The organism is Roseovarius sp. MBR-78 (assembly GCF_040547535.1).
GTDB lineage: Bacteria > Pseudomonadota > Alphaproteobacteria > Rhodobacterales > Rhodobacteraceae > Roseovarius.
Map to the genome: position 1 here is coordinate 1 of NZ_JBEPPX010000002.1, position 55,430 is coordinate 55,430.

Here is a 55,430-nt window from a genome sequence, read left to right on the forward strand (position 1 = left end):
CCGCCCGAACCGGTGATCGGGATAAAGGCCGAGATCGAACGCGAGTTGATCGGCATGGAGCCAACCTGCGGCGCCGCAACCATCGACTTGTAGCCAGCCGAGTTCTCGTTGCCGAGGATGATCTGGCCGAGCGTATCACTTTTGATCGTGACGTAGTTTTCGTCGATGTTGGCCGGGGTGCCGCTGGCGCTGTTCAGCGCTTCGAACTGAACCGAGAAACCAAAGGTCATGCCGTTATCGAGCGTGACGGAGGGCGAGAAGATGATTTCCGAGTTGGTGAAGGTGTTCACACCTTCGAAATCGGAGCCCGCCGGGGTTGCTTTGGTCACATCGGCGTCAAGGTCGACGATGCCGACATGGGTCCGTGCGAAACCGCCCCATTTCATGTTCCATTCCTGGGCCGATGCCGGTGCGGCCATGGCGATGCCAAGGGCGATCGCACTTGTTCCAAGAAGTTGTTTTTTCATGTGTTCTGTCCTCGGTGAGTGTGTGAAGACCGGCGCGCAGGATCGGTGCACCGGCTCACGCGAGGGTGAGAAATAGTGTCCTCTTGAGCAAAGCAACTCCCCGTGAGGCGGCTTATAAACGCTCGGCCGTGGCATCAAAAGCACAGTCGAGCGGGATCACCCGACGATCCGCGCCATCGCCACATCAAAGGCGGCGTCATCCACCGTCAGCGCCACGCGCACCCAGCCGCGCAGCGTCTCGCCAAAGGCCGCGCCGGGCATGACCGCGACGCCGCAACGCCTCAGAAGATCATGGGCATAGGTCTCGCCATCCATGCCGGTCGCGGACACATCGACCATCGCGAACATGCCCGCCTGCGGGCGATGCACGCGCAACCCGCCGCCCGCCTCGAGCACCTGCGCCAGCCGCGCCGCCCGCGCGGCAAAGCGCGCGCGCATCCCCGCCGCCACCTCTGATCCGCGCCGGATCGCCGCCTCGGTCGCGTCCGCGATGAACGGCTGGTTGCCAAAGAGCATCACCTCCGCCAGCGGCAACAGCGCCTCGATGAAGGGCTGCGGCCCGATGCACCAGCCGCTGCGAAAGCCCGGTGCGGCAAAGCTCTTGGAGATCGACGACACCGCGATCACCCGTTCCGCCAGCGCCGGATCGGCCAGCGGTGAGGCAAAGGCCGCCCCCTCGAAGACCAATTCCTCGTAAACCTCGTCCACCACGATCCACAGGTCATGCGCCCGCGCCACCGCACCGATCTCGGCGATATCGGCCGCGCTCAGCAGCGCGCCGGTGGGGTTGTGCGGGGTGTTGAGCAGGATGGCGCGGCTGTGCGGCGTGATCCGCGCCGCCAGATCGCGCGCATCCATGCGAAATCCGCGCTCGGGGCGCAGCGGCACCGGCACCATCGCCGCGCCGGTCGCGCGGATCACCCCCTCATAGGTCGCATACATCGGATCGCCTACCAGGACCTCGTCGCCTGCCTCCACCAGCGCCGCCATCACGGCATAGAGCGCGGTCTGCGTGCCGGGCAGGCAGATCACCTGCGCAGGCGTGAACGGCCGCCCCCGCCGCGCACTATACTGTTCGGCCAGCGCCACGCGCAGCCCTGCCTCGCCGCGGCCGTTGGAATAGGTCGTGCGCCCCGCGCGCAGCGCCGCCGCCGCATCGGCGATCAGCGTCTCAGGCGCGGGCGTATCGGGCTCGCCGATGGTCAGGCGGATGATGTCATCGCCCGCGCGCAGCCGCTCGGTGGCGCGCTCGTGCACCTGCCATTTGGCACCGCCAAGACCCGCAAGCCGCGCCGTCACCGCAGGAAAATGCATCATTGCCTCCATCGCCGCCCCACGCGCCGATCCATGCCGCGCGCAGCGCGCCGCCGCAAGGCCAAAGCCCCGGAAACCGCAGACCGCTCCCCTGCCTGCCCCGCGTCGCCGGATCGTGAATATGCCAAAACCGCCAGGCGTGCTATGCTAATGTGGCAGAATGCCGCATCCACGGCATCGCAGCAGACCGGGAGGACACCCATGACCCGAACCATCGGAAACCCGCTGAGCTGGGCCGCAGAGGCCACCTTTGGCGCAGGACGCGGCGCCGCCGGGGCGACGGACGCCCTGCGCGGCCATACCGACACGCCACCCGCGGTGCGCCGCCTCGGCAATGACGATCTGCGCATGGCCTTACGCCGTGGCATCGAGGATTTCGGCGCGCTGCGCAGCGACGTGATCTTCCTGATCCTGATCTACCCGATCATAGGCATGGTGCTCGCGCTCACCGCCTTTCACATGGCGCGCCTGCCGATGCTGTTCCCCCTCGCCGCCGGGTTCACGCTGCTTGGGCCGGTGGTGGCCACAGGGCTTTACGAGATGAGCCGCCAGCGCGAGGCCACCGGCCATGCGGGCTGGGGCGCAGCGTTTTCCGTCATCCGCGCGCCGGTGATCGTGCCGGTGATCGTGCTGGGCGGGGTGCTGATGGGGCTGTTTCTGGCGTGGATGTTCGCCGCCAGCGTGATCTACAACGCCACCCTCGGCCCCGAGCCGCCCACCTCGGTGACAGGCTTCATCGGCGATGTGCTGACCACCGGTCCGGGCTGGGCGATGGCCGTGCTGGGCATGGCCGTGGGCGCGATCTTTGCCGCGATCGCGCTGGCGTTCAGCCTGACCGCCTTTCCGATGCTGATCGACCGCCGCGCCAGCCTGCCGGTGGCGATGCTCACCTCGCTCAGGGTGGTGCGCGAAAACCCGCGCGTGGCGGCGACATGGGGCCTGATCGTGGCGGTGGCGATGGTCCTGGGCACGCTGCCGCTATTTCTGGGGCTGGTGATCGTGTTGCCGGTGCTGGGCCACGCCACCTGGCACCTCTACCGCGCGGCGGTGCCCGCAGAGGATGCCTGAGGGGGGGGGCGGTTCTGGCTTGGAGCCGCCGTTCGCCCCCTGTCCCCCGCGCGGAATCAAGCCCGAAGGGCGCCGCGCGATCGTCATGCCAAAGGCATGCCTCCGGCATGACGCCGTCCCGCGGCCTAGCGATTTTGAGAGCGCGCGTAACCTATCGGTGTCACACAGGCTTGGCTTGCATAAAGTGGCAGTTTCTGCCGGTGCATCGCTAGTCCCCGGCCCAGCGACCGCGCGGCTCATTCCAAACCATCAACGTCTCCTTCAGGCCAAACCCCGCCGCCCCTCACCCCGCCTCGGCGAGCCGCGCGACATAGCGTGCCAGCGTGTCGATCTCGAGGTTGATCCGGTCGCCCACCGCAACCTCGCCCCATGCCGTCGCCTGCATGGTGTGGGGGATGAGGTTGATCCCGAACGAAGCCCCCGCCACCTCGTTCACGGTCAGTGAGGTGCCGTTGAGCGCGACCGACCCCTTGGGCGCGATGAACCGCGCAAGCCCCTCGGGCGCGCGCAGCGTGAAGCGGGTGCTGTCGCCTTCGGGGGCCATCGCCACCACCTCGGCCAGCCCGTCGACATGGCCCGACACGATGTGCCCGCCCAATTCGTCACCCACCCTCAGCGACCGCTCCAGGTTGACGCGCCGCCCCCTGGCCCAGGTGCCCAGATTGGTCTTGGACAGCGTCTCGGCCGAGATATCCACGTCGAACCAGTCGGGCCCAAGCGCCACCACCGTCAGGCATACCCCGTCGCAGGCGATCGACGCCCCCATCGCGATGGTGCCGGTGTCATAGCCGGTGCCGATGCGCGCGCGCATGTCGCCGCGCTGCTCGACCGCGCGGATGTGGCCGATATCGGTGATGATCCCCGTGAACATGCGCCGCCCCCTGTCGCTCGCCTAGCTTATCCAGCCTGATCCAACGGCCTAGCGCCGCCGCCGCCCCAAGACAAGACAAGGCGCGGCAAATGGCTTAATTTCGCCGGAATTTTCCGCTAGGCGGGTCCGACAACGATGGTGAACAGGGACACGCAAACATGCCGGGGCTGACCGGAGAGGGCCGCTCTTTCCTGCTGTTGCAGGGGCCGCACGGGCCGTTTTTCTACCGGCTGGGGCAGATGCTGCGCCGGTCAGGGGCCGAGGTGCGGCGCGTGGGCTTCAACGCGGGCGATCGCGTCTTTTGGCCCGATGCCGCGCGCTATATCGCCTATCCAGGCGCGCCCGAGGCCTGGCCCGAGACCTTTGGCCGCCTCATCGAGGCGCATGGCGTGACCGATCTGGTGCTTTACGGCGATACCCGCCCGATCCATGCCGAGGCGGTGGCCATCGCGCGCGCGCGCGGCCTTACGGTGCATGTGTTCGAGGAGGGCTACATGCGCCCCTACTGGATCACCTACGAGCGCGACGGGGCCAACGGGCATTCGCGACTGATAGACCTCGGCATCGACGAGATGCGCGCCGCGCTCGCCGCCTCTGACATGGATGCCGCCATGCCACCGGCAAGCTGGGGCGACATGCGCCAGCACATCTTCTACGGCGCGCTTTATCACGGCTGCGTGCTGTTGCTGAACCGTGGCTATCGCCGCTTTCGCCCGCATCGCGCCCTCGGCGTCGGGCAGGAATTCGCGCTCTACCTCAAACGCCTGCTGTTCATGCCGGCGACGGCGCTGGAGCGGCGACTGGCGACCTGGCGTATCCGAACGGGGGGCTTTCCCTATCATGTCGCGCTGTTGCAGCTTGAGCATGACGCCTCGTTCCAGGCACATTCGCCGTTCACCTCGATGACCGAATTCCTCGAAGTGCTCATCCGTGGCTTTGCCGAGGGCGCGCCGCCTCATCATCACCTCGTGGTCAAGGCGCACCCGCTCGAGGACGGGCGCGCGCCGCTGCGTGCCACCCTGCGCCGCCTCATCGCGGCACATGGCTTGCGCGGTCGCGTGCATATGTTGCGCGGCGGCAAGCTTGCGCCGCTTCTCGACGAGGCGCGCAGCGCCGTCACCGTCAATTCCACCGCAGGGCAACAGGTATTGTGGCGCGGCATCCCGCTGCGCACCTTCGGCGCGGCGGTCTATGCCAAGCCCGAATTCGTCTCGACCGCGCCGCTGCGCGACTTTTTCGCCCATGCGCAGCGCCCGGATCGCCGCGCCTATGCCGATTACCGCCGCTACCTGCTGGAAACCAGCCAGCTTCCCGGCGGGTTCTATTCGGCGCGCGGGCGGCGGCAGGTGCTGCGCCATGTCGTCGACATGATGCTGTCACCCCACGATCCCTATGACGCGCTGAGCCGGGGCACCGCGGCCCCACGGCAACAGTTGCGCATCGTTCCCTGAGGCAGGCCACAGGAAAGGCTGGATTTTTCCGCCCTGTTGCGGTAGCGTGACCGCAAAAAGACCCGAGGCAGAACAAGAACAGGTCGAGGAGACCGAGCAGTGATACCCCGACACTCCCGATGGGTGCGCCCCGTCGCGCTGTTGCTGGTGGCCAGCCTTGTGGCTGGGTGCGGCCTGCCGCGCATGGGCCCCAACAAGCGCCAACTCTATGCCGGATCGGTGCAGCGGCAGGGCGATGCCTTTGTCGTCACCGTCAATGACCGCGTCACGCGCGCCACGGCAGTGCAGCCAGCGCTCGGCTTTACCGATGATTTCCTCAACGCGGGCCTGCTTGGCTCTGACACGATCAGCCCCGGCGACACGCTGGGCCTGACCATCTGGGAAAACGTCGATGACGGGCTTCTGACCGGGGCGACCGCGAACCAGACCATCCTCGAAGAGGTGCAGGTTGATGGCTCTGGCTTTATCTTCGTGCCCTATGCGGGCCGGATCAAGGCGGCGGGAAACACGCCCGAGGGCGTGCGCCGGGTCATCACCGAACGGCTCGACCAACAAACCCCCGATCCGCAGGTCGAGGTGCGCCGGGTCGCGGGCAACGGCTCGACCGTGTCGGTCAGCGGCGCGGTCACCGGCCAGGGCGTCTACCCGATCGAGGCCCCAACGCGGCGGCTCTCGGCGATGATCACGGCGGCGGGCGGTATCGCGATCGAGCCGGAAGTGGCGCAGATCACCGTCATTCGTGGCGACAAGCGCGCCAAGGTCTGGTTCCAGGACCTGTTCAAATACCCACAATTCGACATCCCGCTGCGCGGCGGCGACCGTATCCTTGTCGAATCCGATACCCGCTCCTACACCGCGCTCGGCGCGACCGGCACGCAGGCGCGCGTGACCTTCATGACCCAGACGCTCAGCGCGCTCGAAGGCATCGCGCAGGTGGGCGGGCTGAGCGTCGCCTCCTCCGATCCTACGGGCGTCTTCGTGCTGCGCAACGAGCCTGCCGATATCGCCAATCAGGTTCTGGGCCGCAACGATCTGGTGGGCGCGCAACGCCTTGTCTACGTGCTCGACCTCACCAAGCCCAATGGCATGTTCATGGCGCGCGATTTCGCGATCCGTGACGATGACACGATCTACGTGACCGAGGCCCCGTTCGCGCAATGGTCCAAGGTGATCTCGGCGCTGACCGGCACGCTCGGTGTGCTTGGGTCGGTCTCGACGGCATCGAGCACGCTTTCAGGCGACGTATGACGCCAGACCACGGTGACAGGCCCGCCGGGGACGCAAGCCCCCGGCGGGTTTTCCATGTCAATGGCGGCTTTCTGTGGCAGGGCCGCCTGCGGCGCATCCTGCACCTTGCGGGCTATCCGCTGCGCCTTGGCTGGCCCGGTGCCGGGGACAGTATCGCCGTCTGGGGCCGCTCGCCCTATGCCGCGCGCGGCGAGGCGGTTGCCAAACGCACCGGCGCGCGGCTCCTGCGGATCGAGGATGCATTCCTGCGCTCGGTGCTGCCGGGGCGCAGCGGCGCGCCGCCGCTTGGCCTGCTGATCGACCGGCAGGGCGTGCATTTCGACGCCTCCCAACCGTCCGATCTCGAAGACCTGCTCGCGCGCCACCCGCTCGACGACACACCGCTTCTGGACCGTGCACGCGACGCCATTGCGCGGCTGCGCGCGGGGCACCTGAGCAAGTATTCCGGCACCGATCCCGCCCTGCCCTGCCCTGATCCGGGCTATGTGCTGGTGATCGACCAGACGCGCGGCGATGCCTCGATCCGGCATGGCGGCGCGGATGCCGCCACGTTCCGCGACATGCTGGCCTCGGCTCAGGCAGAGCACCCCCACGCGCGGATCCTGATAAAGACCCATCCCGAGACCGCGCAGGGCCACCGCGCGGGCCATTTTAGCGCTAGGGACGCGGGCGGGCGCGTCACGCTCACCGCCGCCCCGCTCAGCCCGTGGCACCTGCTGGAGGGGGCAATCGCGGTCTATACCGTCAGCTCGCAAATGGGGTTCGAGGCGGTGCTTGCAGGCCATCGTCCGCAGGTCTTCGGGCGGCCCTTCTATGCCGGCTGGGGCCTGACGGAGGATCGCCACGCCGAGACCTTTGCCCGGCGCGGGCGCGTGCTCACCCGCGCGCAACTTTTTGCCGCCGCGATGATCCTTTATCCCACCTGGTATGATCCCTGCCGCGACCGGCTCTGCGATCTTGAGGACGCGCTGGCGCAGTTCGAGGCCGAAACCCGCGCCTGGCGCGAGGATCACCGGGGCTGGAGCGCGCATGGGATGCGGCTGTGGAAACGCGCGCCGGTGCAGGGCTTTTTCGGCACATATCGGCGGGTGATCTTCAATCGCGCACGCGAGGACCGCCCCGCGATGATCTGGGCCTCGGCGGCGGCAGCACCCGAGGGGGCCGCCCGCGTCGAGGATGGCTTTCTGCGCTCGCGGGGCCTCGGGGCCGATCTGGTGGCCCCGCTGTCGCTGGTGCTCGACGATCTTGGCATCTATTACGATCCCAGCCGCGAAAGCAGGCTGGAGCGGCTGATCGCCGCGCGCGCCACACTGCGCCCCGAGCAGGAGCGGCGCGCCCGCGCGCTCATCGCCACGCTGATCCGCGACGGGCTGAGCAAATACAATCTCGGCCAACCTGCCCCCGACCTGCCCGAGGGCCATCGCATTCTCGTGCCCGGACAGGTCGAGGATGACGCCTCTATCCGCCTCGGCGCGGGCGAGATCGCCAGTAATCTCGCGCTGCTGCACCGCGCACGCGCCGAAAATCCCGGTGCCGTGATCCTCTACAAGCCCCACCCCGATGTCGAGGCCGGGCTGCGCCCCGGCGCTGTCGACCCCGAGGCGCTTCAGGGCCTCGCCGATCTGGTGCTGCGCGGCACCGATCCCGCCACGCTGCTGCGTGAAGTCAACGAGGTCTGGACGATGACATCGCTCATGGGCTTCGAGGCGTTGTTGCGCGGGCTGCGCGTGACCACCACCGGCGCGCCGTTCTATGCAGGCTGGGGCCTTACCCGCGATCTGGGCGACATCCCCGCCCGCCGCAGCGCGCGCCCGACGCTTGCCGGTCTGGTCCATGCCACGCTGATCGACTATCCGCGCTACCGCGATCCGGTCTCGGGCCTGCCCTGCCCGGTCGAGGTGGCGGCCAGCAGGCTGGCCACGGGCAAGGGCCTGCGCGCGGGCGCGGCCAACCGGCTTCTGGCCAAGGCGCAAGGCGCGCTTGCAGGCCACGCCTGGCTCTGGCGGTAGGGCGCGGGCTGCGCCTCTATCCCGCCGCGCCGGTCACGCGGTTGACATGGCCCATCTTGCGGCCCGGTTTGACCTCGGCCTTGCCGTAGAGGTGCAGGCCCGCGCGCGGATCGCGCAAAAGCTCGGGCAGGCGGTCCATATCGGGGCCGATGAGGTTTTCCATGATGACGTTCGCGTGCCGCCCGCCATCGCCAAGCGGCAGGCCGGTGACGGCGCGGATATGCTGCTCGAACTGGTCGATGGCACAGCCCGCCTGCGTCCAGTGGCCGGAATTGTGGACGCGCGGGGCGATCTCGTTGACGATGAGGCCGCCGGGCGTCACGAAAAGCTCCACCCCCATCACGCCCACATAGTTGAGCGCGTTGAGGATCTTGCCCGCCAGCAGCACCGCGTCGGCGCGCTGCGCCGCCGAGAGCCGCGCGGGCACGGTGGTGGTGCGCAGGATGCCGCCCTCGTGGACGTTCTCGCCCGGATCAAAGCACGCCACCTCGCCCGACAGCCCGCGTGCGGCGATCACCGAGACCTCGTGCGAGAAATCCACGAACCCCTCGTAAAGCGCCGGTTGGCCGGCCATCGCGTCAAACGCGGCCTCGGCATCCTCATACGTATGGATACGCGCCTGCCCCTTGCCGTCATAGCCGAAACGGCGGGTCTTGAGGATACCCGGCATGCCGATCCCGGCCAGCGCCTCGACCAGGTCTTCGGGATCATCGACGGCGGCGAAGGGGGCGGTGGCAAGGCCCAGATCGCTGAGGAACGCCTTTTCCACCAGCCGGTCCTGACTGGCCTTGAGCGCGCGGCGGTTCGGGCGCACGGGGGTCAGGGCCTCCAGCAGGTCGAGCGCCTCGGCGGGAATGTTCTCGAATTCGTAGGTGATGACATCAACGCTTTCGGCAAAGCGGGTGAGCGCGGCGGCGTCGTCATACCCGGCCTTGACATGGTAATTGGCGACATGGCTTGCCGGGCAATCGGCCCCCGGCTCGAAGATGCAGGTCTTGAAGCCAAGCCGTGCTGCCGCGACCGAGAGCATGCGGCCAAGCTGCCCGCCGCCGAGAATGCCGATGGTAGCACCGGGAGACAGGGGCTCAGTCATCGCGCGGCTCCTCGGGGATCGAGGCCGAGAGCGCCGCGCGCCAGTCATCGAGCCGCTGCGCAAGCGCCGGATCGCCATTGGCGAGGATCGCGGCGGCCATCAGCCCGGCATTGGCCGCACCCGCCGCCCCGATGGCCATCGTGGCCACCGGAAAGCCTTTTGGCATCTGCACGATGGAATAAAGGCTGTCGACGCCCGAAAGCGCGCGGGTCTGCACCGGCACGCCGATCACCGGCACGCGGGTTTTCGACGCCATCATGCCGGGCAGATGCGCCGCCCCGCCCGCGCCCGCGATGATCACCTGAAGGCCCCGCGCGACCGCTGTGCGCCCATAATCCCAGAGCCGGTCCGGCGTGCGGTGGGCCGAGACGATGCGCGTCTCATGTCCCACGCCCAATTCGTCGAGCACCACTGCTGCCTCGCGCATGGTGGGCCAGTCCGACTGGCTTCCCATGATGATGCCCACTTTCACGCCTGTCATATCCGCGCCCCCTGATTTGGAGCGCGCACTATACCCATGACGGGGGGTTACGCAATGATATCGGGATAAAGCCGGTCCTCGATGCGGGCGATCATGTCGCGCAGCCAGAGTTTTTTCTTCTTGAGGCGTTGCAGAGTAAGCTGATCGGCGGTGGAGCGTTCCTGAAGCGCGCGGATCGCCGCGTCGAGATCGGCATGTTCGCGGCGGAATTCTTCCAACTCGACGCGCAAAACCTCCTCGGTTTTCATCGAAAGGTCGCTATAGGCATTCATGGCAAGCGGGTCCTCTCCGGCTGACAGGCCGCTAGAATAGCCGATCCGACGCGTTTGGCAAAGGTCTTGCACGCGGCGCGGGCGGCCCCCATATTTCGGTCTCGGGGTCGCCGTCGAGGGGCCCCGATGATGGACGGTCGCTTAGCCAAGGACGTGTCGATGACAAAGCTTACACTGGGGACGCATCCCTATCTTCTGGGGTTCGAGCAGCTCGAGCGGCTGCTGGAGCGCAGCGCCAAATCCGGCAACGAAGGTTACCCGCCCTTCAATATCGAGCAGACCTCGCAGAATTCCTATCGCATCACGCTGGCGGTGGCGGGTTTCGCCGACGATGATCTGTCGGTCACCGTGGAGGACCGGCAACTGGTCATTCGCGGGCGGCAATCCGAGGATGCGGGCGGGCGCGTGTTCCTGCATCGCGGCATCGCGGCGCGGCAGTTCCAGCGCTCTTTCGTGCTGGCCGACGGGGTCGAGGTGGGCGAGGCGGTCATGGAAAACGGTCTGTTGCATGTCGATCTGCGCCGCATCGAGCCGGAGCCGGTGGTGCAGCGGGTCGCAATCAGGAGAGGGTAGGCAGATGGATACCAAGTATGACATCGACAGCAGCATCGAGACGGGCGCGGGGCGGCCCATCGTCTATGTGCGCACGGTAAAGGCCGAGGAACTGCCGCAGGAGATGCGCGCGCAGCTTGGCGGGCGCGAGACGCTCTATGCCGTGCACAGCACCGAGGGCGAGCGGCTGGCGCTGGTCGCCGATCGGCGGATGGCGTTTTTCCTCGCGCGGCAGAACGACATGGAGCCGGTCGCCGTTCACTGATTGCCCTTGGCGGCGGTTTGCGCCTATCACGCGGGCGGTGATCCCGGCAAAAGGACGGCGCGCGCGTGACATCCCCCAAGGTTGCGATCCTGCCATATGGGCGGGCGCTGGGCTTGCGGCCCGCGCGCGTGGCGCTGGCGTCGCTCGAGTGGCCGCTTGGTGTGCCCGAGGGCATCGAGGGGGCTGTGCTGGGCGATCTGGGCCGCGACGATCACCTGATCGTGCCCCCGCGCGACACGCTCTACCTGCGCCCCGGTTTCGGCACGCGGGCGCGGGTCTCGCTCCTCTTTCGCGAGCCGCGCGCCATTCACGGCCATCACATGCGGCTGCTGGAATGGGGCGCGTATCGGCGGTTTTTCCGGGTTCTGAGCGGCGATCCGGCGCTGTGTGCGGCGATCCCGAACGCGGTGGAGTTTCCGATGGGCGGCACCTGGGTGCCGCATTGGCGCGAGGTGCGTTGCGACAAGCGCGCGATGTGTTCGCTCATCGCCTCGGCCAAGCGGTCGCAGCCGGGGCACCGGCTGCGGCACAGCGTGGTGGAGTGGGCGCGCGCCTCGGGTGCCGATATCGAGGTGATGGGGATGGGCTATCGCCCCTTTGCCGACAAGGCCGAGGGCCTTGCTCCCTACCGCTATTCGGTGGTGATCGAGAATGTGCGCGAGCCGTGCTATTTCAGCGAGAAGCTCGTGGATGCGCTGCTCTGCGGGACGGTGCCGATCTATTGGGGCGCGCCGGATATCGAGCGGTTTTTCGATGCGCGGGCGATGGTGATCTGCGAGGGGCTGGAGGATGTAAAGCGTGCCGTGGCGGCCATGTCGGAGGCCGATTTCGCCGCGCGCGCGGGGCCGCTGGCGGCGATGCGCGCGGTGGCGGCGGGCTATGGCGCGCTGGAGGGGCGCGCGGCGCGGGCGGTGCTGGAAAGCGGCGGCCAGATCCCGTAGCGGGCGGTAACCTCTGCCAGGCAGGCAAGGTTGGCCTCGTGGCGCGTGCGCCCGCCGATGCGGGCATGTTGCAGGGCGTGGGCGTCGTCGGTGGCAAGCCGCATCCCGGCCCGCGCATCGCGGGCAAGGCGGATGCCGATTCCCTGCCGCGCAAGCTGAGCCGAGAGCCAGATATCATCCACCGGCCAGGCGGCGGCGGGCGGGGTGCAGTCGGTCCCGGCGAGCCAGTCGGGACGGATGCAGACGCCGGCATGGCCCTCGGCGATATCGGTAAAGCGTGGATCGGCGGGGCGGTGGCTCTGGCGCTTGAGACGGTCGAGGGCAAAGCCTGCGGCGGCGGCGGCGTAGCCGTCACCTGCGGCGGCAAGCAGCCGGGCGGCCCAGCCCTGGGGCAGGATCCAGTCGTCATCGCAATAGATCAGCCGACAGGTTTGGCCCGCCAGCGCGCGGGCGGCGGGCAGCACCTTGGTGGCGGGGCCGTCATCGCCCGGCACGCGCAAAAGCGTGACCCCCTCGGGCAGCGCGGGCGGTGGCGCGGGGGCAAAGCGCGCGGGCGTATCGGGCAGGGCGAGGATCACGCGCGCAGGCGCCGGGCGCTGGGCGAGCAGGCTTGCCAGCACCGGCCCAAGCGTGGCGTAGCGCGGCGGGATCGAGGTGAGCGAGATGGCATACATGGGCCGCAGTCGTGATGCCACATGGGCGGGCCGTCAAGGCCGGTCGGGGGAGGCGTTCCGGGAGGGAGGCGGCGTGGTTTGGCCTGGCGCGGGCCATCGTGGTTAACGTGCCTGGTGCTGCACGGGGAGCGTTAGGGGCCAGACTCAATCGAGTCCACCAGAGGATGATTGCCGCAAGGGTGGCGAAGATGCGCCCCCAGAGGCCGCGATGGCTCTACCGGTTGAACCGGTTGTAGATCGTCGTCGGGGGCCATCGGCAGGCGGACAATCTTGCCAGCGACACCCGATGCGCAGAACATGGATGGTGACGCTGATGACGCTGCGGTCGTCCACCCTGCGCGCTTCCGGCTGGTTCGTCGGCAACAGCGGCTCAATCGCTGCCCAAGCCCGGTCCGAAAGCCAAAATCCAGAAGACATTCTTCATTCCTCCTGCCACAATGGAGGAAGTGAATTAGATCATGCATCATAGATCAATAGCCTGATTGAGTTTCAACCCTCGTCCCCGGCCTAGCGACCGCGCGGCTCATTTCTGAAACCGCGACCGTCTCCTCAATGCCAATCCCAAAGGCCCCCCTCAACCGACCATCCTCGCCCCCCTAGAACAAGCTGCCCTGCTCGTCGGGCGGCCCCTTGGGCCGGGGCGTCTTGCGGGGGGCGGGGGCACCGACCGCGAGCGTGCCATCGGCAAATTCGATCTCCAGCGCCGAGGCCGCCGCCGCCGCCGCCCGCGTCGTCACCAGACCGCCATCGCCGCGCACCACCGCATAGCCGCGCGCCAGCGTCGCGCGATAGCCCAGCGTCTCGCGCAGCCGCTCCAGCGCGTCGAGCCGGTCGTGCAAGCCGCGCATCTGCCGCGCGCCCGCGTCCCCAAGCCGCGCACCCAGCCGGGTCAGATCGCGCCGCCGCTGCCCGATATCACGCGCCAGCGCGCCGGTATTGAGCCGCGCCACGGTCGCCGCCAGCCGCCGCCGCTCTGCCTCTGTCGCGCGGTGCAGGAGCGACGGGCGCAGCGCCCCTGACGCATCCGAGAGCGCCACGCGGCGCATCTGCACCGAGCGGATGAGCGCGGCGGGCAGCCGCTCTCCCCAGGTGTCGAGCCGCTGGCGCGCCCCCTCGATCAGCGTCTCGGGACGCGGCAGCGCGCGCGCCAGATCGCGCAACCGCTGCTCGCGCAGCCCCACCGCCTGGCCCTGCGCATGGGCGAGCCGCGCGCCCTGCCCCTCGAGCCAGGCCACGAGGTCGCGGCGCACCGGCACCGCCAGTTCCGCCGCCGCCGTGGGCGTCGGCGCGCGCTTGTCGGAGGCGTAATCGATCAGCGTGGTGTCGGTCTCGTGGCCCACGGCTGAGATGAGCGGGATCGCGCTCTCGGCCGCCGCGCGCACCACGATTTCCTCGTTGAAGCCCCATAGATCCTCGACCGAGCCGCCGCCGCGCGCCACGATCAGCAGATCAGGCCGTGGCAGCGCCCCGCCGGGCGTCAGCGCGTTGAAGCCCCGGATCGCGCGCGCGACCTCCGGCGCGCAGCGCTCGCCCTGCACGGCAACGGGCCAGATCAGCACCTTGCGCGGAAACCGCTCGCGCAGCCGGTGCAGGATGTCGCGGATCACCGCCCCCGAGGGCGAGGTGACCACGCCGATCACATCCGGCAGATAGGGGATCGCCCGCTTGCGCGCGGGATCGAACAGCCCCTCGGCGGCCAGCGCCGCCTTGCGCCGCTCCAGCATCGCCATGAGCGCGCCCGCCCCCGCCGGCACGAGATCCTCGATCACCATCTGATAGCGCGATTGACCGCCGAAGGTGGTGATCCGCCCGGTGGCGACCACCTCCATCCCCTCTTCGGGCTGCACCCTGAGCCGCGTCGCCACGCCTTTCCAGATCACGCCCGCCAGAACCGAGCGGTCATCCTTGAGATCGAGATAGATATGCCCCGAGCGCGGCCGCGAGATGCGCCCCAGCTCGCCGCGCACCCGGACATGGGAGAACTCGCCCTCGATCACCCGCTTGACCGCGCCCGAGATTTCCGAGACCGAGAATTCCGGCGCGTTCCCGCCCGGCCCGTCATCGTCGATGAGATCGGATATGGCCATCGCCCTGTTCCGTGACTTGTGTCCGCCTGCCCGCCACCCTAGAACGCAGGCCACGCGAGGCCAAGGAGGTGCGGGCCATGAATATCCTCATTCTGGGCGGCGGCGGGCGCGAGCACAGCCTTGCCTGGGCGGTGCTGCAAAACCCCAAATGCGACCGGCTGATCGTGGCACCCGGCAATGCCGGGATCGCGCAGATCGCCGATTGCGCCACGCTCGACATTCTCGACGGCGGCGCGGTGGCGGGGTTTTGCGAGGCCGAGGCGATTGATTTCGTCATCATCGGCCCCGAGGCGCCGCTTGCCACGGGCGTGGCCGACCGGCTGCGTGAGGCGGGCATCGCGGTCTTCGGGCCAAGCCAGGCGGCGGCGCGGCTGGAGGCCTCCAAGAGCTTTACCAAGGCGATCTGCGACGCGGCGGGCGCGCCGACCGCCAGCTATGGCCATTTCACCGAGGCGCAGGCCGCGCGCGATCATGTGCGCGCCAAGGGTGCCCCCATCGTGGTCAAGGCCGACGGGCTGGCCGCCGGCAAGGGCGTGATCGTGGCCGAAACCGAGCAGCAGGCGCTGGATGCCCTTGACGACATGTTCGGCGGGGCCTTTGGAGCGGCGGGCGCGGAGGTGGTGATCGAGGAATTCCTGACCGGCGAGGAGGCGTCGTTCTTCGTGCTCTGCGATGGCGAGGTGGCGCTGCCCATCGGCACCGCGCAGGACCACAAGCGCGCGGGCGAGGGCGATACCGGCCCCAACACGGGCGGCATGGGGGCCTATTCGCCCGCGCCGGTGATGACCGAGGCGGTCACGGCCCGCGCATTGGACGAGATCGTGCGCCCGGTTCTGGCAGAGATGGTGCGGCGCGGCACGCCGTTTTCGGGCGTGCTCTTTGTCGGGCTGATGATCGAGGCGGGCGCGCCCCGGCTGGTGGAATTCAATGTGCGCTTCGGCGATCCCGAATGCCAGACGCTGATGATGCGGCTTGGCGGTCAGGCACTCGACCTGATGCAGGCCACCGCCGAGGGGCGGCTGGCGGGCTGCGCGGTGAACTGGGCCGAGGATCACGCCATGACGGTGGTGCTCGCGGCGCGGGGCTATCCGGGCGACTATGCCAAGGGCAGCGTGATCTCGGGGCTGGAGACGTGCCCCGAGGACAGCTTTCACCAGGTGTTCCACGCGGGAACGGCGCGGCGCGACGGGGGCTTTGTCGCCAATGGCGGCCGCGTGCTCGCGGCGACGGCGCGCGGCGCAACCCTGCAAGAGGCTGCCGCGCGCGCCTATGGGCTGGTGGACCGGATCGACTGGCCCGAGGGGTTTTGCCGCCGCGATATCGGCTGGCGGGCGCTGGGCTGACGGGCGCTCATAAAGTGCCCGATGCTGCACGGGGGGGCTGGCCTTGAGCGGACGTTCAAGGCTTGTTCCCGGCGCGGAATCGAGGCGCGGAACGCGCCGCCGCGCATCGCCGGGCCGCCCCCCGGCACGGCGATTTGGCTGCCACCTGCGCGATCCTCTGAGGTTTTTCGGATTTGGCGAGATAAAGCGCACCCAGACTCACGTTGGATCGCCGCACCGCGGCCCGTCGATGCGCGGTTTCTACGAACGGCAGTAACAGGCCCTTCACGACGCCTACCGCACCGCATTGCACGGCATGGCGGGCCGGATCATCCTTGCGCAACATCTGTCTGACGCCGCCTAGAACAGCTCGGCAAGCGCCACGGCGCGCCCCGGTGCGCCGGTGAATTCCACCGCCTCGATCGAGACCAGCGTGATCCTGTCCGCAGGACCGCGCAGGATCACCCGCGCATCGTCTTGCGTGATCTCGTAATCCGCCTGCTTGCCCGGCAAAATCGCGCGATCCCCGCCCGCCCCGCCATGCAGGCGGTCGTTGCCGCCATGCCCCGCGAGCACGTCATCGCCCGCGCCGCCGATGAGGATATCGGCCTCCGATGTCCCCGAGAGCCGCGCCGCGCCGTCGCCTGCGCGCCGCAACACCCCGTGCAGGAACGCGCCGGGCGCGCGCGCATCGTCCCAATGCGGCGGCGTCGCGTTCGCGCGCATCAGCACGTCCCAGCGCGGCGTGGCGTCGTCGAGATGGCGCAGCGCGCCCCAGCTTCCCCATTTCGAGGCGATGGCCACATCGACAAAGGCGTTGAAGAGCGTGCCGCCGGCCCCCTGCCAGCCGTCGAGCAGCTCCTGATAGAGCGTGCCCATCTGCGGCGAGTAGTTGAAGGCGGTGAAAAACGCGGTGAGCGTGTCATTCTCGGTGACGGTGCCCTGGCCCACGACATGGGTGCCGCCCTCATACATCACCAGATCGAGCCCGTGGCGCGCCGCCACCTCGGCGTGATAGGGTAGGCTGTCGGCCAGCAACTCCCTGAGCGATCCGCGCCGGAGCGCCTCGGCCGCGAGATCGAAGGCGAGATCGAAACCGTGGCGGGCAAGGTAGGCCTCGGGTTCGGCCCCGGTCTCGGCGGCGCGGGCGCGGGCGACGGCGCGGCTGGCGGCGATCCAGCCCTCGACGGTGGATTCCATCTCCTCGCTGCCCAATTCGTGGCCGAAATAGCCGGTGACGGCGTAGGCGTCGAACGCCTCCACGGGGGCGGTGTCGATCTGCCCGCCCGCCACGGCGAGCGGCGCGGTGAGCATCGGCTGTTCCAGCCCCGGCCAGCCGGTATGCGCGCCCGCGACCACCGAGAGCCTGCCCGGCGCATCGGCAAATTCCTCGCGCCAGATCGCCGCCATCTGCGCGGCGCGCATCCCGTAGAACTGTATCCATGCGTCGTCGCCCGCCTCCGCCCCCCAGAGCGCCTCGGCGGCCTCGCGCGCCCAGACCGCCTGTGGAAAGATGAAATTCCACACCTCGTTGGAATATTCCACATGCACCCGCAGCCGGGGATCGAGATGATCGTGCATGTAGCGGGCAAATTCGCGCATATAGGCATCATCGGCGGCGTGGGGCATGTTGACCCAGGGATCGGCCCCGATCCGGTTGGCCAGCGCCACCATCACCTCGACCGGCGCGCCGCGCCAGACATAGGTGGCATGGCCGGGCGTGGGCCGCCCCTCCCATGTCACCTGATCCGAGCCGTTGGTGAACTGCCAGTCCATGAAGCGCACAAGGCGCAGATCGGCGATCCTGTCGATCCAGAGCGGATTGAAGATCGCGCCCGCCTCGTGGAGCGCGATGTGATCCTCGCGCAGGATGGTGACGGCGCGCAGGGGATCGTTCGGGTCGGTTTTCAGCAGGCGCAGCACCACCGGCCCGTCGCCGGGGTGATAATCGAAACGGATTTCGCGGGTTTTGTAATTGTAACGGACATTGTCGGCGCGCCCTGTCACGCGCAGCACCCCCTCGCCCTCGTACCGCAAGAGATAGCGGCCGCTCAGGTGGGTGGCGCCCTCGGGCTGATCGGTAAAGAGGAAGGATTCGAGCGATGTCGCGCCGTCGGGCAGGGCCAGCGGCCAGCCGGTCTCGCTCAGGTAGCCGCCTTCGCGCAGCGCCTGCGCCGGGAACGCGCCCCATTCCCCGGATGTGTGGCCGATCCAGGGGCGGGCGGTCTTCATCACGTCGATGAACGGGTGCTGGCTCGACCAGTCGGCGATGCCGCTCAGCCCCATGCCAAGGCTGGGGTTGGCAATGCCGGTGCCGGGCAGGGGCGTGCCGGGCGTGGCCGGGGTCTCGGTTGCCGCGGCGGCCTCGGCGCGGTCTCGCAGGCCAAGCGCCTGCGCGATCTCGTCGGTGATGCGGCCGTAGCGGTCGCGCACCGCCGGGTGGATATCCTTGGGGATCTCGAACGTGGCGGGCGCGGGGGCGTCGTAAAGCGCGGTATAGGTGACGAGGGCGGCGAGGAAATAAAGCGTGGCCGTGCCATGCGGCGCGTCGTCGGTATAAAGCGCCTCGACGGGCACATCCTCGAGCAGGCCGGTTTGCAGCCCCGAGAGCACCGAGGAGACCGGCAGGAGGGTGATCGCGGCCTCGGGGCGTGCCGCGCGCAGCGCCTCCACATAGGCGCGGAACCAATCGTGATAATCCGACAGCGCATAGCCGTGCCAGCGCGCCAGCGCGCGCCCCGAGGGTGGAAAACGGCGGGTATGGCCGCCCATGTCGGGCCAGCCCTCGTAGATCATCACGCGCGCATCGGGCGCACGGGTGCGCGCCGCGTCGATGGTGGCCAGCGTGGCGGAAAGCGGCGTCGCGCGCTCGGGATTATCGCCCTCGAACGTGGCATCGGGGGCGCGATACTGGATGAAATTCGCGGGCGTCACCAGCACCGTATCCACCGCCCCGCGCGGGCGGCGCACGCCGTCAAAGGACCAGCGGTCGGCCATGCCGTCGCGGGCGAAATCGCGCAGGAATCCCCATTGGCCGGTGAGGGCGAACTCCTTGCCGCCTGCGCGCGCCAGCCGCGCCAGCCACCACGGCACGGCGGTGGCGGGGTTGTCGCTGAGGTGATGCACGAGGCTGTTGCCGAAGACATGCACCGAGGCCTGCGCGCGCTCGGCGTGGCCCTGCGAGGGCGACAGCACCAGACAAAGGCCAAGCGCCATGATCGCGCCCCCAACCCGCAACCAACCTTGCCTCATGGATATCTCCCCCCGGTTTGTCATGCCTCAACGGGTCTCACTATAGGGGCGCGCGCGGGCCGTGACCATCGCCGCAAGCGGCGCGTGACAGTGCTGAAATGCCACAATTCTCCTGTCAAGCCATTGGTTTTTCTGGACCTGATGCCGCCGCATGGAGTAGATTCAGTAATAATGGGGCGAGCGAGACCCCGTATCCGAGGCAAAAGAGCAAAATCCGATGTATCCCGAGCGGTTTTCGAACCTACCGGCCTATGCGTTCCCGCGTCTGCGGGCGCTTCTCGACGCGCACGCACCGGGCGGCGAGGTCGTGCACATGACCATAGGCGAGCCGAAACACGCCTTTCCCGGCTGGATCGTGGACGAGATCGCCGCCCATGCCGAGGGCTTTGGGCAATATCCCGTCAACGAGGGCGCGCCCGCGCTCTTGACTGCGGCGGGCGATTGGGTGGCGCGGCGCTATGGCGTCCGGCTCGATCCGGCGACCCGGCTGATGGCGCTCAATGGCACGCGCGAGGGGCTTTACAACGCGATGATGGCGCTTTGCCCCGAGGCAAAGCGGGGCAAGCAGCCGCTGGTGCTGGTGCCCAACCCGTTCTACCAGGTCTATATGGTGGCCGCGCTCAGCGTGGGGGCAGAGCCGGTATTCCTCAACGCCACCGAGGCCACCGGCTATCTGCCGGATGTGGCGGGGCTTGCGCCCGAAGTGCTCGACCGGGTGGCGGTGCTCTATCTCTGCTCGCCCTCGAACCCGCAGGGGGCGGTGGCCACGCGCGCCTATTGGGCAGAGGTGATCGCGTTGGCCGAGCGGCACGATTTCCGCATTTTCGCCGATGAATGCTATGCCGAGATCTACCGCGACAGCCCGCCGCCGGGCGTGCTGGAAGTGGCGGCAGAGATGGGCGCAGACCCCGAGCGCATCGTGGCCTTTCACAGCCTGTCGAAGCGTTCGAACGTGCCGGGGCTGCGGTCGGGATTCGTCGCCGCCGGGCCAGAGAGTATCCGCCACATGCGGCAGTTGCGCAATTACGCGGGATCGCCGCTGCCGACGCCGTTGCAGCACGCCGCGGCACGGCTCTGGGCGGACGAGGCGCATGTGATCGAAAGCCGGCGGCTTTACGCGCGCAAATATGCCCGCGCCGACGAGATCATGGCTGGTGTGCCGGGATATGTCGCGCCACAGGCCGGGTTTTTCCTGTGGCTGCCGGTCGAGGATGGCGAGGCGGCGGCGCTGCGGCTCTGGCGCGAGACGGGTGTGCGGGTGCTGCCGGGTGCCTATCTGGCGCAGGATGTGGACGGGGTGAACCCGGCAAAGGGATTCGTGCGGGTGGCCCTGGTGGCCCCCGAGGACGAGATGGCGCACGGGCTGACCCGCCTGCGCGACTGTCTATACGGATGAGCGGAGACGAGGGACGCAAATGGCATATCAGACACGCGGGCGCGAGCCGCTTCTTGACAGCAGCATGACCGAGGCCCTCGGCCGACGCGGCAAGGAACTCGTCGGGCTGGTGCTGATCGGCCTTTCGGTGGTGGCCGGGGCGACGGTGGTGTCCTACGCCCCCTCTGATCCGAGCTGGATGGCCGCGACCGACGGGCCGGTGCACAACTGGCTTGGCGCGGCGGGGGCCTCGGTGGCGGCCCCGCTCTACATGATCATCGGCCTCGGGGCCTGGGCGCTGGCGATCCTGCCGGGGGTCTGGGGCGTGCGGCTGATGGCGCATATGGGCGGCGAGCGCGCGCCGGGGCGGCTTATCTTCGCGCCGCTCTGGGTGGCGATCCTGTCGCTTTACTGTGCCACGCTTGCGCCCTCCGGCGCATGGTCCGCGCATCACAGCTTTGGCCTTGGCGGGCTGTTCGGCGATACGGTTCTGGGCACCTTGCTGGGGCTTTTGCCGGTGGGTCCGGGGCTGGGCCTGCGGCTTTCGGCGCTGGGGCTGGGGGTGCTGGTGCTGGGCGCAGGGGCGTTCGTGCTTGGCTTTGACCGGGCCGAGCTGCGGCGCATCGGGCGGTTCCTCCTTGTTGGGGTGATCCTGTGCTATGCCGGGCTGCGGGCGGCCTTGGCGGGCGGCATGAGGGGCGCGGTTCGCGCGGGGCAAGCGGCGCATGCGCGCGGCGCGATGGCGGCGCAGGCGCGCGCCGAACGCAGGGCCACGGCCCCGCAGCCCGTGCCAGAATCCGAGGCGGCGCGCCCGCACCGGGCCGAGCCGCGCCTTGGCAGCGCCCAGCCGATCGCCAACAGGCCCACCCAAAAGCCAACCGAGAAACCCGGCGGTTTGCTGGCACGGATGCCCGCGCTGATGCGCAAGCCCGAGGCGATGCCCGAGCCGGAACTGATCGAGACCGGGGCAGATGCGGGCGCGGCGGATGCCCCGCCCGAGGACCGCATTCGCGCGCGCATCTCGGATGTGATCCGCGCGCGCGGGCACCAGACCCCCGAGGAACTGGCGCAACGTGCGCCGCTGACCAAGGGACGCGGGCGCGGCCCCGATCCGCTGATCTTTACCGCCGCGCCGCGCGCGCCGCTGCCGCCCGAGCCGCCGCTCACCTCCGCGCGCCTGTCGGTGCCGCCCGCGCCGATGGAGGAGGACGCGCTGATCGAGCCTGATATGTCCGAGGCAGAACCGGCGCCGCGCATCGCCGAGCGGCCCCGCATCCCCGTGCCCGAGCCGCGCAAGGTGGTGCAGCACGCCGTGAAACGGCCCGCCGCGCCCTCGGCACGCGCGCAGGCCGAAGCGCAGCCCGCGCTGCCCTTTGGCCCCGAGGCCACGGAATACGAGTTGCCGCCGCTGTCGCTCTTGTCCGATCCGGCGAATGTGCAGCGCCACCACCTGAGCGACGACGCGCTGGAGGAAAACGCGCGGATGCTGGAAAACGTGCTCGACGATTACGGCGTCAAGGGCGAGATCGTGAGCGTGCGCCCCGGCCCCGTCGTGACCATGTATGAGCTTGAGCCCGCGCCGGGCCTCAAGGCCTCCCGCGTCATCGGGCTGGCCGATGATATCGCGCGTTCGATGGCGGCGCTGTCGGCGCGGGTGTCCACCGTGCCGGGGCGCTCGGTGATCGGCATTGAACTGCCCAATGACAAACGCGAGATGGTGAGCTTTCGCGAGATCCTGTCGGGGCGTGCCTATGGCGATGGCAACCAGAAGCTGCCGCTGGCGCTGGGCAAGGATATCGGCGGCGAGCCGATGGTGGCCAACCTTGCCAAGATGCCCCACCTGCTGATTGCCGGGACCACCGGTTCCGGCAAATCCGTGGCGATCAACACCATGATCCTGAGCCTGCTCTACAAGCTCAGCCCCGACGAATGCCGCCTCATCATGATCGACCCCAAGATGCTCGAACTCAGCGTCTATGACGGCATTCCCCACCTGCTCAGCCCGGTTGTGACCGACCCCAAGAAGGCGGTCGTGGCGCTCAAATGGGTGGTGGCAGAGATGGAGGACCGCTATCGCAAGATGTCCAAGATGGGCGTGCGCAATATCGACGGCTATAATGGCCGTGTCGAGGAGGCGCTGAGCAAGGGCGAGATGTTCTCGCGCACGGTGCAGACCGGGTTTGATGACGAGACCGGCGAGCCGGTATTCGAGACCGATGAATTCGCACCCGAGAAAATGCCCTATATCGTCGTCATCGTCGACGAGATGGCCGACCTGATGATGGTCGCGGGCAAGGAGATCGAGGCCTGTATCCAGCGTTTGGCGCAGATGGCGCGCGCGTCGGGCATTCACCTCATCATGGCCACGCAGCGCCCCTCGGTCGATGTCATCACCGGCACGATCAAGGCCAATTTCCCGACCCGGATTTCGTTTCAGGTCACCTCCAAGATCGACAGCCGCACCATCCTCGGAGAGCAGGGGGCCGAGCAGCTTCTGGGGATGGGCGACATGCTCTACATGGCAGGCGGCGGGCGGATCACGCGCTGCCACGCGCCGTTCGTGTCGGACGAAGAGGTGGAAGAGGTGGTCAGCCACCTCAAGGCCTACGGCCCGCCCGCCTATGTGGGCACGGTGTTGCAAGGCCCCGACGAGGACACGGCCGATGCCATCGACGCCAAGCTGGGCCTGTCTGTGGGCGGCAATACCGAGGGCGAGGACGCGCTTTATGACCAGGCGGTGGCCATCGTCGCCAAGGATCGCAAATGCTCGACCTCCTATATCCAGCGTAAGCTTGCCATCGGCTATAACAAGGCCGCGCGGCTGGTGGAGCAGATGGAGGATGAGGGCGTGGTGAGCGGCGCCAACCATGTCGGCAAGCGCGAGGTGCTGGTGCCGGAGCCGCAATAGGCAGGTCTCTGCCAGAGCGCGAAAAATTCACGCCCCGCGCAGGTGCAATCCGGCGCGGGGTGACTTATCTGAAAGGCATGAAACAGTTGCGTCTCCTGATGGTGCCCGTCCTCTGGGCGGCGATGGCCCTGCCGGCGGTGGCGGAAAAGCTGTCGCTCGCCGAAATATCTTCCTATCTCAATGATTTGCGCACGGCCCAGGGGCAGTTCACGCAGGTCAACGAGGATGGCTCGATCAGCACGGGGCGGATATTGCTCAAGCGGCCCGGCAGGGTGCGGTTCGAATACGATCCGCCCGAGGCGGCGCTGGTCGTGGCCGATGGCGACACGGTGGGCATCATCGACCCGCGCTCGAACGAGCGGCAGGGCTTTCCGCTGCACCGCACGCCGCTCAAGATCATCCTCGCGCGCAATGTCGATCTCACCCGCGAGCGGATGGTCGTGGGCCACGCGAGCGACGGCGTGACCACCACAGTGCGCGCGCAGGACCCGAAAAACCCCGAATATGGCAGCATCGACCTGGTCTTTACCGCCGACCCGGTGGAACTGCGCCAATGGATCATCAACGATGCAAATGGCGGCAGAACCACGGTGATCCTGGGCGATTTGCGCCGCGATGTGCGGCTTGACGATGATAAATTCGTCATTCCGGGCACCGAGAAGCGCCGCATCGACCGCTGAGCGCGCGTATGCTCGGCCTCTGACGGATACCAGAGGTGCGCGATGGCGTTGCCTGCCATGTTGCCGGAGAAATGGCGTGAAGGGCCTTAAGACGCCGTTCGATATGATGCGATGAGCCGCGCGAGGGCCCGACCGCGGGGGGGCGCTGCAACGGCTGTGCGTGGCACTTTATGTCTGCCAAATACTCGAACGATTGTAATGGTTTCACCGTTGCCAAAGCGCCCGCCCGGGGGGCGGTCGGGCGCTCGCGCGGCGGCGCGCAAGCGCGCCTTGTTCCGCGCGGGGGGGCAGAAAGCCAATGGCAGCAACAGGCACTGAGCCTCACCCGCAAGAGCGGCGGCCCCCCTGCCAAAGCAGCCGACCTTTATACCAGGCCGCGCCCGGCGCGGCAGGTGCCAAGCTGCGCGCGGTAGCGCTGGGCGCGGGTTTCCACATCGGCGGCGACGCGCATCAGCCACGGCTTGGAATTGTGGTTGCGGCGGGCGAAACCGGCGCGCCCCTCGTGATAGGCAAGATACTGGTTGCGCGCGTCTTGGGGCGAAATCCCCAGCCGCTCGGTGGATTTGGCCATATACCAGCCGATGAAATCCGCCGAATCGCGAATATCGTCGCGCCGCGCGCCCCAGCGGCCGGCTTCGGCCATGTATTCGTCCCATGTCCCGTCAAGCGCCTGGCTGTAGCCGTAGGCGGAACTGATCCGCCCGGTTGGGATCACCCCGAGGGCCCAGCGATGGGGCGTGCGCGCATCGCTGATGAACTTGCTTTCCTGGTAGATGGTCGCCATCTGGACATGGGCAGGAATGCCCCAGCGCCGGGCCGAGCTCTCGAAGGCGCGGGCATATTCGGGCCGCTCGTTCAGGATCGCACAGGCATTGTCGAGATTGCGCGGGGCCGTGCCGTAGCCGCCACCGCCACAGGACGCCACCAGAAGAAGCGCCAGAAGCGCGCCGAAAATTCTGCTCATCTGCCTCTCGCTTTCGCTTCGATCTTTTTTTCAGGCAGTGTAGCGGATTTGCGCGTCGGGGGGAATCCCCTATCCCCGTGCGGCGCGGTGTCTGGCCACGCCCGTCTCACGCCCGTTCACAGACTGTTTCCGGCGCGTTTCGGCGCATGATTGGACAAAGCCCGCTTGCAGCGGTTAATATCTGTGCTAGGGCAAAACGATGATAAAGACTCACGCAAAATACGCACTCGGCCAGGTGGTCAAGCACAAGAAACATCCCTTTCGGGGGGTGGTGTTCGACGTTGACCCGCAGTTTTCCAATACCGAGGAATGGTATGCGGCCATCCCCGAGGACAGCCGCCCGTCGCGCGAACAGCCGTTCTATCACCTTCTGGCAGAGAACGAGCAGAGCTATTACGTCGCCTATGTCAGCGAGCAGAACCTCGTCGCCGACTATTCCGGCGAGCCGGTGGACCATCCCGACATTCCCGACCTGTTCGGGCCGTTCGAAGACGGGTATTACCCGCTGCATTTCCAGCTCAATTGAGGGTGTGGCGGGGTTTCCCCCGCCCGCGCGTCAATACCCCAGCGCGCAGCCATCCTTGCGCGCATCGCTGCCACCCTCGAGCACGCCGCTGTCATGGATTCGGATCGCCTGCGCGCCACCCAGCGGCACCTCCGGGATGCTCACCTCGTGGCCCATATCGGCGAGCGCCTGCGCCACATCGGGCGCATGGCCGCGCTCGAGCTTGAGCCCCCCCGCCGGATCGGCAAAGGCGCGCGGCGCGTCGATGGCTGCCTGCACATCCATGCCGAAATCAACGATATTGGAGACAAGCCGCGCGTGGCCTGCGGGCTGATAGGCCCCGCCCATCACGCCGAAAGGCATGGTGACGCGACCGTTTTCCGCCAGCATTCCGGGGATGATCGTGTGCATCGGGCGCTTGCCGGGGGCCAGCTCGTTGGGGTGGCCTGCCTCCAGCGTGAAGCCCGCGCCGCGATTTTGCAGCAGGATGCCGAATTTCTCCGACGCGATGCCCGAACCGAAGCCGTGGAAGATCGAGTAGATGAACGACACCGCCATGCGGTCTCGATCGACCACGGTGATATAGACCGTGTCGCGGTGCACCGCCTCGGCGAGCGGTGCGGCGGCGGGCATGGCGCGGCGCGGGTCGATGAGCGCGGCAAGACGCGCCGCCGTGTCCATGCTGAGCATGTGATCGAGCCGCGATGTGTGATCGGGATCGGCGATGATGCGGTTGCGCGCATCATAGGCAAGCCTGGTCGCCTCGGCCTCGAGATGGACGCGCGCGGCGCTGCCGGGTGCCATCGCCTTGATGTCGAAATGCTTGAGGATGTTGAGCAGCAAGATCGCTGTCGCGCCCTGGCCGTTGGGCGGATGCTCGACGAGGGTGGATGTCTTGTAGTCGCCGCTCACCGGATCGGTGTAATCGCTCTCGGCGGCGGCGAAATCGGCGGCCTCGTGGGGGCCGCCCAGGGCACGCAGCGCGGCGAGCATGTCCTCGGCCACCTCACCCTCGTAGAAGGCCGCGCGCCCGTCTCGGGCGATTCGGCGCAGCACCTCGGCCTGGCCGGGGGCGCGGAATATTTCGCCGGTGGTGAGCGGCGCGCCCGCACGGCTGAAATGGGTGATCCCGTGACCCTGAAGCGCCTTGCCCGCGGTTGGCCAGTCAAAGGCGACGCGGGGCGCGACCGGCACGCCCTCCTCGGCATAGCGGATGGCGGGCGCGAGCAGCGCGTCGAGGCCGAGCCGCCCGTGATCGGCCGACAGGCGGCAAAAGGCATCGATGGCGCAGGGCACGGTGACGGCATGGGCCGAATGCAGCGGCACGGTTTCATGCCCGGCAGCGCGCAGCGCCTCGGCAGAGGCGGCGGCGGGGGCGCGCCCCGAGCCGTTGAGCGCACGAATCCTCGGATCACCGGGCGTGGTGAAAAGCGCGAAACAATCGCCGCCGATGCCGGTCATCTGCGGCTCGCAGATGCCCAAAAGAACCGCGCCCGCGATGGCCGCATCCATCGCGTTGCCGCCGCGCTCGAGAATGTCGATCGCGGCGCGCGCCGCGAGCGGGTGCGAGGTTGCGCACATGCCATTGGCGGCATAGGTGCCCGAGCGCCCCGGAAGGTGGAAATCGCGCATGTCTGTCTCTCCGCTGTCTTGCAATCGCGCGCAGCCTAGGCCGGGTTGCGGGGAATGCCAATGCCATGTCTGGGGGAGAGAAGAACCCCGGCGCCGCGCACTGGGTGGGGGCAAAAACACGCGACGCCGGGGGAAGCCATATGCAGCTACAAGACCGGGTTTCACATTTGCGTGCGGCAGCAGTTGGGTTGAAATGGGGTCTTATCAGGGCACCCACACGCACCGGTTGCAAAGAGGGCTGTTTCACGTGGTCGCCCCATCGAGACCCGGCAGATCGAACGAAAGCGTGAGCCGGTTGCCACCCGCGTCGCGCGAATACCGGATGTCGCGCGTCAGGCTGCGGATGAGAAACCAGCCAAAGCCGCCTTCGGGGAGCGTGTCCTGCGCCGGCCCGATCTCGGGCAGGCGGCCCTCGGGCAGGCCCTGCGCGGGAAGCGCCGCGCCACGGTCGCTCAGCGTGCAGATCAGCTTCCCCGGCCCAAGCCGCGCGTGAAGCCTGATCTCGCCCCGATCCGTGCCGGCATAGGCATGTTCCACGATATTGTTGAGCGCCTCGGCGAGGACGATTTCAACCGTGCCGCAGGCCGCCTCGGGCAGGCCATGCGCGCGCAACCGGGCACGCAGCGCCGACAGCAGGCCGCGCACCGACATCTCGCTTGCCCCGGCCCGAAGGTGGAATTCCGCCGTCATGTGCCGATCCGATCCCGATGCTTTCGGGGCGCGCGCCGCAACGCGCCGCTCAGCCCGTGGCACGGCTCAGCGCGCCGTCGGCGCGGTCATGGATGACAAACACGCTATCCATGCGCGTGAGGCGAAACACCTTGGCCACGTCGGGCGTGAGACCGGCAAGATCGAGCCTGCGCCCCTCGCCCATCTGCTTCATCGCAGCGACGATGGCCCCGAGGCCGCTGGAATCGACGAAAGCCACGTTCGAGAGGTCGAGCACGACATGATCTGGCCCCTCTGCCGTGGCCGCGCGCATCGCGTCCTTGAATCGGATGGCGGCGGCGGCGTCGATCCGCGATTCGGGAACGGTGACGATCTTGACCGTGTCGTGACAGGTTTCGAGAAATTCCATCGTGCCTCCGGCGTGCTACGTAGTAATACAGCCAAGGCTAGACCCGATTCCTTTCCATCCGGTAAGCAGATGACAAATTTCGAGGAGGACTGACAATGCGCGACGTTGTGATCGCGGGTGCGGCACGCACGCCGATGGGTGGCTTTCAGGATGATTTCGACGGGGTGGCGGCGGCCACGCTGGGTGGCGCGGCGATAAAGGCGGCGCTCGGCGATGCGCGCGCGGCGACGGTGGACGAGGTGCTGATGGGCTGCGTGCTGCCTGCGGGCCAAGGGCAGGCCCCGGCGCGGCAGGCGGGGTTCCTTGGTGGATTGGGCGAGGAGGTGCCTGCCACCACGCTCAACAAGATGTGCGGCTCAGGCATGAAGGCGGCGATGATGGCGTTTGACCAGATCGCGCTGGGCCATGCGGAGGCGATGATCGCGGGCGGCATGGAATCGATGTCCTGCGCGCCTTATCTTTTGCCCAAGATGCGCGGCGGCGCGCGGCTTGGGCACGCGCAGGTGATCGACCACATGTTTCTCGACGGGCTGGAGGATGCCTATGACAAGGGCCGCCTGATGGGCACTTTCGCCGAGGATTGCGCTGAGAAATTCCAGTTCACCCGCGAGGCGCAGGATGAGTATGCGCTGGGTTCGCTGCAAGGCGCGCTCGATGCGGAGACATCGGGCGCGTTCGAGGGCGAGATCGCGCCGGTGACGATCCGCACGCGCAAAGGCGAGGTGGTGATTTCGCGCGACGAACAGCCCGCCAAGGCGCGGCCCGAGAAGATCCCGCAGCTCAAGCCCGCCTTTCGCGAGGGGGGCACGGTGACGGCGGCCAATTCAAGCTCGATCAGCGACGGCGCGGCGGCGCTGGTCATTGCCTCGCGCGAGGCGGCTGAGGCGCGCGGCCTCAATATCCGCGCGCGCATCCTGGGCCACGCGAGCCACGCGCAGGCGCCGGGATGGTTCACCACCGCGCCGGTGCCCGCCGCGCAGAAGCTGCTCAAGCGGCTGGGCTGGTCGGTGGAGGATGTGGACCTGTGGGAGGTGAACGAGGCCTTTGCCGTGGTGCCGATGGCCTTCATGCACGAGATGGGGCTGCCGCGTGCACGGGTGAATGTCAATGGTGGGGCCTGTGCTTTGGGTCATCCCATCGGGGCCTCGGGCGCGCGGATCATGGTGACGCTCTTGAACGCGCTGGAAAAACGCGGGCTGAGGCGCGGCGTGGCCGCCATTTGCATCGGCGGCGGCGAGGGCACGGCGATTGCCATCGAGCGGGGCTGAGCGGGCCGCTTGCCCGCCACAGGAGCACATCCATGCGGATAGATTACGCAGCCACCACGAAAACCATCCTGTCGCTGACCGAGGGTGAGACGGATGCTGTGGCGCTCATGGCCACGGTGGTGTGCGAGTTGCACCATGCCGATGAGCGGTTCGACTGGACCGGCTTCTACCGGGTGACCGGGCCGGAAATGCTCAAGATCGGGCCGTATCAGGGCGGGCATGGTTGCCTTGTGATCCCGTTCTCGCGGGGGGTCTGCGGGGCGGCGGCGCGCACCGGCGAGGTGCAGATCGTCGAGGATGTGGAGGTGTTTGCCGACCATATCGCCTGCGCCGCCTCGACCCGGTCCGAGATTGTTTTGCCAGTGTGGAACGCGGCGGGCGATCTCATTGCGGTGCTCGATATCGACAGCGACCGGCCCGCGGCCTTTGGCGCGCAGGATGCGGCGGGGCTGGCGGAGATCCTCAGGCTTGTGTTCGGGCGGTTGGTCGGCTGAGGTCGCGCGCCTCGTCCACGTCGCGCAGCGTCTCGATGAGAGCAATGCGTTGGCCCTTGAGGCTGTGGATTGTGTCGGCGCGGGTGTGCTCGCTCGACCAGCGCACGCCGTCAAAGAGGCGTGCGGGCACCGCCCCCGTGCGCCGCAGCCCGATAAGCCAGTAGCCACCATCGGGCGCGGGGCCGATCACCGCGTCATGGTGCCCGAGCGCGGCAAAGGCGCGGGCGATATGGGGGGCCTCGATGCCGGGAATATCCGCGCCGATGATGCAGACCGGCCCCGGCGGCAGGCTGCGAAAGAGGCGCGCCATCCGGTCGCCGAGATCACCCCGGCCTTGTGGCACACGGGGCAGATGCGCGGGCCAGACGCGGCTTGCCAGCCCGTCGCGGTCGGGGCTGACGGCGAGCACGAGACGCCAACGCGGGTCTTCCACTCGGCGTAGGAGCCGCGCGACCTGATGGCGAAACCACCATGCGGCGGCCACCATGCCGATGCCGCGCCCCAGCCGTGTCTTGACGCGGCCGGGGCGTGGCTCCTTGAGCATGACGACGAGGGTTTGTTGGGTCATGTAAAGTAGTCGCCCAGAATCTGGGTATAGATTGCCTTTAACTGACGAATATGGACAAGGTCCACCCGCTCATCCACCTGGTGCATGGTCTGGCCGACAAGGCCGAATTCCACCACCGGGCAGTGATCTTTGACAAAGCGCGCGTCCGAGGTGCCGCCCGTGGTCGAGAGCACCGGCACAACGCCGGTTTCCGCCTCGACCGCGCGGGCGACGAGATCGGAGAGCGGGCCGGGGGGGGTGAGGAAGCTTTCGCCCGAGACCTTGACGCGCATCGCGCCCGTCACGTCGAATTCGGCGGCCACGCGGTCGATCTCGGCCTGCATCCAGGCGGTGAGGCTGGCGCTGTCATGGGCGTCGTTGAAGCGGATGTTGACGGTGGCGCGGCACTCGGCGGGGATCACGTTGGTGGCGGGGTTGCCGGTGTCGATGGTGACAATGGCGAGCGTCGAAGGGTCGAAATGCGCGGTGCCCTCATCGAGGGTATGCGAGGCGAGCCGGTCCATGAGCCGCGCCATGGCGGGCAGAGGATTGCGCGCGCGGTGCGGATAGGCGGAATGGCCCTGCACGCCGGTCACGGTGATATGCGCGGTCATCGAGCCGCGGCGCCCGATCTTGATCATCTCGCCCATGCGCTCGGGGCAGGTCGGCTCTCCGACAAGGCAGGCGGTCATGCGCTCGCCCTGCGCGTCCATCCAGTCGAGCAGCGCGCGGGTACCGTCGGTGGCGTCGCCCTCCTCATCGCCGGTGATGGCGAGGATCACCGCACCGTCGGGGGGCGTCTGCCGGACGAAATCCACCGCCGCGGCGGCAAAGGCGGCAACGCCGGATTTCATATCCGACGCGCCCCGCCCCCAGAGCATCCCGTCCTTTTCCACCCCGCCGAAGGGGGGCACCGACCATGCGCCCTCATCCCCCACCGGCACCACGTCGGTATGGCCGTTGAAGCCGAAGCTCTTCGCGGCCCCCTTCGCGCCCCAGCGGGCGAAGAGATTGGCGATGCCGCCCCGGTCCACGCGGGTGCAGGCAAAGCCCGCCTCCGAAAGAACCCCCTCCAGCAACGCGAGCGCGCCGCCCTCCTCGGGCGTGACCGAGGCGCAGCGGATGAGATCGGCGGTGAGGCGCACGGGATCGAGCGGGGCGGCGGGCATGGGGCAACCTTTCATCTGATGCGCCTTGGCTAGCGCGGATCGCGGGCGGGTGCAAATGGCGCGGAGCGCCGATAAACCTTAACAAGACCGGAAAGATTTGCTATCACTTGGAAAAACAAAGACCGAGGCAGGTCGAAACGAGCGGTAACAGGGTCCGAAGATCCGTCAAACGGACGCAAGCGGCCCGATCAGAGGGAACGACGGCAGATCACCGGGGTGATGCGCCGTGTTATCCTGACTCTGTGAAAATCGTGCGTCCTGCCTTGCATGAGCGAGGTGGACAGACATGGCGACCGCATCCAAACTCCCGGTCAATACCAATGCGTCGGCGATGGATATGGCGCGGGCCATATTCGGCGACGGGGTCACGATCCAGAGCGCCAGCTATACCGGCGATGCGCGGTCTTCGGGCCTTTACAGCAACGGCGACAGCGTCTCGCCCGGTGTCACGCCCTCGGATACCGGCGTGATCCTGTCGACGGGGCGCGCAGGCGATTTCACGAACGCCCCGCCCTGGGCGTGGTGGGCCAACAACGATGCCAACCAGAGCCCAAGCACCAGCACCAACACCGGCGGGGTGAACAACGATCCGCTGTTCAATGCCGCCGCCGGGTCATCCACTTATGATGCGGCATGGATAGATGTGAATTTCACCCCTACCGGCGATGTGATGACGATGCAGTTCGTCTTTGCCTCCGAGGAATACCCGGAATTCACCACCAGCCAGTTTCAGGATTCGGTTGCTGTCTGGATCAACGGAACGCTGGTGCCTATCAATGTGGGCACCGGTGATGTCGCGCCCAACAACATCAATGACACCTCGAACGCGAACCTGTTCGTCGACAATACCGGCAGCGATTTCAACACCGAGATGGACGGCTTTACGCTGACCATGAGCCTGACCATCCCGGTCAATGCGGGCGAGGTCAATTCGCTCCGCGTCGGGATCGCCGACGTGAACGACACGAATTACGATTCCAACCTGCTGATCGCCGCCGACACCCTTCAGACCTCGCTGGTGGCCAATGCCGACAGCACTACGTTGTTCCCCGATGGCAGCCGGGTCATCGACCTGCTGGGCAACGATGTCAACGAGACCAGCGGCACGCTCACCATCACCCATCTCAACGGCCAGGCGGTGACGGCGGGCGATATCGTCACGCTGCCCTCGGGCCAGCAGATCGAGCTTAACGCCGATGGCACTGTGACGTTGATCGGCGATGGCGATACCGAAGTGGCCAACTTTACCTACGGGGTCGCAAGCAGCACCGGGCAAAGCGATACCGGCATGGTCACGGTCGATTCGGTGCCCTGCTTCGTGGCCGGGGCGCGTATCCGCACGACCGAAGGCCAAGTGCCGGTCGAGGCCCTGCGCCCCGGCGATCTGGTGCTCACCCGCGACGAGGGCGCGCAGCCGCTGCGCTGGACCGGGTGCCGCACGGTGGCCGCAACGGGCGATTTCGCGCCGATCCGCATCGCCGCCGACACGTTCGGCGCGCATGGCGAGCTTTGGCTGTCGCCGCTGCACCGGGTGCTGGTGCGCGATGCGCTGGCCGAATTGCTGTTCGGCGAGAGCGAGGTTCTGGTGGCAGCGCGCGATCTGGTCAATGACCGCTCGGTGCGGCGCGTGGAGGGCGGCGAGGTGACCTATGTGCATCTGATGTTCGACCGCCATCAGGTGATCTGGTCGGAGGGTCTGGCCACCGAGAGCTTTATGCCGGGGCCGCAGGCGGTGCGCAGCTTCGAGCGGGCGGCACTGGCCGAGATACACGCGCTTTTCCCCGAGATCGACCCCGCCACCGGCGCAGGCTACAGCCCCGCCGCGCGGCGCACGTTGCGGCCTTTCGAGGCGCGGCTCTTGGGGCATCCGGGGCGGGCGGCCTGAGATGGGCTGGATCGCGCTGACCGGTCGCGATGGCGGGCAGTTCGCGGCGGGTGGGATCGGCACCACGGGGCGGCAGCCGCTGCCTGATCCGACCACGCTGTTGCCGCGCGGCACGCTGATGATCGAGACGCGGCCCGCAATCGGGAAACGGCCACAGGTGCTTTTGTCCTTCGGGCGCACGCATCCTTGGCATGGCAGTTTTTCCTTGCAGCTTTTGCCGTCGGGGGGCGTGGCGCTGATCGAGACGCAGGAGCGCGACGTGCGCCACGCCATCTTGCCGTTCCGGCCCGATGACCGCGCCGACAGCCTGCGCATCAGCTATAGCTGGGATGCGCCCGCGCGGCAGGGGCGGCTATCGCTCGAGCGGCCCGGCATCATCGGCGTGCGCACCATCCCCGTGCCGCCGCCGCACCCGATGCCGCTCTCGGATCTGCGCACCGCCTTCACCGATCCGCGCCAGCGCCATCTTGACCCGGAGGTGATCTTTGCCGCGCTGTCCGACGAGGTCGAGCCCGTGGGGCCGATGCCGGGCCTTTCGGGCACGGTGCCGGTGCGCACGCCGCAGGGCTATGTCGAGGCGGCGCGCCTGCGGCGGGGCGATTGCGTGCGCGGAACGGGGGGCGCGGTGGTGCCGGTGCTGCACCGGCTCGAGCGTCGCGTGCCAGCGGCGGGCAGTTTCCGGCCCGTCCGGCTGCGCGCGCCCTATTTCGGGCTGCGCGCCGATATCGTCGTCGCCCCGCATCAGCGGCTGGTGATCGGCGGCTCGGATGTGGAATACCTGTTCGGCTCCGAGGCGGTGCTGGTCGCGGCCTGTCATCTGGTCAACGGATCGGCCGCCACATATGCCGAGGCGGGGCCGCTGGTGCGCTATCATGGCCTTGTGTTGCCGGACCACGAGGAGATCGAGGCAGCGGGCGCGCGCAGCGAGAGCCTCTATCTGGGGCGGATACGGCGCCAGCCCGAGATCGTGGCGATGAGCCTTCTGGCCGGGCTTAACCGCGCGCGCCTGCCCGAGCATCCGCGCCCGCTTTGGCCGGTGCTGAAATCCTACGAGGCGATCACGCTGGCTGCTGCCCGCGCGGCCTGAAACGAGGCTGACCGCGCAAAGCGTTTCACCCGGCCCACGTCATGTCGCGTTTGCGCAACCGCCCGCTTTGAGGCACAAGGGGCGCGCGCGCCTACCAAGGGTGCTGGCGGGAGATGGGGCATGGTTGCGCTGCTGCGGCTTGTGATCTTCGGGGGGATCGCCCTTACGCTGCTCTATCTGGGCCTGTCGTGGCATTTCCGGGCGCGGCGGCGTGTGCGGATGGAACAGGACTGGGAAGAGGCCGGCCGCCCCGGCAATCGCGACGCCTATATCGCCGAAGGTATGGCGCAATATGAGCGATCCTTGCGGCGCAAACTTCTGTGGCTGGTCTATATCCTGCCGGTAAGCGCGATCACGCTGCTGATCTGGCTCACGAATTTCAACTGAGGAGGCCGGGAAATGGTCTATGTCAAATGGGGATTTCGGGCGCTCTTCTGGGCGGTGGTGCTGGCGTTCCTGCACTATACCCTGCCCCAGCACGATATCGTGCGGATCACCGATACCTATGAAAAGCGCGTCAATCCCGGCGAGAACGCGCTCTTTTGGTCGAACGCCGCCACCGGCGAGAACGTCGCCGCGACCGAGCGCGACGTGTTTTTCATCCAGACATTTATGCCCGATGACAAGCCGATGATCTATCGCAACGAGGATACCGGCTGGGGCTGGCCGCCCTATTTCAAGTTCGACACCTCGAACCTTCAGGCCGAGGCGTCGGACATGATGTCGAAGAAATCAGCCGAGACCGCACAATGGGTGGCCGTGCGCCATTATGGCTGGCGCAACGAGTTCCTTTCGATCTATCCCAATGCCGTCGCGATCTGGCCGGTCGCGGGGCCGGATGCGCGGATCATCCCGTGGTTCAACATCATCGTGCTGGTGCTTCTGGCCGCGCTTTACTGGGCTCTTCGCGTGCGATGGAACAGGTTCTGGGCGCGGCGTGGCGCGCCCGAGGGCGGCGAATGGCGCGAGGGCTGAGGTCTCGGCCCTACCGCTTGCCGTAATAAAGCCCCACGACATGCTCTGCCTCGGCGAAGAAGAGCCAGCGCGAGGCAAGGATGCCCACGAGGTGGCAGAGCACCGCCAACGCGGCGAGCGCATGGCCAAAGGGCAGTGCCAGCAGCGCCACCGGCACCACGTAGCCGAGCGCGAGCGCGATCACCCGAAGGCGGCGCGCATGTTTGCGGCCCACCTCATGGACCATCTCGCGCAGGAGGTAATTGCTGCCGGTATGGGGGGGCGCAAAGCTGCGCACCGCGCCGATGCGGCCCAGACCGGTGGCGCTGGCAATGTCGGTGGCGCTCTCGGCAAAGGCCCGGTCGCCGCGCTGCCACCAGAGAAGTTGCACGACGCCCGCCAGCGCCAGAAGCGCCATCGCCGCCGTGACCTGCCCCGCCAGCAGCGCGCCGCCGCCAAGCGAGACCGTTATGAAAAGCGCAGGCGTGAGCGGGCTTTGCCAGCGCGGCACGCTGCGCAATTGCGCGTAGATCATCGAGGTAGTGAAGACCGTGGCGAGCGCCAGCGCCGCGCCGAGCCAACCCAGCGGGGCAAGCGCGGTGCCCCAGAACACCACCCCCGCGCCATAGGCGGCCATGACCGTGAGCGCGGCCACGGCGCAGACACCCTCGCGCGAGAGCCAGCTTGAGCGCCACTGGCTGAACGCTTTCCACGCGCGCTCGGGGTGGCCGAGATGGAAGGTCGAGGCCAGAAGCCCCCCCGCCGCCAGCGCAAATCCGATGGCGAAGAAGACGAAGGCAACCCAGCCGGTCACAGAAGGCAGGCCGAGGCCGAGCCAGAAAAGCAGGCCAAAGCCCGCACCCGAAAGCGTGGTGAAGGCGATGACGGAAGCGGCAGGATGCATGTCAGAGCTTCTCCAATGCGCGGTCGAGCCAGCCGAGAAAGCCCGTGGCCTCCTGCGCCACGGGCGCGAGCAGCGGGGCCAGCACATCCACCTCGTCGAGCCGGTCGCGCGGGCGGGGCGGCAGGTATTTGTTCACGGGGGCGGTGCCCTGCTCGGGCATGAGGTCCATGCCGCCGCGTTCCGCGACAAGGCGGCTTACGTCGCTGTCGGGATCGCCCAGATCGCCGAAATGCCGCGCGCCCGCCGGGCAGGTGCGCACGCAGGCGGGCAGCCGGTCTTCCTCGGGCAGGTTCTCGTTATAAATGCGATCCACGCACAGCGTGCATTTCTTCATGACCCCCTCGGCTGCGTCCATTTCCCGCGCGCCGTAGGGGCAGGCCCAGGCGCAGAGCCCGCAGCCGATGCAATCGCTCTCGTTGACCAGAACGACGCCATCTTCCACGCGCTTGTAGCTGGCCCCCGTGGGGCAGACGGTGACGCAGGGCGCATCGTCGCAATGCAGGCAGGATTTGGGGAAATGCACAAGCTGCGCGGCCCCTGCCTCGGGCTGCACCTCGTAGCTGTGGATGCGGTTGAGGAAGGTGCCGGAGGGGGTCGCGCCGTAGGGGTCTTGATCCGACAGGGGCGCGCCGTAATTCTCGGTGTTCCAGCCCTTGCAGGCGGTCACGCAGGCATGACAGCCGACACAGGTGTCGAGGTCGATGACAAGGCCGAGCTTGCGGGTGGTGGTTTCGGGCAGGGTGGTCATGATCAGCCCTCGCGCATGGGGATAGGGCGGGACTGGGGCGCTGCCCGTCGCCATTGTCTCTCGGACCAATGACGCGACAATGGCGACCCCGGAATATTTATGGCAAGATGAAACCTGGTCATTTCCCTACCTTCCACGCGAGGTGGTCAGGGCCTTGGCCCACGGGCGATTTGATCGGGGGATAGGCCGGTTGCGCCTCGGCGGGCGCGGGGGCCTTTTCGATCTTTACCCTGAGGTCGAACCATGCCGCCTGCCCGGTGATGGGGTCGGAATTGGACCATCTGAGGCCGTCGCCCTTGGCCGGTAGAAGCTCGTGGATCAGGTGGTTGAGCAGGAAGCCGCGCGTGGCCTCGGGCGCGTCGTCCGAGAGCGCCCAGGCCCCCTTGCGCTTGCCGATGGCGTTCCATGTCCAGACGGTGTTCTCATTCAGCGCCGCCATATGGGCGACGGGCACGGTGATGCTGCCATGGGGCGAGGTGACGCGCGCCCAGTCACCCTCCGTGAAGCCGTGGTCCTGCCAGAGTCGCGTGGGCAGGTAGAGCGGGTTTTCCCCGTGGATCTGGCGCAGCCAGGCGTTTTGCGTGCCCCAGGAATGATACATCGCCATGGGGCGTTGTGTCAGCGCATGAACGGGGAATTCCTCGGTATCGACGCTGTCATCCTCGAAGGGCGGATACCAGATCGGCAGCGGGTCCATCGTGGATTTGATCTGTGCGCGCAGGTGGTCGGGGGGCTGGCGGTCGCCATGGCCCTCGGCGGCAAGCTGGAAGCGGCGCATCGGCTCGGCGTAGAGGTCGAAGATGTAGGGCTGGGGTTTGTCGAAAATGCCGATGCCCACGGCCCAGTCCTGATAGGCCATGTTCCACGGCTTGTAGTAATTCGCGCCCTCGGGGATGTGGCTCACGAAAAAGCCGCCGCTCTCGATGTAGCGGTCAAGCTGCTCGGGATTGGGCGCGCCGCGCCCCACGGCAGAGCCGTCGCCGCGAAAGCCCATGAGCGGGCCGATGCCCGGCTTGCGTTCGTGATTGACGATGTAATCAGCGTAATCGGTGTATCTGGCGGTGCCGTCCTCGGTGGTGAAACCGGGCAGTTTGAGCTTGTTGGCAAGCTGCACCAGCACCGTCTGGAAGCCGCGCACATCCCGGTCGGGCGCGACGACCGGCCAGCGGATCGCGTCCGCCGCCGCGTCGGCCTCGCAGATCGGGCGATCGAGCAGCGAGATGCAATCGTGGCGCTCCAGATAGGTCGTGTCGGGCAGGATCAGGTCGGCATAGGCGACCATTTCGGAGCTGTAGGCGTCCGAATAGATGATGTGGGGGATGACATAGTTGCCGCTCTCGTCCCGGTCGGTCAGCATCTCCATCACGCCGCGTGTATTCATCGAGGAATTCCACGCCATGTTGGCCATGTAGAGAAAGAGCGTGTCTATGCGGTAGGGATCGCCCGCATGGGCGTTGGAGATGACCATATGCATCAGCCCATGCGCCGACATCGGGTTTTCCCAGGTGAACGCCTTGTCGATACGCGCGGGGCTGCCGTCGGGCTTGAGCGCGAGATCCTCGGGGCCGCGCGGATAGCCTAGATGCGGGCCGTCGAGCGGGTTCATCGGCGTGGCCTTGCAATGGGGCGTCGGGTGGGCGCTGACCGGTTTGGGATAGGGCGGTTTGAACCGAAAGCCGCCGGGCACCTCGACCGTGCCCAGCAGGATTTGCAGCACATGCAGCGCGCGCGCCGTCTGGAACCCGTTGGAATGGGCCGAGATGCCGCGCATGGCGTGAAAGCTGACCGGGCGGCCCACCATGGTCTGATGCGTCTCGCCGCGGAAATCGGTCCATGCGTGATCTAGGGTGATTGCCTCGTCAAAGGCCACGCGGGCGATTTCGGCGGCGATGCGGCGGATCTTGTCAGACGTGATGCCGCAGCGCTCGGCCACCGCCTCGGGGGCGTATTGCGGATCAAGGTAACGCTCGGCCATCAGGTGCATGACGGGGCGGTGGGTGATGCCATCCACCTCATGCGTGGCGCTGAGGTCGGGGCGCACGCCGGGCCTGTCGAACGCGGTGGGTTGCCCGGTGGTGCGGTCGATGACCAGCGGCTTGCCATCGGCGTCACGCAAGAAAAGCCCGTGTTCGGGCGAGGCGGGATCGGCGTTTACCAGCACCGGCGCGTTGGTGTAGCGGGCGAGGTAATCGAGGTCGATCTTGCCCGCCGCCATCAGTTCGTGGATGAGTGAGAGGATGAAGAGGCCATCGGTGCCCGGCGTGATCCCAACCCAATCATCGGCCACGGCGTTATAGCCGGTGCGAATGGGATTGACGCCGATCACGCGCGCCCCGCGTGCCTTGATGCGACCGATCCCCATCTTGATCGGGTTCGAATCGTGATCCTCGGCCACGCCGAAAAGGATGAAGAGCTTGGTGTGATCCCAATCCGGCTGCCCGAACTCCCAGAACGCGCCGCCCATCGTGTAGATGCCCGCCGCCGCCATGTTGACCGAGCAGAAACCGCCATGCGCGGCATAATTCGGCGTGCCGAAATTCTGTGCCCAGTAGCTGGTGAAGCTTTGGGATTGGTCGCGTCCGGTGAAAAAGGCAAGCTTTGACGGGTCGTCGCGGCGGATGGGTTCCAGCCAGTCGCAGGCGATTTGCAGCGCCTCGTCCCAGGTGATTTCCTGAAATTCGCCCGAGCCACGCGGGCCGACGCGCCTCAAAGGTGCGCGCAGCCGCGAGGGGGCGTTGTGCTGCATGATCCCTGCCGAGCCCTTGGCGCAGAGCACGCCGCGGTTCACCGGGTGGTCGCGGTTGCCCTCGATATAGGCGACCTTGCCGCCCTTCATATGCACGTTGATGCCGCAGCGGCAGGCGCACATGTAGCACGTCGTGCGGCGCACCTCGTCCGAGACATGCGGCGAGGTATCGAGCCGGGGTTGGTGTGTCATGCGTGCGCGCCTCCTTGGGTGGGAGATTAGGACAGGATTGCGGACCTTGCGACCCGTATTCCGCTTAATTCCTGTTTTCCGAACATATGTTTTGAAAATCCGAAACTGACAGGTGTGATGTTCTATTTCGGGGCGTCCAGCAAGGCCAGAGCATCTGCGGCGATGCGGGCCTCCTCGGCGGCGGGGACGATCCAGATGGGCAGGGAGCCCGGCGCGTGAAGGCGGGGCGCGCCTGCGGCGTTCGCGTCCTCGTCGAGCCGCGCGCCGAGCCAGGCCAAGCCGTTGACAATACGCGAGCGTATGGGGGCCGCGTTCTCGCCGATGCCGCCGGTGAAGGCGAGCGCATCGACGCCGCCCATGGCGGCGATCAGCGATCCGGCGTGGCGCGTGGCCCAGTAGCAGAAATGGTCTATGGCAAAGCGGCTCTCGGCGGTGTCGGCTGCGATGAGGGCGCGCATGTCCGACGGCCCGCCCGAGAGGCCGCGCAGCCCGCTTTCGTGATTGAGCAGGTGGCGCGTGGCTTTGATACCATCCTCTTCGGCCAGCTGCAGCACGGCGTTGCCGTCGATCTCGCCCGCGCGGGTGCCCATGGTCAGCCCGCTGAGCGGCGAATAGCCCATCGTGGTGGCGACCGACTGCCCGTCGCGGATGGCACAGAGCGAGCAGCCATTGCCCAGATGCAGCGCCAGCAGGCGTGCGGGCAAGGGCGCACCGGAGAGGCGTGGCAGGGCCTCGGTGAGCGCGGCAAACGAGATGCCGTGAAAGCCATAGCGCCTGATGCCGCGCGCGGCGATATGCGCCGGAACAGCGTAGTGGGTGGCCAGATCGGGGTTGGTGGCGTGAAAGGCGGTGTCGAAGCTTGCGGTTTGCGGCAGGTCGGGCGCAAGGCGCGCCAGTGTCTCGATCCCGGCGAGGTTGTGGGGGTTGTGCAGCGGCGCAAGCGGGATGGCGGCGCGGATGGCGGCAAGCACCTCCGGCGTGAGGCGCGCGGGCGCGGTCAGGCTGCCGCCATGCACCACGCGATGCGCCGCCGCGCGGAAGGCGGTCAGGGGCATGCCCTGCGCACTCAGCGCGGCCAGAAGTGCCGAGAGCGCGGCGGCGTGGTCGGGGAAATCCCCCGCGTGCCGCGCGTCACCCAGCCGCAGCCGCCCCGCGCCGCCGATCCCGTCGACCAGCCCTGAAAGCCGCACCGCACCACCCGCGAAGACCGCCAGCTTGATCGAGGAGGACCCGGCGTTGACGACCAGAACCGGCCCAACGGTCATATTTCAGACCTGCTGTGCACGCATGTCGGCGGGGTCGATCCCGGCCACGGCCACCGGTTTCTTCATCGCGTCGCGGCGGAACGGCTCGCCCAGTTCCTGATTGATCAGCGCCTCGATGAGGGTGGTGCAGCCATGCTCCATCTGGTCGCGGATGGCGGTTGCCAGCGCGTCGGTCAATTCCTCCATGGTGCGCGCGACCACGCCTTGCAGGCCGCAGGCGCGGGCGATGCCGGCATAGCTGACCTGTTCATCAAGCTCGGTGCCGATGAAATTATCGTCATACCAGAGCGTCGAGTTGCGCTTTTCCGCGCCCCATTGGTAGTTGCGGAATACCACCTGCGTGATCGCGGGCCATTCGGGGCGGCCGATGGCGGTGAGTTCGGTCACCGCGATGCCAAAGGCCCCGTCGCCCGCGAAGCCCACCACCGGCACATCGGGGCAGGCGATTTTCGCGCCGACAATGGACGGCAGGCCATAACCGCAGGGGCCGAAAAGCCCCGGCGCAAGGTATTTGCGCCCCGCCTCAAACGACGGGTATGCGTTGCCGATGGCGCAGTTATTGCCGATATCCGAGGATATGATCGCGTCTTTCGGCAGCGCGCTCTGGATCGCGCGCCAGGCCATGCGCGGGCTCATCCAGTCGGGTTTCGCGCCGCGCGCGCGGGCGTTCCATGTGGTGCCGGGATCGTCCTCTTCGTGATCCATCGAGGAAAGTTGCTGCGCCCATGCCGATTTGCGCTGCGCGATCTCGGCGCGGCGGCTGTCGCGGTCCGCGTCGCCCGCGCTGTCCGACAGATGCGCGAGAATGCCCTCGGCCACCTGCTTCGCATCGCCCACGATGCCAACGGTGACGGGCTTGGTCAGGCCGATGCGGTCGGGGTTGAGATCGACCTGGATGATCTTTGCCTCGCGCGGCCAATAGTCGATGCTATAGCCCGGCAGGGTCGAGAAAGGGTTGAGGCGGGTGCCAAGGCAGAGCACGACATCGGCCTTGGAGATGAGCTCCATCGCCGCTCTGGAGCCGTTATAGCCCAGGGGCCCGGCGAAAAGCGGGTGCGCACCGGGGAAGGCGTCATTGTGCTGATAGCCCACGCAGACCGGCGCATCGAGCCGCTCGGCAAGCTGGCGCGAGGCGTCGATGCCGCCCGCGAGCACCACGCCCGCGCCGTTGAGGATGACCGGGAAACGCGCCGCGCTCAGCAGGTTGGCGGCCTCAGAAATCGCCGCAGCCCCACCGGCGGGACGCTCGAAGCCGACCATCGCGGGTAGGTCGATATCAATCACCTGCGTCCAGACATCGCGCGGAATGTTGATCTGCGCGGGCGCAGAGGCGCGTTTCGCCTTGAGGATCACCCGGTTCAGCACCTCGGCGATGCGGGTGGGGTCGCGCACCTCTTCCTGATAGGCGACGCAATCGGCAAAGAGGTTCATCTGTTCCATTTCCTGAAACCCGCCCTGCCCGATGGTCTTGTTGGCGGCCTGCGGCGTGACCAGCAGAAGCGGCGTGTGGTTCCAGTAGGCGGTTTTGACGGGCGTCACGAAATTGGTGATGCCGGGGCCGTTCTGCGCGATCATCATCGACATGCGGCCAGAGGCGCGGGTGTAGCCATCGGCCATCATCCCGCCCGAGCCCTCATGCGCGCAGTCCCAGAAGGTGATGCCCGCCTTGGGAAAGAGATCGGATATCGGCATGAAGGCCGAGCCGATGATCCCGAAGGCGTGTTCGATCCCGTGCCGTTGCAGGGTTTTGACAAAGGCTTCCTCGGTGGTCATCTTCATGGGCGTATCCTCGGGGCATGGGGGTGATGTTGGCGCAGATGTTAGCGGCGCCGCCGGGGCGGGGTTAGGGCCAGTTACCTTAGGCATTTCGAGCCAGTTCGCGCGCCAGCCGCGCGATGCCCTCGGGGATGCGCTCGTCAGAGATAGAGGAATAGGCGAGGCGGTAGAAGTTGCGCGGGCGGGCGGCGGCGTGGAAAAACGGCGCGCCCGGCTCGATCAACACGCCCTGCGCGCGCAACCCTGTGTCGCGCACGGCGGTATCCACCCCGTCGGGGGCCTGCATCCAGATCGAGGAGCCACCGAACACGCCGCGCCCGGCGATCTCCAGCCCCTCGCGGGCCAGCGCCGCCTCCATCACCTCGCGCCGCCGCGCGAGAACCCGCGCCATGCGCCGGATCAGGCTGTCATAATGGCCAAGGCTGAGGAAATAGGCCGCCGTGCGCTGCATCAGGCCCGGCGGATGACGCAGCACCGAGGCGCGCAGCGCCCGCGCCTCGCTGATAAAGGCGCGCGAGCCGACCAGATAGCCCAGCCGCAACCCCGGAAAGATGGACTTGGAGAAGGAGCCGACATAAATCACCCGCCCCTCGGTATCGAGCGATTTGAGCGCGGGCAGCGGCGGGCGCAGAAAGGACATCTCGAACTCGTAATCATCCTCGACGATGAGCGCCTCGCGCGCGGCAGCGGCGCGCAACAGGGCATGGCGGCGCACCAGCGGCATGGTGGCATTGGTCGGGGCTTGGTGGCTTGGCGTGGTAAAGATCACGTCGGCGCGGTCGGGCAGCGCCTCGGGTGGCAGGCCGTCGCGGTCCACGTCCACCGGCACCAGCGCGCAGCGCGCTTGGTTTAGAATGTCGCGCAGCGCGTGATAACAGGGGTTCTCGATCACCGCTGTGCGGCGCTGCGTGAGCAGCACTTGCGCGGCCAGCCAGAGCGCGTTCTGCGCGCCCATCGTGATAAGGATTTCAGAGGGTTGGGCGAGGATTCCGCGTCGCGGAAGGATGTGGCGCGCGATGAATTCCACCAGCTTGGGATCGTCGCGGTCGTAATGGTCGGCGCTCAGCGCGTGGAAATCGCGCGCGCCCAGCGCCCGGAGCGCGCAATGCCGCCAGTTGGCGTGATCGAACAGCGCCGGATCGGTCTGGCCATAGATGAAGGGATAGGGGTAGCGCGCCCAGTCGAGCGGCTTTTCCGGCGTGTCGCCCTCGCTGTAGCGCCGCCCGAGCGCGCGCGCCCAGTCGATCGTTTCGCGTCGCGGCGCGGGATCGGAGAAAGCCGGAGGTTCCGGCGCGTTTTCAGAGACATAGTAGCCGGACCTGTCGCGCGATTGCAGGTAATCGCTGGCCTGCAATTCGGTGAGTGCGAGGGTTACGGTGATGCGGCTCACACCAAGATGCGCGGCGAGTTTGCGCGAGGAGGGCAGCTTTTCGCCCTTGCGGAACCGCCCCGACAGGATGCCCCCGGCGATCATCTGCCGGATCTGCGCCTGAAGCGTGCCCTCGGCATCGGGCGACAGGAAAAAGGTCTCGACGGGGATGGCCATTTTGGCAGGATAGACTGGCCTTATGGCGTGCGCAATCTGGCATTGGGCGGGCGCGTGACGCTCGCAGCGTCAGGGATTTGTCAACGAAATCGTAACGCTTTCGCGCCAATATACGGCCTGTGGCAGGCGGGCCTGCCGATTCGGGGCGCGCGAGGGGCGGATGGGCGCTGCCTGACCAAGCTGTGAGTTGCGCAAAAACCGCGTTGCGGTTAGCGAGAAAGGCGGCAGATCGGAGACAGGTGGTCATGACATCACAGGCGGCAATGCGGCTCTCGGCGCAGGACAGGCTGGACGGTCTGGCGCTGTTGATCCTGCGGCTGGGGCTGGCGTGGTTTATATTCCTGTGGGCGGCCCACAAGATCATCACGCCCAAGCAATACCAGGCGCTTGCGCGGCATTTCGACGGGGTAGATGCGAGCCTTATGCAAGTCTATGCTGTGGGTGGCGTGCAGATCGCGATCTGCGTGTTGGTGGCGCTCGGCGTTCTGCGATATGTCAGCTATGGTAGCCTGCTGGTCATGCATTTCTTTACCGTCACCCGGCGCTGGGAGGGATTTCTTGATCCTTTCGCGCTCAACGAGCGGGGATTTCCGGTGAACCGCAACCAGGTGATCGACCTGGCGGTGCTGGCGGCGTTCATCGCGCTGGTGCTGCTGATCCGGCGGGATCATTTCAGCCTCGGTGGCTGGCTGGCGCGCCACGACCGCGCGCGCTGGTGGATGTGACGCGGCCCGGCACGCGGACAGGGTGCGCCGGGGGCGGATTGACCGGACAGGATGCGCCGAGGGTCGAACCGCAAGGCAGGATGCGCCAGGGGGCCTCGCAACAGGACGCGGGAAACAGAAGTCTCGCATCATACGCAGCAAGCCGTCCAGTGGTAGGATGGACCGATATGCGCGTGCATGTTTGACACCTGACATATGTTGCCGATGACGATCCGGCCTGCGATGTCATGTAACACGCAGCGACAGGCGTCATGGATGGTGTTGAACTGACGCGGTGGATGGCTCCTGGGTCAACCGGCGTTGCAATGCGCCCTGATGCAGGTGTCAAAAACGGCATATCAGAAGAGCCACAACCGCCCCGGATTTGCGCAACCACCTGGTCTGAAGCCAATCAAAACACCTGTGCCATCCAAGGGCGCAAAACATGGACCCTGTTCGCCGCACCCACGATGACCGCGCCATATCCGCCTCATTTTCCGAAAAAACGCTGCTTGCGCTTGAATTGCGCCGCATTGCGGGTCTAGAGCGCGGCAAGGCGGCGGCACCGGCCCGCCCGCATCCCGGCAGTCACATCACGATGAAGGTTTCCATGCAGTCTCCCAATCTCGCCCCCGTCCCCGAACTCTATGTCTCTTACGACAGCGCGCAAAAGCTCAAGGTCGAGGCGGGCAACCTCGCAAGCTGGGATCTCAGCCCGCGCCAGATCTGCGATCTGGAACTGTTGATGAATGGCGGCTTCAACCCGCTCAAGGGGTTCCTCTCGGAGGCCGATTATACCGGCGTGGTCGAGAATATGCGCCTCGCCGATGGCACGCTCTGGCCGATGCCGATCACCCTCGATGTAAGCGAGACATTCGCGGAAAGCGTTGAGATCGGACAGGATATCGCCCTGCGCGACCAGGAGGGCGTGATCCTCGCCACGATGACCGTGACCGACCGCTGGAGCCCCGACAAGGCGCGCGAGGCGGAAAAGGTATTTGGTGCCGATGACAGCGCGCACCCGGCGGTCAACTACCTGCACAACACCGCCGGCAAGGTCTATCTTGGCGGCCCGGTGACCGGGATTCAGCCCCCCGTGCATTACGATTTCAAGGCGCGGCGCGACACGCCCAACGAATTGCGCGCCCTCTTCCGCAAGCTGGGCTGGCGGCGCGTGGTGGCGTTCCAGACGCGCAACCCGCTGCACCGCGCGCATCAGGAATTGACCTTCCGCGCCGCGCGCGAGGCGCAGGCCAACCTGCTGATCCACCCGGTCGTCGGCATGACCAAGCCGGGCGATGTCGATCACTTCACCCGTGTGCGCTGCTACGAGGCGGTGCTCGACAAATACCCCGCCTCGACCACGGCGATGAGCCTGCTCAACCTGGCGATGCGTATGGCCGGGCCCCGCGAGGCGGTATGGCACGGCCTCATCCGCCGCAACCATGGCTGCACCCATTTCATCGTCGGGCGCGATCATGCGGGCCCCGGCAAGAACTCCGCGGGCGAGGATTTCTACGGCCCTTACGACGCACAGGAGATGTTCAAAGAGCATCAGGACGAGATTGGCCTTGAGATGGTCGATTTCAAACACATGGTCTATGTGCAGGAAAAGGCGCAGTATTACCCGATTTCCGAAGTGCCGGAAGGCTCTACCGTGCTGGATATTTCCGGCACCGAACTGCGCCGCCGTCTGGCCGAAGGTCTGGAAATTCCAGAGTGGTTTTCATTCCCCGAGGTGGTGGCGGAACTGCGCCGCACCCGTCCGCCGCGCTCCAAGCAGGGCTTTACCGTGTTCTTCACCGGCTTTTCCGGCTCGGGCAAATCGACCATCGCCAACGCGCTCATGGTCAAGCTGATGGAGATGGGCGGGCGTCCCGTGACGCTGCTCGACGGCGACGTGGTGCGCAAGAACCTCTCGTCGGAGCTTGGATTTTCCAAGGAGCACCGCGACCTCAACATTCGCCGCATCGGCTATGTCGCCTCCGAGATCACCAAGAATGGCGGCATCGCCATCTGTGCGCCGATCGCGCCCTATGCCAGCACCCGCCGCGCCGTGCGCGAGGAGGTCGAGCAGTTCGGCGCCTTCGTCGAGGTGCATGTGGCGACCTCGATCGAGGAATGCGAACGCCGCGACCGCAAGGGCCTTTATAAGCTGGCGCGCGAGGGCAAGATCAAGGAATTCACCGGGATTTCAGACCCCTATGATGTGCCGGAAAACCCCGAACTGCGCGTCGAGACCGAGAATGTCGATGTCGATAACTGCGCGCATCAGGTGATTCTCAAGCTCGAACAGATGGGCCTTGTCGCCGGCTGAGAGGGGACGGGGGGCTTCAGAGGTGAGCCGCGCGGCGGGCTTCGCCTTTGATTGCGCGCGGGGGACAGGAGGCCAACGGCGGCAACAAGCCCCCCGCCGCTTGTATCACGCGATATCCGGCGGCGTGGCCTCACTGGCAAGCTCCGGCACGATCTCGTCGAGGGTGACGGTGCGCGTCGCCTTCTCGCCAAGGCGGCGCAGCGACACGGAGCGCTCTGCGACCTCGCGCATCCCGCAGGCAAGGATCACCGGCACCTTGCCCAATGAGTGCTCGCGCACCTTGTAATTGATCTTCTCGTTGCGGGTGTCGGCCTCGGCGCGCACACCGCGCGCGCGCAGGGCCGCCACCACCTCGTTGACGTAATCATCCGCATCCGACACGATCGAGGCCACCACCACCTGACGGGGGCTGAGCCAGAAGGGCAGCCGCCCGGCATGTTCCTCGATCAAAATCCCGATGAAGCGCTCGAAAGAGCCAAGACAGGCGCGGTGCAGCATCACGGGGCGGTGTTTCGCGCCGTCCTGCCCGATATAGGTGGCATCCAGCCGCTCGGGCAGGACGAAATCCACCTGATGCGTGCCGCATTGCCATTTGCGCCCGATGGCGTCGGTCAGGGTGAATTCGAGTTTGGGGCCGTAAAACGCGCCCTCACCGGGGTTCACCTTCGGCTCGATGCCCGCGGCACGGGTGGCCGACAAAAGCGCCGCCTCGGCGCGGTCCCAGACCTCGTCGCTGCCCGCGCGCACATCGGGGCGGGTGGAAAACAGAACCTCGAATTCCGGGAACCCCAGATCGCGGTAGATATTCGAGAGAAACGCGATAAAGCGTCCCGTCTCCTCCTCGATCTGATCCTCGGTGCAGAAGATATGCGCGTCATCCTGCACAAAGCCGCGCACCCGCATGATGCCATGCAGCGCGCCCGAGGGCTCATAGCGGTTGCAGGCCCCGAATTCGGCCATGCGCAGCGGAAGATCGCGGTAGCTCTTCAGCCCTTGGTTGAATATCTGCACATGGCAGGGGCAGTTCATCGGCTTCAGCGCGTTCACGGCCTTTTCGCGGGCGTGGTCCTCGTCCACCTCGACGATGAACATGTTGTCCTGGTATTTCTCCCAGTGGCCGCTGGCCTCCCACAGCCTGCGGTCGACCACCTGCGGCGTGTTCACCTCGACATAGCCCCCCTTCACCTGCTGGCGACGCATGTAATCCTGCAAGGTGGTGTAGATGGTCCAGCCATTGGGGTGCCAAAAGACCTGGCCGGGGGCCTCTTCCTGCATGTGAAACAGGTCCATCTCGCGGCCAAGGCGGCGATGGTCGCGGCGCTCGGCCTCTTCGAGAAAGGTCAGATGCGCCTTGAGCGCCTCGCGGCTCTGGAACGCCACGCCGTAGATGCGTTGCAGCATCGGGCGGCTGCTGTCGCCGCGCCAATAGGCCCCGGCCACGCTCATCAGCTTGAACGCGTCGGCGGGCACCTGGCCGGTATGTTGCAGATGCGGGCCGCGGCACAGGTCTTGCCACTCCCCGTGCCAATACATGCGCAGCGGCTCGTCGCCGGGGATCGCCTCGATCAGCTCGACCTTGTAGGGCTCGTTCGTGGCGCGGTAATGGGCGATGGCGCGGGGGCGGTCCCATATCTCGGTGCGCACCGGATCGCGCGCGTTGATGATCTCGCGCATCCGCGCCTCGATGCGGCCAAGGTCTTCGGGGGTGAAGGGCTCGGCCCGGTCGAAATCGTAATACCAGCCATTTGCGATCACCGGGCCGATGGTCACCTTCACATCGGGCCAGATATCCTGCACCGCGCGGGCCATGATATGGGCAAGATCGTGGCGAATGAGTTCAAGCGCCGGGGCCTCGTCCTTCATCGTGTTGATGGTGATCTCAGAATCGCGCGTGATCGGCCATTGCAGATCCCAGTGCTGGCCATCCACCTGCGCCGAAATGGCCTTTTTCGCCAGCGACGTGGCGATGCTTGCCGCGACCTCGGCGGGGGTGATGCCCGCGTCATAGCTGCGCTGCGTGCCATCGGGAAAAGTCAGGGAAATATCGGCCATATCTGGCTCCTCGTCGGTTTGGCGCCCACGGAACGCCCGATTGCGGGTATGTGCGCGCGTGATGCCCGCTCGGCGCGCCGAGGTCAAGGGGCATGGGCGCGCGCTGCATACGATTGCATATCGTAACATGTTGACGCCGCGTGTAATTTTTATTGGACATGTCGCGAATGCTGCTCTAAATGCCGTATATCTGACGCGAAACAATATTGCGCTGCACCTGCACAATGACAGGGGCGCGCAATAGCAAGAGGGGCCGCACATGCCGGGATACAATTCGAAATTCGACCTGAGCGTCGAGGATATGGACCTGATCGAGACCGCCCTGCGCCAGACCAAGGCCGATTTGTCGGCGCGGGTGATCCCCGAGGCGGTGCAACACGACAAGGCCGATGACAGCCTGCGCGCGGCCGACGAAACGCTGCGCCAGATCCACGACCTGCTGGGCCGGTTGCACAATCAAAAAGTGTTCTACCGCCCGCGCAACGGGGCCTATATCGGCGGCTGAGGCCGGGAAGGCACGGGCAAAACCGGTTTGCGCGAGGCGCGGGGCCGGTGCATGATCCTCGCCACACGGTGGGAGAGAATGCGATGGCGCAACCATCATGGATCGAGACCGGGGCGGGCCGCCGCCTCGCCTATCACCGGCTGGCCGGGGACGGGCCGGGAATCGTATTTCTCGGCGGGTTCAAATCCGACATGCAGGGCACCAAGGCGCTCTGGCTCGAGGATTGGGCGCGGGCGCGGGGCCGCGCCTTTCTGCGGTTCGACTATTCCGGGCATGGGCAGTCCTCGGGCGCGTTCACCGATGGCGCGATCGGCGATTGGGCGGCGGATGCGCGCGCGGTGCTCGACGCGCTGACCGTCGGGCCGCAGATATTGGTCGGCTCGTCGATGGGGGGCTGGATCGCGCTCTTGCTGGCGCGGACCTGCCCGGAGCGGGTGGCGGGCATGGTGACCATCGCCGCAGCCCCCGATTTCACCGAAGATGCGATGTGGGGCGGGTTCGGCGAGGACGAACGGTCCCGGATCATGAAAGAGGGGCAGATCGCCCTGCCCTCGGACTATGGCGAGCCTTACATCATCACCCGCCGACTGATCGAGGACGGGCGCGACCACCTGGTGTTGCGCGCACCGCTCGATTTGCCGTTTCCGGTTCGATTTCTGCAAGGCACCGCCGATCAGGATGTGGATAAATCCGTATCCATGCGGCTTTTGGACCATGCCACCGGGCCGGACATGCGGCTCACGCTGGTGCGCGGGGCCGATCACCGCTTTTCTGATCCCGACTGTCTTGCCCTGATCGGGGCCACGCTCGACGAGGTGAGCGCGCGGACACTGACGCCTTAGCACTTGCACGGGCGGCGGTGGCAATGCCATGCTCTGGCGCGGGACGGGGGCACAGATCCCCGGCAGAGAGGGCGTGTGATGAGCAGTGATGCGGTTGTGTTTGTTCCCGGCATGATGTGCGATGCGAGGCTGTTTGCGCCGCAGATCGCCGATCTGAGCCGTGAGCGCGTGGTGAGCGTCGCGCCGATCACCGGCGGTGACCGGATCGAGGAAATCGCCTCGGGGCTGCTCGACCATCTGCCGCGCCGGTTCGCGCTGGCGGGGCTGTCGATGGGCGGAATCGTGGCGATGGAAATCCTGCGCCGTGCGCCGGACCGGGTGACGCGGATCGCGTTGATGGATACCAATTCGCTGGCCGAGACGCCGCAATCCTCGGCCGGATACGAGCCGCTGGTGGCCAAGCTGCGCGCCGGAATGATGGCCGAGGCCGTGGAATTGGTGCTGGGCCGCGACGTTCTGGCACCGGGGCCGCAACGGGCAGAGATCCTCGCGCAGGTGGTGGCGATGGCCGAGGGGCTTGGCCCTGACGTGCTGGTGCGGCAGGTGCGCGCGTTGCAGCGGCGGCGCGATTACCAGGCCGTGCTGCGCCGCTGCCAGGTGCCGGCGCTGGTGCTGTGCGGGGCGCTGGACGGGCTGACGCCGCCGAAGCGGCACGATTTCATGGCCGGGCTGATCCCCGCCGCGAGGCTGTGCATGATCGAGGGGGCCGGGCATCTGCCGGTGCTGGAACGCCCCGAGGAGACGACGGCGACGCTGCGCGACTGGCTGGCGCAACCGCTGCTGCTGCACCGGCGCGCGGAGGGCTGAGAGCGGGCCTGCGCCTTGGGGCATCATGAATTGGGTATCTGGCGCGTATTGCCCGAAGATGACCTGACCTGATGCAGTTCGGTAGGGCAACTGTCGTTTATGGGCTGGAGGGGACGTTCGCGTCTTTTCCCCGCGCGGAACAAGGCGCGCTTGCGCGCCGCCGCGCATCGCCGGGCCGCTTCCCCGGCACGGCGATTTGGCTGTAACCTGCGCCATCCTCAAAGGTTTTTCGGATTTGGCACGATAAAGCGCTGCCAAACTGACGTTGGATCGCCGCACCGCGGCCCATCGATGCACGGCTCCCTCAACGGCCGCACCAAGCCCTTCACAACGCCCGCCTCAGCGCGCCGCGCCGGTCTGTTTCTGCGCCTTGTAAAGCTGCGTGTAATAGCCGCCCTGCGCGATCAGCGCGTCATGGCTGCCCTGCTCCACCAGCCGCCCGGCCTCGAGCACGAAAATGCAATCGGCATCGGTGATCGAGGACAGCCGGTGCGCGACCACGATGGTCGTCCGTCCCTTTGTGAGGCGGGTGAGCGCCGCCTTGATCCGCGCCTCGGTGCCCTGGTCGAGCGCGCTTGTCGCCTCGTCCAGAAGCAGGATCGGCGCATCCACCAGGAACGCCCGCGCGATGGCGATGCGTTGTTTCTGCCCGCCCGAGAGCTGCGCGCCCTTGGGCCCAACGGGCGTATCGCCGCGCGCGCGGATCAGGTCGGCGATCTCGGCATTCTCGGCCGCCTGCCAGATCTCGGCCTCGCTGGCCTCGGGGTTGACGTAGCGGATATTCTCCCAGATCGAATTATCAAAGATCACGATATCCTGCGCCACCACCGAGAATGCCGCGCGCAGCGCGCCGATCCTGAGCCCGTCGATCGGCGTGCCGCCGATGGTGATGCGCCCGCCCTGCACATCGTAGAGCCGCGACAGAAGCGACAGCACCGTGGTCTTGCCCGAGCCGGTCGCGCCGACGATGGCCGACACGCTGCCGCCCCGGAAGCGCATCGACAACCCGTCGAAAAGCGGCTGGTCGGCGCTATAGGCAAAGCGCACCCTGTCGAGCACGATATCGCCGCCGGGATCGAACGCGGTGACGGCATCGGGCGCGTCGGTGATGGTGGGGCGTTCGTGAAACAGGCCCCGCACCCGGTCAAGCTGCACCAGATGAGAGGGCAACAGCCCGAGATACTGCGCCAGAAGCCGCGCCGGATCGAAGATCAGCACCATGCCCAGCAGAAAGGTGATGATCTCGGCCCCGTCCATATCGAAATCGGGGCTGAGCACCATGTAGCCGCCACCGCCGATCACCAGCACATAGACAAAGGCCGATGACAGGTCGATCGAGGGCATGACAAGCGCCTGCGTGCGCTGCACCCTGAGGGTGAGATCGCGCAGCATCCCGGTATCGGTGTCGAGCCGGTCAGTCTCCACCCGCTCCTGGCTGGCGATCTTGATGGTGCGCATCGCCGAAATCGTCTCTTCGAGCCGGTTCATGTAATCGCCGAGCGCGGTTTCGGCCTCGCCCTGCACCCGCTTGACCCGCGCCGAGACGGCATTCATCACCCAGATGATGAAGGGCAGCACCGCGATGGCGACGGCAAAAAGCACCGGGTTCTTCCAGATGAGATAGCCCGCCACGATCACCACGGTCACCGCGTCGCGCACCGCGTTGGCGGTGCCCAGCCCCATGAAATGACCAAGCGCCTGCGTCTGCATCACGATCCTCTGGATGATCGCACCCGAGCGCGTGCGCTCGAAATAGCTCAGATCGAGGGTCATCAGATGGGCGATCAGGTCGCGGCGCATCTCGTAGATCGCCGAATTGGAGACCCAGACGGAAATGCGCGGCACCAGGTAGGCCATCGTGCCCCGCACGGCAAAGAGCACGAACACCGCGAGGCAGACAAAGACCAGGTCGCGCACCGAGCCGCTCTCGAAGATCACCCGAAGCCCGTCCTCGGTGATCGCGAGAAACTGTTGATAGACAAGCCCCTGCATCAGGATCATCACCAGCACCAGCGCCAGCCAAGGGGCGCGGCGGCGCAGATACATCCGCCAGAACCAGCGCAGGTTGGCGCGGTCGGTTGCGGTCAGCAGGCGGGACGTGCCGTCCGGGGCGGGGGTGTTCATGCGGGGTGCCGTTTGCCATGTCCTGCCCCGCCTCTTAGAGCGTTCCGGCGCGCAGGTCATCCCCTCACGGGTATGAGGGCGGCAGGCTGAGCAATTCGTCGAGTTGCCGCGCGATCCAGCCGCGCGGGATGAAATGGCCGCGCGCATGAACGTCAAGCGCGATGCGGCCCTCGTCACAGGCCCAGGTGGTGCGTTCAAAGCGGTCATGCTCGGTCACCGACCACGCGCCCGCTCGCGTGCCCGGCCCGTCGCATCCCATCCGCGCGCGCCAGAGCCGGACCGGCCATGTCGTCTCGCCATCGGGGCCAAAGGGGAAATCCATCACCATGTCGGATGTGCCGTGGACATGGCGCACCTCTGCCGGGGCCTCGGGGCAGGTCTCCGATTGCGGCAAGGTGCCCGACACCGCCAGAAGCGCCGCCACCGCGTCACCATTCTCGCACGCATAGCGCCACGCCATCGCCGCGCCGTAGGAATAGCCAGAGACGTAGATGCGGCTGCGGTCGATGGGATAGCGGCGGGCGGCATCCTCGATCACGGCGGCGGCGAAAGCCACGTCATTGGTCTGATCGGTCCAGAAATCCCAGGTCTTGCCCTCTCCATTCGGGGCCAGCAGCAGCACGCCGCGCCGCCGCGTCGCGCCGGAAATGCGGCCATGCTTGACGATCAAGGTGCCCTGCCGCATCCAGCCGTGAAAATGCAGCAAGACCGGCAGCGGGCTGACCCCGTCCCAGCCATCGGGCTCCTTGACGTGGTAGGACCGCGCGCCAAGCGTGCAGGGCACCTCGGCGTGACAGCGCGGCTCGGTCAGGTCGGCGGCGGGGGCCGCAGCGGGCATAAGCACCGCGAAGAGGGCAACAAGGGCGTGGCGCATGGTCTATCCGTCATCTCGGGTCACGATGCAGCCTAGGCACCGGGCCAAAAATGTCATGTCACAAGCCTGTCAGGCGCGGCCCCCGCGCGTCAGAAATGCGATTTCGGCTCGTCGG

At 67.1% G+C, this 55,430-nt stretch carries 49 protein-coding genes and 1 pseudogene (1 of these 50 running past the window's edge); 24 read left to right on the forward strand and 26 right to left on the reverse strand.

Going from position 1 to position 55,430, the window contains the following annotated elements; all coding sequences use genetic code 11:
- Positions 1–467 (reverse strand): porin (locus ABIE58_RS01610; protein WP_354542932.1); only part of this gene is annotated, 467 nt, incomplete at its 3' end.
- 156 nt (positions 468–623) lie between these two features.
- Positions 624–1,781: a pyridoxal phosphate-dependent aminotransferase gene (locus ABIE58_RS01615; protein WP_354542933.1), complete on the reverse strand. Its 1,158-nt coding sequence runs from the start codon at positions 1,779–1,781 to the stop codon at positions 624–626.
- A gap of 201 nt (positions 1,782–1,982) precedes the next feature.
- On the opposite strand from ABIE58_RS01615, the gene ABIE58_RS01620 reads away from it, so the two are divergent.
- Positions 1,983–2,849, forward strand: coding sequence for a DUF2189 domain-containing protein (locus ABIE58_RS01620; protein ID WP_354542934.1), 867 nt, complete (start codon positions 1,983–1,985; stop codon positions 2,847–2,849).
- 283 nt (positions 2,850–3,132) lie between these two features.
- On the opposite strand, the gene ABIE58_RS01625 is transcribed toward ABIE58_RS01620, so the two are convergent.
- Complete coding sequence (locus ABIE58_RS01625; protein WP_354542935.1) at positions 3,133–3,720, reverse strand: riboflavin synthase; 588 nt, start codon at positions 3,718–3,720, stop codon at positions 3,133–3,135.
- Positions 3,721–3,878: 158 nt separating this feature from the next.
- On the opposite strand from ABIE58_RS01625, the gene ABIE58_RS01630 reads away from it, so the two are divergent.
- The 3 genes from ABIE58_RS01630 to ABIE58_RS01640 all read left to right on the forward strand — a co-directional run bounded on the left by ABIE58_RS01630 (position 3,879) and on the right by ABIE58_RS01640 (position 8,428).
- Positions 3,879–5,171 carry a capsule polysaccharide biogenesis protein gene (locus tag ABIE58_RS01630; RefSeq protein WP_354542936.1) on the forward strand — a complete coding sequence of 431 codons (1,293 nt, stop codon included), beginning with the start codon at positions 3,879–3,881 and terminating at the stop codon, positions 5,169–5,171.
- A gap of 99 nt (positions 5,172–5,270) precedes the next feature.
- Positions 5,271–6,419 carry a polysaccharide biosynthesis/export family protein gene (locus ABIE58_RS01635; RefSeq protein ID WP_502950053.1) on the forward strand — a complete coding sequence of 383 codons (1,149 nt, stop codon included), beginning with the start codon at positions 5,271–5,273 and terminating at the stop codon, positions 6,417–6,419.
- On the forward strand, positions 6,416–8,428 hold the full coding sequence (locus tag ABIE58_RS01640) for a capsule polysaccharide biogenesis protein (protein ID WP_354542937.1): 2,013 nt from the start codon (positions 6,416–6,418) through the stop codon (positions 8,426–8,428). The genes ABIE58_RS01635 and ABIE58_RS01640 overlap by 4 nt, the downstream gene beginning before the upstream one ends.
- 16 nt (positions 8,429–8,444) lie before the next feature.
- Here the strand turns inward: ABIE58_RS01640 and ABIE58_RS01645 are convergent, their stop codons facing one another.
- The 3 genes from ABIE58_RS01645 to ABIE58_RS01655 are packed head-to-tail and all read right to left on the reverse strand — an operon-like array spanning position 8,445 to position 10,274.
- Positions 8,445–9,521 (reverse strand): 5-(carboxyamino)imidazole ribonucleotide synthase, encoded by a 1,077-nt coding sequence (locus ABIE58_RS01645; RefSeq protein ID WP_354542938.1) that lies wholly within the window; start codon positions 9,519–9,521, stop codon positions 8,445–8,447.
- Positions 9,514–10,002 (reverse strand): 5-(carboxyamino)imidazole ribonucleotide mutase, encoded by a 489-nt coding sequence (gene purE / locus ABIE58_RS01650; protein ID WP_354542939.1) that lies wholly within the window; start codon positions 10,000–10,002, stop codon positions 9,514–9,516. The genes ABIE58_RS01645 and purE overlap by 8 nt, the downstream gene beginning before the upstream one ends.
- A 47-nt stretch (positions 10,003–10,049) precedes the next feature.
- On the reverse strand, positions 10,050–10,274 hold the full coding sequence (locus tag ABIE58_RS01655) for a YdcH family protein (protein WP_354542940.1): 225 nt from the start codon (positions 10,272–10,274) through the stop codon (positions 10,050–10,052).
- Positions 10,275–10,433: 159 nt separating this feature from the next.
- Between ABIE58_RS01655 and ABIE58_RS01660 the strand changes: the two genes are divergently transcribed.
- The 3 genes from ABIE58_RS01660 (at position 10,434) to ABIE58_RS01670 (ending at position 12,032) form a co-directional block, all read left to right on the forward strand.
- A complete protein-coding gene (locus tag ABIE58_RS01660; RefSeq protein ID WP_354542941.1) occupies positions 10,434–10,847 on the forward strand; it encodes an Hsp20 family protein in 414 nt (137 codons plus the stop codon).
- A gap of 4 nt (positions 10,848–10,851) precedes the next feature.
- Entirely contained in the window at positions 10,852–11,091 is a 240-nt protein-coding gene (locus tag ABIE58_RS01665) for a DUF1150 family protein (protein WP_354542942.1), read from the forward strand.
- Positions 11,092–11,156: 65 nt separating this feature from the next.
- Positions 11,157–12,032, forward strand: coding sequence for a hypothetical protein (locus ABIE58_RS01670; protein WP_354542943.1), 876 nt, complete (start codon positions 11,157–11,159; stop codon positions 12,030–12,032).
- Here ABIE58_RS01670 and ABIE58_RS01675 read toward each other — a convergent pair.
- Complete coding sequence (locus ABIE58_RS01675; protein WP_354542944.1) at positions 11,969–12,727, reverse strand: glycosyltransferase family 2 protein; 759 nt, start codon at positions 12,725–12,727, stop codon at positions 11,969–11,971. The genes ABIE58_RS01670 and ABIE58_RS01675 overlap by 64 nt on opposite strands.
- Positions 12,728–12,923: 196 nt before the next feature.
- Positions 12,924–13,069 (reverse strand): annotated as a pseudogene (locus ABIE58_RS01680) (transposase); the annotation flags it as partial.
- Between ABIE58_RS01680 and ABIE58_RS01685 the strand changes: the two are divergent.
- Positions 13,011–13,175 (forward strand): hypothetical protein, encoded by a 165-nt coding sequence (locus ABIE58_RS01685; RefSeq protein ID WP_354543199.1) that lies wholly within the window; start codon positions 13,011–13,013, stop codon positions 13,173–13,175. The pseudogene ABIE58_RS01680 and the gene ABIE58_RS01685 overlap by 59 nt on opposite strands.
- 127 nt (positions 13,176–13,302) lie before the next feature.
- On the opposite strand, the gene xseA is transcribed toward ABIE58_RS01685, so the two are convergent.
- Positions 13,303–14,793 carry an exodeoxyribonuclease VII large subunit gene (gene xseA / locus ABIE58_RS01690; RefSeq protein ID WP_354542945.1) on the reverse strand — a complete coding sequence of 497 codons (1,491 nt, stop codon included), beginning with the start codon at positions 14,791–14,793 and terminating at the stop codon, positions 13,303–13,305.
- Between the two features lie 77 nt (positions 14,794–14,870).
- On the opposite strand from xseA, the gene purD reads away from it, so the two are divergent.
- Positions 14,871–16,136, forward strand: a complete 1,266-nt coding sequence (gene purD, locus ABIE58_RS01695; protein WP_354542946.1) for a phosphoribosylamine--glycine ligase — start codon at positions 14,871–14,873, stop codon at positions 16,134–16,136.
- 339 nt (positions 16,137–16,475) lie between these two features.
- Here the strand turns inward: purD and ABIE58_RS01700 are convergent, their stop codons facing one another.
- Positions 16,476–19,367, reverse strand: coding sequence for a calcium-binding protein (locus ABIE58_RS01700; RefSeq protein ID WP_354542947.1), 2,892 nt, complete (start codon positions 19,365–19,367; stop codon positions 16,476–16,478).
- Between the two features lie 217 nt (positions 19,368–19,584).
- Between ABIE58_RS01700 and ABIE58_RS01705 the strand changes: the two genes are divergently transcribed.
- The 3 genes from ABIE58_RS01705 to ABIE58_RS01715 all read left to right on the forward strand — a co-directional run bounded on the left by ABIE58_RS01705 (position 19,585) and on the right by ABIE58_RS01715 (position 24,330).
- Positions 19,585–20,763 carry an aminotransferase class I/II-fold pyridoxal phosphate-dependent enzyme gene (locus ABIE58_RS01705; RefSeq protein ID WP_354542948.1) on the forward strand — a complete coding sequence of 393 codons (1,179 nt, stop codon included), beginning with the start codon at positions 19,585–19,587 and terminating at the stop codon, positions 20,761–20,763.
- Positions 20,764–20,782: 19 nt separating this feature from the next.
- A complete protein-coding gene (locus ABIE58_RS01710; protein ID WP_354542949.1) occupies positions 20,783–23,650 on the forward strand; it encodes a DNA translocase FtsK in 2,868 nt (955 codons plus the stop codon).
- A 77-nt stretch (positions 23,651–23,727) separates the two neighbouring features.
- Complete coding sequence (locus ABIE58_RS01715) at positions 23,728–24,330, forward strand: LolA family protein (RefSeq protein WP_354542950.1); 603 nt, start codon at positions 23,728–23,730, stop codon at positions 24,328–24,330.
- A 364-nt stretch (positions 24,331–24,694) separates the two neighbouring features.
- Here ABIE58_RS01715 and ABIE58_RS01720 read toward each other — a convergent pair whose 3' ends face one another.
- Positions 24,695–25,294: a transglycosylase SLT domain-containing protein gene (locus ABIE58_RS01720; protein ID WP_354542951.1), complete on the reverse strand. Its 600-nt coding sequence runs from the start codon at positions 25,292–25,294 to the stop codon at positions 24,695–24,697.
- A gap of 199 nt (positions 25,295–25,493) precedes the next feature.
- Between ABIE58_RS01720 and hspQ the strand changes: the two genes are divergently transcribed.
- Positions 25,494–25,820 (forward strand): heat shock protein HspQ, encoded by a 327-nt coding sequence (gene hspQ, locus ABIE58_RS01725; protein WP_354542952.1) that lies wholly within the window; start codon positions 25,494–25,496, stop codon positions 25,818–25,820.
- Between the two features lie 30 nt (positions 25,821–25,850).
- On the opposite strand, the gene ABIE58_RS01730 is transcribed toward hspQ, so the two are convergent.
- The 3 genes from ABIE58_RS01730 to ABIE58_RS01740 form a co-directional block, all read right to left on the reverse strand.
- The gene (locus ABIE58_RS01730; RefSeq protein WP_354542953.1) at positions 25,851–27,431 is read right to left on the reverse strand and encodes a gamma-glutamyltransferase family protein; all 1,581 of its coding nucleotides are present in this window, start codon (positions 27,429–27,431) and stop codon (positions 25,851–25,853) included.
- A gap of 243 nt (positions 27,432–27,674) precedes the next feature.
- Positions 27,675–28,121, reverse strand: a complete 447-nt coding sequence (locus ABIE58_RS01735; RefSeq protein WP_354542954.1) for an ATP-binding protein — start codon at positions 28,119–28,121, stop codon at positions 27,675–27,677.
- A 49-nt stretch (positions 28,122–28,170) separates the two neighbouring features.
- Complete coding sequence (locus ABIE58_RS01740; protein WP_354542955.1) at positions 28,171–28,509, reverse strand: STAS domain-containing protein; 339 nt, start codon at positions 28,507–28,509, stop codon at positions 28,171–28,173.
- A 95-nt stretch (positions 28,510–28,604) separates the two neighbouring features.
- Here ABIE58_RS01740 and ABIE58_RS01745 point away from each other — a divergent pair, with 95 nt between their 5' ends.
- Both ABIE58_RS01745 and msrC read left to right on the forward strand, forming a co-directional pair.
- Positions 28,605–29,777: a thiolase family protein gene (locus ABIE58_RS01745; RefSeq protein WP_354542956.1), complete on the forward strand. Its 1,173-nt coding sequence runs from the start codon at positions 28,605–28,607 to the stop codon at positions 29,775–29,777.
- A 32-nt stretch (positions 29,778–29,809) separates the two neighbouring features.
- Positions 29,810–30,271 (forward strand): free L-methionine (R)-S-oxide reductase MsrC, encoded by a 462-nt coding sequence (gene msrC, locus ABIE58_RS01750; RefSeq protein ID WP_354542957.1) that lies wholly within the window; start codon positions 29,810–29,812, stop codon positions 30,269–30,271.
- Here the strand turns inward: msrC and ABIE58_RS01755 are convergent.
- Positions 30,240–30,839, reverse strand: coding sequence for a TIGR04282 family arsenosugar biosynthesis glycosyltransferase (locus tag ABIE58_RS01755; protein ID WP_354542958.1), 600 nt, complete (start codon positions 30,837–30,839; stop codon positions 30,240–30,242). The genes msrC and ABIE58_RS01755 overlap by 32 nt on opposite strands.
- Positions 30,836–31,987 carry a succinyl-diaminopimelate desuccinylase gene (dapE, locus tag ABIE58_RS01760; protein ID WP_354543187.1) on the reverse strand — a complete coding sequence of 384 codons (1,152 nt, stop codon included), beginning with the start codon at positions 31,985–31,987 and terminating at the stop codon, positions 30,836–30,838. The genes ABIE58_RS01755 and dapE overlap by 4 nt, the downstream gene beginning before the upstream one ends.
- 286 nt (positions 31,988–32,273) lie before the next feature.
- Between dapE and ABIE58_RS01765 the strand changes: the two genes are divergently transcribed.
- From ABIE58_RS01765 to ABIE58_RS01780, 4 genes are all read left to right on the forward strand, one after another.
- Positions 32,274–33,872 (forward strand): Hint domain-containing protein, encoded by a 1,599-nt coding sequence (locus tag ABIE58_RS01765; protein ID WP_354542959.1) that lies wholly within the window; start codon positions 32,274–32,276, stop codon positions 33,870–33,872.
- A 1-nt stretch (position 33,873) separates the two neighbouring features.
- On the forward strand, positions 33,874–34,959 hold the full coding sequence (locus ABIE58_RS01770; protein ID WP_354542960.1) for a Hint domain-containing protein: 1,086 nt from the start codon (positions 33,874–33,876) through the stop codon (positions 34,957–34,959).
- Between the two features lie 120 nt (positions 34,960–35,079).
- Positions 35,080–35,346 (forward strand): hypothetical protein, encoded by a 267-nt coding sequence (locus tag ABIE58_RS01775; RefSeq protein WP_354542961.1) that lies wholly within the window; start codon positions 35,080–35,082, stop codon positions 35,344–35,346.
- Positions 35,347–35,358: 12 nt separating this feature from the next.
- The gene (locus ABIE58_RS01780; RefSeq protein WP_354542962.1) at positions 35,359–35,934 is read left to right on the forward strand and encodes a DUF1523 family protein; all 576 of its coding nucleotides are present in this window, start codon (positions 35,359–35,361) and stop codon (positions 35,932–35,934) included.
- A gap of 10 nt (positions 35,935–35,944) precedes the next feature.
- On the opposite strand, the gene ABIE58_RS01785 is transcribed toward ABIE58_RS01780, so the two are convergent.
- The 6 genes from ABIE58_RS01785 to pdxR form a co-directional block, all read right to left on the reverse strand.
- On the reverse strand, positions 35,945–36,817 hold the full coding sequence (locus ABIE58_RS01785; RefSeq protein WP_354542963.1) for a dimethyl sulfoxide reductase anchor subunit family protein: 873 nt from the start codon (positions 36,815–36,817) through the stop codon (positions 35,945–35,947).
- 1 nt (position 36,818) lies between these two features.
- A complete protein-coding gene (locus ABIE58_RS01790) occupies positions 36,819–37,565 on the reverse strand; it encodes a 4Fe-4S dicluster domain-containing protein (protein ID WP_354543188.1) in 747 nt (248 codons plus the stop codon).
- Positions 37,566–37,683: 118 nt separating this feature from the next.
- Positions 37,684–40,503: a molybdopterin oxidoreductase family protein gene (locus ABIE58_RS01795; RefSeq protein WP_354542964.1), complete on the reverse strand. Its 2,820-nt coding sequence runs from the start codon at positions 40,501–40,503 to the stop codon at positions 37,684–37,686.
- Between the two features lie 122 nt (positions 40,504–40,625).
- Entirely contained in the window at positions 40,626–41,768 is a 1,143-nt protein-coding gene (locus tag ABIE58_RS01800; protein WP_354542965.1) for an acetate/propionate family kinase, read from the reverse strand.
- A gap of 3 nt (positions 41,769–41,771) precedes the next feature.
- Positions 41,772–43,547 carry a sulfoacetaldehyde acetyltransferase gene (gene xsc / locus ABIE58_RS01805; protein WP_354542966.1) on the reverse strand — a complete coding sequence of 592 codons (1,776 nt, stop codon included), beginning with the start codon at positions 43,545–43,547 and terminating at the stop codon, positions 41,772–41,774.
- 79 nt (positions 43,548–43,626) lie between these two features.
- A complete protein-coding gene (gene pdxR / locus ABIE58_RS01810) occupies positions 43,627–45,090 on the reverse strand; it encodes a MocR-like pyridoxine biosynthesis transcription factor PdxR (protein WP_354542967.1) in 1,464 nt (487 codons plus the stop codon).
- A gap of 245 nt (positions 45,091–45,335) precedes the next feature.
- Between pdxR and ABIE58_RS01815 the strand changes: the two genes are divergently transcribed.
- Together ABIE58_RS01815 and ABIE58_RS01820 are read left to right on the forward strand one after the other, a co-directional pair.
- Entirely contained in the window at positions 45,336–45,815 is a 480-nt protein-coding gene (locus tag ABIE58_RS01815) for a hypothetical protein (RefSeq protein WP_354542968.1), read from the forward strand.
- Between the two features lie 589 nt (positions 45,816–46,404).
- Entirely contained in the window at positions 46,405–48,111 is a 1,707-nt protein-coding gene (locus tag ABIE58_RS01820; RefSeq protein ID WP_354543189.1) for a bifunctional sulfate adenylyltransferase/adenylylsulfate kinase, read from the forward strand.
- 105 nt (positions 48,112–48,216) lie between these two features.
- Here ABIE58_RS01820 and thrS read toward each other — a convergent pair whose 3' ends face one another.
- Entirely contained in the window at positions 48,217–50,163 is a 1,947-nt protein-coding gene (thrS, locus tag ABIE58_RS01825; RefSeq protein WP_354542969.1) for a threonine--tRNA ligase, read from the reverse strand.
- A gap of 259 nt (positions 50,164–50,422) precedes the next feature.
- Between thrS and ABIE58_RS01830 the strand changes: the two genes are divergently transcribed.
- The 3 genes from ABIE58_RS01830 (at position 50,423) to ABIE58_RS01840 (ending at position 52,317) form a co-directional block, all read left to right on the forward strand.
- Complete coding sequence (locus tag ABIE58_RS01830) at positions 50,423–50,668, forward strand: hypothetical protein (RefSeq protein WP_354542970.1); 246 nt, start codon at positions 50,423–50,425, stop codon at positions 50,666–50,668.
- Positions 50,669–50,751: 83 nt separating this feature from the next.
- Complete coding sequence (locus tag ABIE58_RS01835; protein ID WP_354542971.1) at positions 50,752–51,510, forward strand: alpha/beta fold hydrolase; 759 nt, start codon at positions 50,752–50,754, stop codon at positions 51,508–51,510.
- Between the two features lie 78 nt (positions 51,511–51,588).
- The gene (locus tag ABIE58_RS01840) at positions 51,589–52,317 is read left to right on the forward strand and encodes an alpha/beta fold hydrolase (protein WP_354542972.1); all 729 of its coding nucleotides are present in this window, start codon (positions 51,589–51,591) and stop codon (positions 52,315–52,317) included.
- Between the two features lie 339 nt (positions 52,318–52,656).
- On the opposite strand, the gene ABIE58_RS01845 is transcribed toward ABIE58_RS01840, so the two are convergent.
- The 3 genes from ABIE58_RS01845 to ABIE58_RS01855 form a co-directional block, all read right to left on the reverse strand.
- Positions 52,657–54,441, reverse strand: a complete 1,785-nt coding sequence (locus ABIE58_RS01845) for an ABC transporter ATP-binding protein (RefSeq protein ID WP_354542973.1) — start codon at positions 54,439–54,441, stop codon at positions 52,657–52,659.
- A gap of 64 nt (positions 54,442–54,505) precedes the next feature.
- Positions 54,506–55,315 carry a CE1 family esterase gene (locus ABIE58_RS01850; protein WP_354542974.1) on the reverse strand — a complete coding sequence of 270 codons (810 nt, stop codon included), beginning with the start codon at positions 55,313–55,315 and terminating at the stop codon, positions 54,506–54,508.
- An 89-nt stretch (positions 55,316–55,404) separates the two neighbouring features.
- Positions 55,405–55,430, reverse strand: the 3' end of a protein-coding gene (locus ABIE58_RS01855) for a hypothetical protein (RefSeq protein ID WP_354542975.1). The gene runs 343 nt beyond the window's last position; the window shows 26 of its 369 coding nt (coding positions 344–369); the start codon falls outside the window, past its right edge; it ends in the stop codon at positions 55,405–55,407.

Excerpts from the sequence above, each read along its gene's own strand:
- thrS (WP_354542969.1), bottom strand. The coding sequence starts at position 50,163 with ATGGCCGATATTTCCCTGACTTTTCCCGATGGCACGCAGCGCAGCTAT.
- ABIE58_RS01625 (WP_354542935.1), bottom strand. The coding sequence starts at position 3,720 with ATGTTCACGGGGATCATCACCGATATCGGCCACATCCGCGCGGTCGAG.
- xseA (WP_354542945.1), bottom strand. The coding sequence starts at position 14,793 with ATGGCCATATCCGATCTCATCGACGATGACGGGCCGGGCGGGAACGCG.
- ABIE58_RS01640 (WP_354542937.1), top strand. The coding sequence starts at position 6,416 with ATGACGCCAGACCACGGTGACAGGCCCGCCGGGGACGCAAGCCCCCGG.
- ABIE58_RS01820 (WP_354543189.1), top strand. The coding sequence starts at position 46,405 with ATGCAGTCTCCCAATCTCGCCCCCGTCCCCGAACTCTATGTCTCTTAC.
- ABIE58_RS01845 (WP_354542973.1), bottom strand. The coding sequence starts at position 54,441 with ATGAACACCCCCGCCCCGGACGGCACGTCCCGCCTGCTGACCGCAACC.
- ABIE58_RS01630 (WP_354542936.1), top strand. The coding sequence starts at position 3,879 with ATGCCGGGGCTGACCGGAGAGGGCCGCTCTTTCCTGCTGTTGCAGGGG.
- ABIE58_RS01785 (WP_354542963.1), bottom strand. The coding sequence starts at position 36,817 with ATGCATCCTGCCGCTTCCGTCATCGCCTTCACCACGCTTTCGGGTGCG.
- ABIE58_RS01730 (WP_354542953.1), bottom strand. The coding sequence starts at position 27,431 with ATGCGCGATTTCCACCTTCCGGGGCGCTCGGGCACCTATGCCGCCAAT.
- ABIE58_RS01755 (WP_354542958.1), bottom strand. The coding sequence starts at position 30,839 with ATGACCCAACAAACCCTCGTCGTCATGCTCAAGGAGCCACGCCCCGGC.
- hspQ (WP_354542952.1), top strand. The coding sequence starts at position 25,494 with ATGATAAAGACTCACGCAAAATACGCACTCGGCCAGGTGGTCAAGCAC.
- pdxR (WP_354542967.1), bottom strand. The coding sequence starts at position 45,090 with ATGGCCATCCCCGTCGAGACCTTTTTCCTGTCGCCCGATGCCGAGGGC.
- ABIE58_RS01620 (WP_354542934.1), top strand. The coding sequence starts at position 1,983 with ATGACCCGAACCATCGGAAACCCGCTGAGCTGGGCCGCAGAGGCCACC.
- ABIE58_RS01800 (WP_354542965.1), bottom strand. The coding sequence starts at position 41,768 with ATGACCGTTGGGCCGGTTCTGGTCGTCAACGCCGGGTCCTCCTCGATC.
- ABIE58_RS01735 (WP_354542954.1), bottom strand. The coding sequence starts at position 28,121 with ATGACGGCGGAATTCCACCTTCGGGCCGGGGCAAGCGAGATGTCGGTG.
- ABIE58_RS01705 (WP_354542948.1), top strand. The coding sequence starts at position 19,585 with ATGTATCCCGAGCGGTTTTCGAACCTACCGGCCTATGCGTTCCCGCGT.
- ABIE58_RS01655 (WP_354542940.1), bottom strand. The coding sequence starts at position 10,274 with ATGAATGCCTATAGCGACCTTTCGATGAAAACCGAGGAGGTTTTGCGC.
- ABIE58_RS01795 (WP_354542964.1), bottom strand. The coding sequence starts at position 40,503 with ATGACACACCAACCCCGGCTCGATACCTCGCCGCATGTCTCGGACGAG.
- ABIE58_RS01615 (WP_354542933.1), bottom strand. The coding sequence starts at position 1,781 with ATGCATTTTCCTGCGGTGACGGCGCGGCTTGCGGGTCTTGGCGGTGCC.
- ABIE58_RS01745 (WP_354542956.1), top strand. The coding sequence starts at position 28,605 with ATGCGCGACGTTGTGATCGCGGGTGCGGCACGCACGCCGATGGGTGGC.
- ABIE58_RS01720 (WP_354542951.1), bottom strand. The coding sequence starts at position 25,294 with ATGAGCAGAATTTTCGGCGCGCTTCTGGCGCTTCTTCTGGTGGCGTCC.
- ABIE58_RS01710 (WP_354542949.1), top strand. The coding sequence starts at position 20,783 with ATGGCATATCAGACACGCGGGCGCGAGCCGCTTCTTGACAGCAGCATG.
- ABIE58_RS01715 (WP_354542950.1), top strand. The coding sequence starts at position 23,728 with ATGAAACAGTTGCGTCTCCTGATGGTGCCCGTCCTCTGGGCGGCGATG.
- ABIE58_RS01835 (WP_354542971.1), top strand. The coding sequence starts at position 50,752 with ATGGCGCAACCATCATGGATCGAGACCGGGGCGGGCCGCCGCCTCGCC.
- ABIE58_RS01770 (WP_354542960.1), top strand. The coding sequence starts at position 33,874 with ATGGGCTGGATCGCGCTGACCGGTCGCGATGGCGGGCAGTTCGCGGCG.
- ABIE58_RS01830 (WP_354542970.1), top strand. The coding sequence starts at position 50,423 with ATGCCGGGATACAATTCGAAATTCGACCTGAGCGTCGAGGATATGGAC.
- ABIE58_RS01840 (WP_354542972.1), top strand. The coding sequence starts at position 51,589 with ATGAGCAGTGATGCGGTTGTGTTTGTTCCCGGCATGATGTGCGATGCG.
- purE (WP_354542939.1), bottom strand. The coding sequence starts at position 10,002 with ATGACAGGCGTGAAAGTGGGCATCATCATGGGAAGCCAGTCGGACTGG.
- ABIE58_RS01790 (WP_354543188.1), bottom strand. The coding sequence starts at position 37,565 with ATGACCACCCTGCCCGAAACCACCACCCGCAAGCTCGGCCTTGTCATC.
- dapE (WP_354543187.1), bottom strand. The coding sequence starts at position 31,987 with ATGCCCGCCGCCCCGCTCGATCCCGTGCGCCTCACCGCCGATCTCATC.
- ABIE58_RS01815 (WP_354542968.1), top strand. The coding sequence starts at position 45,336 with ATGACATCACAGGCGGCAATGCGGCTCTCGGCGCAGGACAGGCTGGAC.
- ABIE58_RS01740 (WP_354542955.1), bottom strand. The coding sequence starts at position 28,509 with ATGGAATTTCTCGAAACCTGTCACGACACGGTCAAGATCGTCACCGTT.
- ABIE58_RS01700 (WP_354542947.1), bottom strand. The coding sequence starts at position 19,367 with ATGAGGCAAGGTTGGTTGCGGGTTGGGGGCGCGATCATGGCGCTTGGC.
- ABIE58_RS01765 (WP_354542959.1), top strand. The coding sequence starts at position 32,274 with ATGGCGACCGCATCCAAACTCCCGGTCAATACCAATGCGTCGGCGATG.
- xsc (WP_354542966.1), bottom strand. The coding sequence starts at position 43,547 with ATGAAGATGACCACCGAGGAAGCCTTTGTCAAAACCCTGCAACGGCAC.
- ABIE58_RS01775 (WP_354542961.1), top strand. The coding sequence starts at position 35,080 with ATGGTTGCGCTGCTGCGGCTTGTGATCTTCGGGGGGATCGCCCTTACG.
- ABIE58_RS01850 (WP_354542974.1), bottom strand. The coding sequence starts at position 55,315 with ATGCGCCACGCCCTTGTTGCCCTCTTCGCGGTGCTTATGCCCGCTGCG.
- ABIE58_RS01665 (WP_354542942.1), top strand. The coding sequence starts at position 10,852 with ATGGATACCAAGTATGACATCGACAGCAGCATCGAGACGGGCGCGGGG.
- purD (WP_354542946.1), top strand. The coding sequence starts at position 14,871 with ATGAATATCCTCATTCTGGGCGGCGGCGGGCGCGAGCACAGCCTTGCC.
- ABIE58_RS01660 (WP_354542941.1), top strand. The coding sequence starts at position 10,434 with ATGACAAAGCTTACACTGGGGACGCATCCCTATCTTCTGGGGTTCGAG.
- msrC (WP_354542957.1), top strand. The coding sequence starts at position 29,810 with ATGCGGATAGATTACGCAGCCACCACGAAAACCATCCTGTCGCTGACC.
- ABIE58_RS01645 (WP_354542938.1), bottom strand. The coding sequence starts at position 9,521 with ATGACTGAGCCCCTGTCTCCCGGTGCTACCATCGGCATTCTCGGCGGC.
- ABIE58_RS01780 (WP_354542962.1), top strand. The coding sequence starts at position 35,359 with ATGGTCTATGTCAAATGGGGATTTCGGGCGCTCTTCTGGGCGGTGGTG.